This is a genomic window from Aeromicrobium sp. Leaf272 (genome assembly GCF_001422865.1).
GTDB lineage: Bacteria > Actinomycetota > Actinomycetes > Propionibacteriales > Nocardioidaceae > Aeromicrobium.
Map to the genome: position 1 here is coordinate 202,320 of NZ_LMMY01000014.1, position 57,096 is coordinate 259,415.

Here is a 57,096-nt window from a genome sequence, read left to right on the forward strand (position 1 = left end):
GGACCAGGGGGGTTCTGCGCATCGCTGCGGCGCTGCGGCGGCTCACGCTCGTGAGCGTGGCGGCCGCCGTGCTCACGCTCGTGTCGCTGCACGCGTTCGACCGCGGGTACGGGACCACGGACGAGGACGTCTGCGCCGTCGCGGGCTGTCCCGCCATGGCGCCGGCACTCGCCGAGCTGGTGGAGTCGCAGCAGGCGCTCGGGATGCACTGCACCAGCACGCCACGACTGAGCGACGTGGTGGCCGTCGACGACGGTCGCGGCGGCGCCACCCTCAGCTCGCTCGCCGACGTCGTGGCCACGAGCGTCGGCATGACGCATCGCACGGTCGTCTACTGCCGCTGAGCGGTAACCCCGACCCCACCCGCTCGTTGAGGTGGGCGTGGCGGTCATCCGGCCGTCGCCTCGGGGGCCGACGGATCCGGAGCCCCCGTGTCGACGATGCAGACCGCCCAGCAGGCGAGTCGGGTCGTGCGCATCGCGGCGTTGTCGTTCGGGCTCTCGTTCCTGCCGGCCCTGGGCGTCGTCCAGCAGCTGGTCGACCCGCCGGCGGCCACGGAGGACGTCAAGCAGGTGATGCGCTGCGGCGCCGCTCCCTGTGACCGGGAGATGTCCTCCGCGGCCACCGCGCTCGTCGCCCGGCTCACGGAGCAGGGACTCGTGTGCAGCTCGGCGCCCCGGCTGACCGACGTCGTCGTGGTCGAGCGGATGACGGGGGAGGCCGAGGTCGTCGTGTTCGACCGAGCGCTCGAGGTCGCCGCCCACCGGGAGGGCTGGCTCCGCTCCTACTGCGTCGAGGACGTCGCCGGACGATAAGGTCACCCGGGTGTCCAGACGACGGCCGCCCCGACGACCCCGGCCGGGACCACCGTCGGCCGGCTCACCCCCTGTCGAGCCGAAGGCCGACGGCGGCTGGCACGTGCGACGCCTGACGGGTGCCGGTGCGACCAGCAGCTACACGTGCCCCGACTGCCACCGTCCGATCCCGCCCGGGACCCCTCACGTGGTGGTCTGGCCCGTCGAGAAGCCGCTGCTCAGTGCGGCAGCCGTCGACGAGCGCCGGCACTGGCACACCGCCTGCTGGCGCCGCAAGCCCTGACCCGCGCGAACCTCGCCGGACCCGGGTGGCCCGGACCGGCGAGGGGTCGTCGATCAGCGGGCCGCAGGAGCCTCGACGGTGTCGTCCGTGTCGCCCGTGTCCTCGTCCGAGGCGTCCTGCGGTGCCGGCTCGTCGGCCCGCCCCTGCGGGGCGGACGCGGACGCCGTGCTCGCCGCCGAGTCGCCCGCGAAGGACGCGACGATGTCGCGGAGCTGACCCATCTGCGCCAGGATCCCCTCGCGTCGACGCTGCAGGTCCTCGACCTCGGTCCGCAGGGAGCGGGTCTCGCGCTCCACGTCGGTGGTCGCGGAGGCGCGCAGGTGGTCGGCCTCGGCCTTGGCGTTCGCCACCAGGGCGGCCGCCTCCTTGCGCGCGTTGTCGACGATCGACGACGCGTCCGTGCTGGCCGACTCGCGCGCCGCGTTGGCCTTGCTCATGAGGCCTCGGGCGCGCTCGTCGGCGGCCGCGGCACGCGTCTCGGCGTCCGTGACCAGCTTGGACGTCTGCTCGGTGGCGGCAGCGTGGTTCTCGGCGGCCTCGCGAGCCAGGCGCTCCTTCTCGACCGCCAGCACGCGACGGGCCTCGGTGACCTCCCGGTCGGCGGCCGCGCGAGCCTGCTCGACCTCACGGGTGGCGCCGAGACGCATGTTCTGGGCGTCCTGCTCGGCCGCGAGACGGATCTGGGCGGCCTCGCGGTCGGCCTGGGCGCGCACGTCGTCGGCGTGTGCAGCCGCGTCGGCACGGCCGGCCTCGGCCTCGGTGAGCAGCTCGCGCCGCTTCTCCTCGAGCTCGCTGACCGCGCGCGTGCGCAGGTCCTCGGCCTCCTTGGCCGCAGCGGTGCGGACGAGGGCGGCCTCCTCCTCGGCGACCTTCAGCACCTCGTCGGCCTCGCGGCGAGCACGCGAGCGCACCTCGTCGGCCTCCTGCTCGGCCAGCTGCAGCAGCTGGGCGGCGTGCCCGCCGAGCCCGGAGTACGTGGGCCGGTCGATGGCCTCGACCCGCTCGCGCAGCTGCTCGACGAGGTCGTGCAGCTCGTCGTTCTCCTCCTGCAGCGACTGGACCGCGTCGGCGGCCTTCTGCAGCTCGGCGGACTGGGTGCGGGCCCAGGCGTCGACCGCGTCGCTGTCGTAGCCGCCGCGCCGGGCCAAGGGGAACGAGACCTCGGCGGACTTGCGTGCCGCGTCGAAGATGGACAATCCGGACTGCTCCTCGGACATGCCGCGGTACTCCCTCTGGCTGGATCGACTGGTGCGCGAGCCTGCATCGGACGACGTCGCGTCGACTTCGCTCGCGGTGGGACCCACCATACCCAGGTGGGCCGACGCCCCCGCGCTGCCGCGACCGCGTGCCGGACGCTCGTCCGGCGTCCCCACGCCCCGGGCGGCGCCCGACCCCGAAGGAACCGGCACGCCAAGGACGCGGACGTGCCGAGGGACCCGGACGGATCGTCCGGGCCCCTCGGTCGAGCGGTGGTGCTGGTCGGTCCTGCGTCAGATGCCGCGGAACCGGTTGATGGCGTCGAGGTGCTTGGCGCGGAACTCCTCGTCGCGGACGCCCAGCCCCTCCTCGGGGGCGAGGGTGAGCACGCCGACCTTGCCCTGGTGGAGGTTGTGGTGGACGTCGAGCGAGGCCTGGCCCACGTCCTCGAGCGTGTACGTGCGCGAGACCGTGGGGTGGATCTTGCCCTGGGCGATGAGCCGGTTGGCCTCGTACGCCTCGCGGTAGTTGGCGAAGTGGCTCGAGACGATCCGCTTCAGGTTCATCCACAGGTAGCGGTTGTCGTACTCGTGCATGAAGCCGGTGGTCGACGCGCAGGTGGTGATGGTGCCGCCCTTGCGGGTGACGTAGACCGAGGCGCCGAAGGTCTCACGACCCGGGTGCTCGAAGACGATGTCGATGTCCTCGCCACCGGTGAGCTCGCGGATCTTCTTGCCGAGGCGCTGCCACTCCTTCGGGTTCTGCTGGGTGCCCTCCTCGTTCCAGAACTTCCAGTTCTCCTCGGACCGGTTGATGACGTGCTCGGCGCCCATGCTCCGGACGATCTTGGCCTTCTCCTCGTTGGAGACCACGCAGATCGGGTTGGCGCCACCGTTCAGGGCGTACTGCGTGGCGAAGCCGCCGAGGCCGCCGGAGGCGCCCCAGATCAGCACGTTGTCGCCCTGCTTCATGTTGCCGCCGTTCTTGGAGACCAGCTGGCGGTACGCGGTCGCGTTGACCAGTCCGGGCGAGGCGGCCTCCTCCCACGTGAGGTGGTCGGGCTTGGGCAGCAGCTGGTTGGACTTGACCAGGGCGATGTGGGCCAGTCCGCCGAAGTTGGTCTCGAAGCCCCAGATGCGCTGCTGGGGATCCATCATCGTGTCGTCGTGGCCGGCGGGGTCCTCGAGCTCCACGGAGAGGCAGTGTGCGACGACCTCCGCACCCGGCTTCCACTGGGTGACGCCCGGGCCCGTGCGCAGCACGACTCCGGCGAGGTCGGAGCCGACCACGTGGTACGGCAGGTCGTGGCGCTTGGTGAGCGGGGAGAGTCGGCCGTAGCGCTCGAGGAAGCCGAACGTGGAGACGGGCTCGAAGATCGACGTCCAGACGGTGTTGTAGTTGATGGCGCTCGCCATGACGGCCACGAGGGCCTCGCCCGGACCCAGCTCGGGGAGCGCGACGTCCTCGACGTGGATCGACTTGCGCGGGTCCTTGTCGCGGCTGGCGACGCCCTCGAACATGTCGACCTCGTCCTTGTGGACGGTGGCGGCGCGGTAGTGGTCGGGGATGTCCAGGTGGGCGAAGTCCTCGCTCGCCGTGTCTCCGGCGAGGATCGCATCGAGGATGTGCTGCACGGGGCCTCCAAGGTGGGGTGTTCCGGCGCTCGGTCCGGCGCTGGGTCGGGGTTTCGGCGATGTTACCGATCCGTAGCGTTCTGCGTCCCGGCTCGGGAGTGTGGGTCGGGTCACGCCCGAGACGCGGGCCTCGGGCTCAGTGCGACGTCGAGGACGGCTCGACCAGCTCGACGAGCACGCCGCCGGCGTCCTTGGGGTGCACGAAGTTCACCCGGCTGTCGGACGTGCCGCGCTTCGGCTGGTCGTAGAGCAGCCGGACGCCGCGCTCGCGCAGGATCGCCGAGACCGCGTCGATGTCGAGCACGCGGTAGGCGAGCTGCTGGATCCCCTGGCCGTTGCGGTCCAGGAACTTCGCGATCGTGGAGCTGTCGTTGAGCGGGGCCAGCAGCTGGATGCAGGAGCCGGAGTCGCCGACGGCGAGCATCGCCTCGCGGACACCCTGCTCCTCGTTGACCTCCTCGTGCACGGACCGGAGCCCGAAGACGGAGGAGTAGAAGGCGAGGGCGTCGTCGAGGTCGGGCACGGCGATGCCGACGTGGTCGATGGCGACGAGGAGGTGCTCGGGGACGGTGGCGTCGGCGGGGGCGTCCGACGGAGGGGTCGAGGTGGTCATGAGAAGCAGGGTAGGGGAGGTCCGTGTCGCCCGCCGAGGCCCGTCGGAGACCGCACGTATGGTCGATTTCCCCTACCCGTCGGAGGTCACGTGCACATCGAGCTGCGGATGTTGCGTGCCCTGGTGATGGTCGAGGCCAGCGGCTCCATCACCCGCGCGGCGGACGGCCTGGCCTTCTCGCCCGCCGCGGTCAGCGAGCACCTGCGTGCGCTCGAGAGGGAGTGCGGGGTGCGTCTGGTCGAGCGCACGGGGGCCGGCACGGCACTCACGGAGGAGGGGCGCAGGGCGGTGCCGATCGCCCGCCTCATGCTCGCCGCGGCCGTCGAGCTGGAGCGGCTCGGTCGGCGCGCGAGCCCGAGCCGCAGCGGTGTCATACCGCCTGGACCGTCGTCGATCAAGAGCAACCACAGAGATCGTGAGGTTCGTTGATCGGTCCACTCCCACGCCGCGAGGCTGTCGGCAGACGCGTCGTCGAGCGTCGGGCACGTACGTCGCGCCTGCGGGGGGAGCTGGTCCGGGTGCATCTCGATCTACGGATGCTGCGCGCCCTGGTGATGGTCGAGCGCAGCGGCTCGATCACCGACGCCGCCCGGGTCCTGCGGTTCTCGGCGCCGGCCGTGAGTGCTCACCTGCAGGCCCTGGAGCGCGAGTGCGGTGTCCGCCTCGTCCGGCGCGAGGGCGCCGGGGTGCGCCTCACCGAGGAGGGACGTCGGGCCGTGCCGATCGCGCGGCTCATCCTGGCGGCCGCCGAGGAGCTCGGTGGTGTCGCCGAGCGCGGGCCGGTGGCTCGCGGCGCACTACCCGGTGGCAGCGCTCCTCGTCAACACCTCCCGCACGAAGTCTGAGGAAGGGTGGTCGGCGCCGCGGCGCTCCCGAGAGTCTCGTCCCACGCGACACGAGACGGCGGCGGCCGACGAGGGGGACGACATGAGGCGAGCAGGGTCGGTCACGAGGGCGAGCTCGATGACGGGGTCGATGACGAGGACGGGGTCGATGGCGGGGTCGGGGTCGATCGCGAGGGCCAGGGGTGCGATCGCCATGGTGACGGCAACGATCCTGGGCGTGGCGGGGATGGCGTCGGCACCGGTCGCCGCGTCGGCCTCCGAGGACCCCGGTCCGGTGCCGCGTGACCTCTGGGTCGTCGACACCGCCGAGGGTGACTACGTCGTCGACGAGCTCTCGGCGCTCGACGGCACCCCGATCTCCACCGTCACCACCCCGATCACCGCCACGGCGAGCCGAGCGACGGCCCCCGACGGCCCGTCGGCCGTCAAGGGGTCGGGCAAGGGCGGGTCGAGCACCGGCTCGGGGTGTCGCAAGGTGACGATCTCGAACCGCGCGACGACGTACACGGGCAAGACGGCCTACCGCTACAACACGTGGACCCGCTGGTGCTGGACCAGGTCGACCCAGCACATCCACGCCGGTGGCAGCAACGGCTTCTTCGTCTCCGAGGCCGACGCGTTCCAGTACTGGCGCGGCCAGGTGGCGTCCAACCGGTACTTCTACGACGCAGGAGCGAACGACGGCCACCCGCGCAGTGCGTTCTACCACTACCGGCAGGGGCGCTTCGAGAACTGCGTGCTCAAGTACGGCTGCGTCCAGACCACCTATCCGACCAACGTCATCCGGTCCTACGCCAACGGCACCTACGCCTGGTCGACCTCGGGGGTCTCGTGACGGCGCGCCGCTGGGGGATCCTGCTGGCTGCCCTGGTGGTCCTGCTCCTCCCGACGGCGCTCGCCGGTGCGGGGCTGCAGCGCCAGGTCGGGCCCCTCGAGGCCGGCCTGGCCCTCGCGGTGCTGGTGGTGCTGGGCGTGCTGTTCTTCACCTGGGCGCGGCCCCGGGTGACGTGACCCACATCCGCTCCTGGGCGAAGTGACCCGCGAGTACAGTGACGGGCACCCCACCACCTGTGTCCATGCAAGGGAGCAACCCCATGACCCAGTCCGTGATCGTCGCCGGCGCCCGCACGCCGATCGGCCGTCTGCTCGGCGGCCTCAAGACGCTGTCCGGATCCGACCTCGGTGGCCTCGCCATCAAGGGCGCGCTCGAGAAGGCCGGGATCTCCGGCGACCAGGTCGACTACGTGATCATGGGCCAGGTGCTCGGCGCCGGAGCCGGCCAGGTCCCCGCGCGGCAGGCTGCCTTCAAGGGCGGCATCCCGCTCGACGTGCCGGCCCTGACGATCAACAAGGTCTGCCTGTCGGGCATCAACGCCATCGCGCTCGCCGACCAGCTGATCCGCGCCGGTGAGTACGACGTGGTCGTGGCCGGCGGTCAGGAGTCGATGACCCAGGCGCCGCACCTGCTCACGGGCTCGCGCGAGGGAACCAAGTACGGCAAGGCCACGATGCTCGACCACATGGAGTACGACGGCCTGTGGGACGCGCTGACCGACCAGGCCATGGGCTCGCTCACCGAGCAGCGCAACGCCGACGTCGATGCACTGACCCGCGAGGAGCAGGACGCGTTCGGAGCCCGCTCGCACCAGCTCGCGGCCACGGCGCAGAAGAACGGTGTCTTCGACGAGGAGATCGTCCCCGTCGAGATCCCGCAGCGCAAGGGCGACCCGGTCGTCGTCTCGGCCGACGAGGGCGTGCGGGGCGACACCACGGCCGAGTCCCTCGGCCGACTGCGCCCCGCCTTCGACAAGGAGGGGACCATCACCGCCGGCACCGCCAGCCAGATCTCCGACGGCGCCGCCGCCGTGGTGGTCATGAGCAAGGCCAAGGCCGAGGAGCTCGGCCTCACCTGGATCGCCGAGATCGGAGCGCACGGCAACGTGTCCGGCCCCGACTCCACGCTCCAGGAGCAGCCGGCCAACGCCATCGAGAAGGCGCTCGCGAAGCAGGGCAGGACCGCGGCCGACCTCGACCTCGTCGAGCTGAACGAGGCCTTCGCGGCCGTCGGCATCCAGTCGGCCCGCAAGCTCGGCATCTCCGAGGACATCGTCAACGTCAACGGCGGTGCGATCGCCCTCGGGCACCCGATCGGGATGAGCGGCGCGCGCATCGTGCTGCACCTCGCGCTCGAGCTGAAGCGACGCGGCGGTGGGCTCGGCGCTGCCGCGCTCTGTGGTGGCGGCGGCCAGGGCGACGCCCTGCTCATCACCGTGCCGTCCGCCTGACGGTCACCCTCACCAGCGCAACCGACCGCCCGTGCCTGCCCCCACTCCCGACGTCGCCGACCTCGTCGCGCGGCTCCAGGAGGGGCAGCCGCGGGCGGTCGCGCGTCTGATCTCGCTCGTCGAGGACGAGTCGCCCGCGCTGCGCGAGGTCAGTGCGGCGCTCGCCCCACTCGTGGGCCGCGCCCACGTGGTGGGCCTGACCGGGTCGCCCGGTGTGGGCAAGTCGACCTCGACCGCAGCCCTGGTCGGGGCTCTGCGTGCCCAGGGCAAGCGCGTGGGTGTCCTCGCGGTCGACCCGACGTCCCCGTTCTCCGGTGGAGCGCTGCTGGGTGATCGCATCCGCATGGGCGAGCACGCCACCGACAGCGGTGTCTACATCCGCTCCATGGCCAGCCGTGGTCACCTCGGCGGCCTGTCGTGGGCGGCGCCGCACGCGTTGCGCGTGCTCGACGCCGCCGGCTGCGACGTCGTGCTGGTCGAGACCGTGGGGGTCGGACAGTCTGAGGTGGAGGTCTCCGGGCTCGCCGACACCACCCTGGTGCTGCTCGCCCCCGGCATGGGCGACGGCATCCAGGCGGCCAAGGCCGGGATCCTGGAGGTCGGTGACATCTTCGTGGTCAACAAGGCCGATCGGGACGGTGCGCAGTCCACCCGGCGCGAGCTGCGCTCGGTCATCGCGATGTCGGAGCGTCCCGAGGGCGCCTGGAAGCCACCCATCACCCTGACGGTGGCCTCGCGTGGTGAGGGCATCGACGAGGTCGTGGCCGAGATCGAGCGGCACCGCGAGCACCAGGAGTCCTCGGGCGGGCTGCGCCGACGCCGGCTCGCCCGCACGCGCCGGGAGATCGAGGCGGTCGCCCTGCACGAGCTGCGAGAGCGGTTCGGGCACGTCGGCGCAGACGAGCGCCTCGACGACCTCGCCGCGGCCGTGCTGGCCGGCGACCAGGACCCGTTCGCCGCGGCCGACGTGCTGCTCGACGTCGTCCGCTGAGGCGTGTCGACAGTCTCAGCGATCACCCGGGCGCGCCTGCCGCTGACGGGCGGTCGAGTGCGATAGGAATGTTCGCGTGCTGAAGAAGCTCCTGGTGCTCCTCGTCGCCGCGTTCGTGGTCTACTACCTGCTGACCGCGCCCGCCGGCGCGGCCGACGCTGTCTCCGGCGCGGTCGAGGCCGTCATGAACGCCTTCGGCCAGGTCTTCATCTTCTTCAACGAGCTGACCCGGTAGGCCCCGTGCTGGCCGCCCTGCTGGCGCGACTTCCCGAGCAGGACGTCGAGGGGCACCTGCTGCTCGACGAGGGCGAGCACGTGATCGACCTGGTCCGCAAGCACCCGGTCGTCTACCTGCGTCCCGCCGCCGAGGCCCTCGGTGCCGTGCTGCTGTGGGTGCTGGCCGTCGTCGGTCCCATCCAGATCGGGTGGCTGTTCATCCTGCTCGGCGTCGGGGTGCTGCTGCACGCCGGCTACCTGGTGCTCCAGGAGCACCGCGACGTCTTCGTCATCACCAACATGCGGGTCTTCCGCGCCTCGGGCGTGTTCTCGGTGCGCATCGCCACCATGCCCATCACCCGCATCCTCGACATCACCGTCGAGAAGCCGTTCGTGGGGCGGGTGCTCGGCTACGGGCACTTCGTCTTCGAGTCGGCCGCCCAGGCCCAGGGCTTGCGCGACATCCGCTTCATCGGCGATCCCGACGCTCGCGACCTGACGATCCAGCGGGTCGTCCAGCGCTCCGGGCTGCGCGGCCCGCGCACGGCCTTCGAGCGGCAGGCGCAGGACGGCCGCTGAGGCCCGAGGACCGAGGCCTGGGGACGTGGGGTGCGTGAGGACGCTGGCCCCACTTCCTAGGATGGGTCCATGACCTTCTCGCGTCCCGGTGCCATCGACCTGTCCGCCCTGGCGTCGCCCCCGCCGTCCCCGGCTGCAGGACCGTCGGGTGCCGCAGGCGCGTACGCGGTCGACGTGACCGAGCAGAACTTCCAGACCGTCGCCCTCGAGGCCTCGATGCAGCACGTCGTGGTCCTGGCCCTGTGGTCGCCGCGCGCACCCCAGAGCCGCGACTTCGTCGACGTCGTCGGACGCGCCGTCGACGGCCTCGAGGGTCGCGCCCTGCTGGCCAGGGTCGACGCCGATGCCAACCCCGCCATCGCGCAGGCACTGCAGGCCCAGGGCGTCCCGCTGGTCGTGGGTCTCGTCAAGGGCCAGCCCGTCCCGCTCTTCCAGGGTGCGGTCGAGGAGGCCGAGGTGCGCCAGTACCTCGACCAGCTGGTCGCGGTCGCGGTCCAGAACGGGCTGTCCGGACGCGTCGCCGCGCCGGACGCGGCGGGGGACGTCGAGGCCGAGCCCGCCGAGGACCCGCGCTTCGCCGCGGCCGACACCGCCTTCGCGGCAGGCGACACCACCACGGCCATCGCCGAGTACGAACGACTCAAGGCCCAGCACCCCGGAGACGCCGAGGTGGCCGAGCGGCTGGCCGGAGTCAAGCTCTTCGACCGGACGAAGGACGCCGACCTCCAGGCTGCTCGCGCAGCCGCGGCCGACCGGCCCGACGACCTCGACGCGCAGTTGCTGGTGGCCGACCTCGACGTCAGCGGTGGCCACGTCGAGGACGCCTTCGCCCGTCTGGTCGCGCTCGTGCGCCAGGCGCAGGGCGACGACCGCGACCGCATCCGCGAGCGTCTGCTCGAGCTGTTCGTGGTGGTGGGATCGAACGACCCACGGGTGGCCGACGCGCGACGCGCCCTCGCGTCCGCCCTCTTCTGACGGTGCGGACGCACCCGGAGGGTTAGGGTGCGGCGACGGCGACGACAGGCGTGGCCGCAGCGAGGAGAGCGACGATGGGCGGACGGCTGGCCTGGCCGGCGCTCGTCGTGGGTGTGCTCCTGTCCGTCGCCGGCCTCGCGGTCGTCGTGGTGCTCGGTCCGGACAGCCGGTTCACGACGGGTCCGCACGAGGTCGACACCGATGCCGCCGCCGTGGTGACCGCCCCCGGAGTCGTCTCCTACCGCGGGCTCCAGGTCGACGTGCTGGTGGAGGTGCCGGTGAACAAGCCGGTGTTCGTCGGCCTCGGCAACACGGTGGACGTGCAGGACTACGTGAGTCGGACGCAGCGGCTCGAGGTGACGTCGTTCCGGGTGCCGTGGACGGTCCGCACGCGGGAGGTCGAGGGAGGCCCGGCGCTGCCCGGTGCGCCCACGGCCCTCGACTGGTGGATCGCGGAGTCGGCGGGTCTCGGTGGGGCGTCGATCAGTGCGAGCCTGCCCGACGAGTCCGTGTCCGTGGCCGTGCTCGCGGTGGGGGCCTCGGACCTCTCCGGACTCACCGTCACGTTCGCCTACGGCGTGAAGGGCGGCTTCGGGCTGGGCCTCGGTGCGGTGCTCGTCGGTGCCGGACTCGTGTGGGTGGGTGTGCTGCTGCGGCGCGACACCGCACTCGCTCCCGCGCGGGTCGCGGCGCCCGGTGCCTCGGGCGGGGAGGAGGAGGTCGAGGAGGTCGAGGAGGTGGTCTACGTCTTCGTCGACGAACGGGGCGTGGAGCACGAGATCTCCGAGGACGAGGCAGAACGTCTCCAGGCCCGCCTGGACCTCGCCGAGCAGGCAGGGCGCGACGACGTGCCGACTGCGGAGGCCGCCGGGCCCGACTCCTCCACCGTGGACCGTCCGGTCGAGACGGCGTCTGGCGAGCAGACTCCTCCGGCTCCGGCTCCGGCTCCGGCGACGCCGATGGCCGACCCACCCGCACCGACGCCGGTCCAGGACGTCGTCTACGTGTTCGTCGACGAGGACGGCGTGGAGCACGAGGTCTCGGCCGACGAGCTGGCCGACTACGAGGTCGTCGACGAGGAGGACGAGCGATGAGGCGGTCCTCACGGCTCCTCGTGGCGCTGGTCTGTGCGCTGCTGGTCCTCGCGGCCTGTGGTCTCCCGCGCGAGCGCGGCGACGCGCCCCCGTCCACGGTCCCGGTCGACGCCGGGGAGGTCGACGCGGTGCTGGCCCGCTACGAGAAGGTGCGCGACACCGCCGCCGAGCTGCTCGACCCCAAGCCGCTGTCGACCGTGGAGAGCGGTGCCGTGCTGGCGATCGACACCGGGTCCTTCGAGGTGGCGCAGCGCCTGGCGCGAGCCGTGGGTGGCGACTCGGCCTCCAACGACGTCGTGCGCCTGGCCACGCCCCGGTTCACGGCCTACCCCCTGTGGTTCATGGTGGAGGTGCAGGACCGCGCGGCCGAGGTCAACCGGGTGCAGATCTTCGAGCGCGCCTCGGCCGTGGACCCGTGGTTCCTGGTCGCCAGCCCGGAGACGCTGCTCACGACGCAGCTGCCCGACCTGCGCGAGCGCGACGGGGTCCAGCTCGTGGTGCCGCCGGACAGCGCCACCGGCATGTCGATGTCGCCCCAGGAGGCGGCCGACCGCTACGCCGCGGTGCTCGCGGACCCGGCCTCACCCGCGGCCTCGTCGCTCGAGCAGGACGACTTCATCGAGCAGATGCGTGCGGCGGCCGAGCGCAACGCCTCGCTCGAGGACGTGTCGTTCACGCAGACGTGGTCGGCGCAGGAGGTGCGGCACGTCCTGCGGACCGCCGACGGGGGTGCGCTCGTGTTCGCGACCCTCGAGCGCGTCGACTCCTACGAGGTGGGGGAGGGCGTCCGGGTCACGTGGCCGGACGACTCGCCGCAGAAGGCCCTGCTGGAGTCGGGACTGTCCTCGTCGGGCAGCCTGCGCTACCTGCACCAGGTGCTCGTCTCGATCCCCGGCGGGTCGGGCAAGCCGAGGGTCATCGGACAGTACGGCGGCGTCGTGGAGGCCCAGGGGCCCTGACGGGTCAGACGGCAGGCGGCTCGGGAGCGAGAGGGGCCTCGCGGTAGGTCGCGAGGTCGTCGCCGGCCACCGCGTCGAGCAGCTCGATCGCGGCCGCGGTCGCCTTGTCGTGGACCGTCTGGGTGTCGCACCAGTGCACCGACACGATCTCGGTGGGCTGCAGCACCATGTCGTCCACGTACGACGTGTCGACCACGCCAAGGTCGAACAGGAAGATGCAGGCGTCGTCCCAGCCGCGCCAGGCGGGCAACCAGTTGACGGTCAGCAGGTCGCGCACCTGCACCGTGAGGCCCAGCTCCTCCTCGAGCTCGCGCACGAGGCCGTCGGCGGGGGACTCGCCGACCTCGACGACCCCTCCCGGCAGGTCCCACTCCTGCTTGTAGGTCAGTCGACACAGCAGCACGCGTCCCTGTGGGTCGCGCAGCAGGCCCTGGGAGATGACCCGCTTGGTGGGCAGACCCGCGTTGAGCAGGGCGATGAAGCCGTCGCGGCTCGTGGCCGGAGGGTCGTCGTGCAGCCGGGCGAGCAGCGCGCGGTCGGGGGCGTCGCCCGCTCCCCGAGCGATGCCCTCGCGGCGCAGGCCGCTGATCGAGGCCGCTCGTACGTCCTCGGTCCGGTCCACGGGTACCCGGGCCTCGACCCGCAGTAGCCCCCGGTCCCCGAAGGCGTGCTCGAGCACCAGGCGCAGGGCGCGGACCGCGAGACCGAGCGCACCGTCACCGGTGCCGGTGTTCCAGCGGACCGAGCCCACCCCACGGCCCTCGTCGAGGAGCGCGATCGTGCCGAGACGATCTCCGTCGATGGTCAGGGCCCAGCCGTGGAGTCCGTCGGATCCGCTCGTGGGCTCGAGGACGAGGTCGTCGTCTCGCAGGATGGTGCTCACGCCGCCACCGTACGCGGAGCCTGTGCGGCCGTCATCGCTGACGTCGGCCGTCGTGGGCGAGCGTCACCGCCGGCCCGTGAGGACCCGGACCGGGTGCTCGAGGTCCAGCAGGATCGACTCCGCGGCGTGCCAGGACCCGTCGAGCTCGTCCTGCAGCCGGCCGTCACTGCCGGTCAGCGTGGTCTGCACGCCCACGGTCTTGGAGAAGGCCGGGAAGAGGTCGATCACCACGAGCACCTCGTCGTCGGCGCAGGTCCTGCTGAAGGCCAGCACCCCGGCGTGGTGCACCGGTCGCAGCTCGAGTCCACGACGCGACCGCAGGGCGGGGTGGGACCGGCGCAGCTCGTTGAGGCGGGTGAGGAACGCGGCGACCGTCTCGTCGGCGGGGTCGTCGGTGGGGGAGAAGGTGCTGCTGACTCCCCAGGCGGGTCCGCCGAGCGCCGCGACGGCGGCCCAGGCCTGGAAGGTGGCCGCGGATCCGCCGGTGAGGGCCGACGAGCGCCGGTGGCGCGTGGACGCCAGCAGCTGCGGGCGGGTCACCGACCCGCGGCCGATCCCGGTGAGGACCTCCTCGACGTCGTGGACGCCGAGGGCCCGGTGCAGCGGCGGGGTGGTCTGGTGGAACCCGACGAGCGACAGCGCGTGCGCCTGCGCGGGCGACGGATCGCCCTCGGCCACCAGCACCACGTCGGGGGCCGCGACCCGGACGTCGTGGAGCAGCTGCTCCCACAGCGCCAGCGGCCAGCGGTGCGCGTCCTGCACCACGAAGGCGCTGATGCCCCGGCCGATCCAGGTGGTCACCATGTCGAGGACCGCGGCATAGGTGGCACCGGTGTCCCCGTCGTGGTCGAACCGCCAGGTGTCGTCTCCGGCGGGGACGAACCAGCTCGGGTGCTGCGCGAGCCACGGGTGGGACGACGAGATGGTCCAGGCGAGCTCGAGGGCGACCTCGAGGCCCACGTGGTGTGCCTGCTCGACGAGCTCCAGGACGTCGTCGACGGTGCCGAGGCGAGGATCCACCGAGGTGTGCTCCCCGGTGGCCGGTCCGGCATCCCAGGGGTTGGCGGACGCGGACGGGTGCAGCGGAGGGAGCCGGACCACGTCGAAGCCCAGGGCGGCGACCCGTGCGAGCTCCTCCGTGACGGTGGCCAGGTCGGACGTGGACGCGGGGGACAGCTCGTACCAGGCGCCGACGAGGGCTCGTTCCGGATCGACGCGCAACGGCAGTGGATCCGTGCTGTCGACGTGCAGCCGACCGATCTCGTCGGGCAGGGACGCGACGTAGGCGAGCGCCTCGGCCAGCCGCTCGTGGGCCGGTGCGGCGTCGTCGAGGAGGTCCTCGGCCACCTGCAGCGCGGCGGGATCGCGGTCGCCGATGCCGAGCACGAGCGCGCTGCCGTGGGCGAGGACGTTCTCGGCGTCGGCGCCGCCGTCGATGTCGGAGACGACGCGAGCCGCCCAGCTGCGCAGCGGCTCCTGCCAGCTCTCGACGTGGTAGGTCCAGGCCCCGACGACGTCGGTGGTGACGTTTGCCGACCACAGGTGGTCGCCGAGGTGGCGCAGGGGCACGGGGGCGCGCGTCTTCCCCTCGGGGTCGGTGAGGACCACGGCGGCGCCGACCTCGAGGTCGTCGGGTAGCACGATCGCCTCGATGCGCAGCGGTTCGCCGGGGACGACCTTGGCCGGGAACCGGCCGCGGTCCAGGCACGGACGGACCTCCAGCACCGGAACCCGAGCGACCATGGACCCACGCTAGTGCGTGCGTGCGGCTTTCGGGCGTGTTCCCCCGATGCCGCCCCGGGTCGCGACGACTCCTATGCTCGCGGCCACGGACCAGCGGCCCCTTCCTCGGGTGGTCGCCCGACGGAAGGAAGCAGCGTGACGCAGCTCGTCCAGCTCGACGTGACCGACGGAGTCGGCGTGATCCGACTCGATCGTCCGCCCATGAACGCCCTCGACGCCCAGCTGCAGCGCGAGCTGGTGAAGGTGGCCCGTGAGGCCGACACCCGCGACGACGTCGCCGCGGTGGTGCTGCACGGAGGCCCCAAGGTGTTCGCCGCGGGCGCCGACGTCAAGGAGATGGCGGCGATGACCTACCAGCAGATGGTCGCCCACGGCCACCTGCTGCAGGAGTTCACGCGGGCCGTGGCGAGCATCGGCAAGCCGACGGTCTCGGTCGTCACGGGCTTCGCGCTCGGCGGAGGCTGCGAGCTCGCCCTCTCCACCGACCTGCGGTTCGCTGCGGAGAACGCCAAGCTCGGCCAGCCCGAGATCCTGCTCGGCATCATCCCGGGTGCGGGTGGGACGCAGCGGCTGGCGCGCCTCGTCGGTCCCTCGATCGCGAAGGACCTCGTCTACACCGGACGGTTCGTGGGTGCCGAGGAGGCGTTGCGCATCGGTCTGGTCGACCGCGTCCTCCCGGCCGACGAGGTGCTCGAGGCCGCGCTCGCGTGGGCCCGCGGATTCGTCGGAGGCCCGGCGCTGGCCCTGCGGGCGGCCAAGAGCGCGATCGACCGCGGCCTGGAGACGGACCTGCAGACGGGGCTGGAGATCGAGCGGATCGAGTTCACCGGCCTCTTCGCCACCGACGACCGGAGCGCCGGCATGGACTCGTTCGTCGAGAACGGTCCCGGCAAGGCCACGTTCAGCGGTTCCTGACCCGGACGGGACGGTCCGAGGTCTCACGCCTCGACATCGCCGCGAAACGTCCGTGGCTCGAGAGGCGCATGGGGCATACTGTGCTGCGACGTGCCGCCGTGTCGCCAAGAAGGGGAGTCATGACCGACTCAGGGTCGAACCAGCCACAGGATCGTCGGCGTGCCGACCCCTTGAAGGTCGCGGCGGACATGCTCGCGCAGTCCGACGGCGACGACGCCGCCGACACGAGCGACGCGGGCGGTTCCGGGTCCGCGGACGACCGACGACGCAAGCGGGCAGCGCAGCGCGCCGCGCGTCAGGTGGCTGCCGAGAAGCGGCGCAGCGAGCGCAACGCGGCACGGGCGTTCAGCGCCTCCCGTCGCGGACGCCGCTCCGAGGACGGTTCGGTCGAGCCGGCGTTGCGCACGGCCGAGGAGGCGCTCGACGCCGAGCAGCCGGCCGAGGCGGCGCAGCAGGAGCCCAAGCCCACCGCTCCGGAGCCCGTCGAGGCCCAAGCCGCCGAGACTCCGCCCGTCGAGACTCCGCCCGTCGAGACCGGCGCTGTCGAGGCCGGGTCGGCGAGCCAGGTGCCCGAGGCCGAGAAGACCGCCGAGATGCCGCAGGTCCCCGCGGCGCCGGCGGAGCCCGAGGCCCGGCCCACGGTCGCGGACGCCCTGACCGGTCGGGTCCCGAACGACGACGAGCACATCGATGCGGCGCTGCTGGACGACACGGACGATCCGGCCGCCGTCGAGCCCGAGGCTCCCGCCTCCGCCGCTCCCGAGGCCGAAGCGGTCGAGCAGCCGCAGACGAGGCGGTGGATGCCGCCCACCGCGGCGAGCCTCGCCGAGCCGGAGACGCCCGCCGCGACCGACCGACCGGCCGACGCCGACCCGGTCGAGGCCTCCGGCACGAAGGAGTCCGTGACGGCGTCGCAGGCCGAGGGTGTCGCGGTCCCCGAGCCCGAGCCCGAGCGCGCCGAGCCCGAGCGCGCTCAGGCCGACGAGTCCGCGCCCGACGAGCAGCCACCTGCCGAGACCGCGACGGACCGGGCGACGAGCCCCGGCGTCGAGACCGAGTCCGCTGCGGAGGCGGAGGAGAGCGAGTCGGTCGCGGCCCAGCCGCACGAGGGCACGCAGCCCGAGAGCACACAGCCCGAGAGCACGCCGGACGAGACCGTCGTGGAGCACGCCGAGCCGACGTCCGAGGTCCCGACCGACGACCACGTCGACGCGCTCTCGGAGCCGGTCGAGCCGCCGCAGGACCGCCCCGTGGCCGCCGACGAGCCCGAGGAGGCTCCTGCCGCCGCGACGGAGAGCCTCGAGTCGCCCGCTCCCGAGGACCCCGCGCCGACCACGTCCGCACCGGAGGCTGCTGCGGTGGCGAGCCCGGCCCCGCCCGCGGTTCCGAGCACGTTCGCCGAGAAGCTGGCTGCCGCCAGCGCCGCGGCCCAGGAGCGGGTCAGCGCCGCGCGCGCCGAGGCCGCTCGCCTCATGGAGGAGGCGGCCAGGGAGCGCGCCGAGGTGGCCGCTCGCATCCGCGCCGACGAGGCCGAGCAGCGTGAGGTGCTGCAGGGTCGACTGCGCGCAGCCGAGCAGGCGGCGGAGGAGCGGGTCCGCGCCGCACGCGAGGAGGCCGATCGCGTCACGGCGGAGATCGAGCGCGAGCGCCAGGCGGCGTCGGCGAAGATCGAGCAGCTGCAGAAGGAGGCCGACGAGCGCGTCGAGGTCGCCCGTGCCGAGGCCGAGCGGGCCGCGCAGGAGCGGCTCGACGAGGCCAAGGCCGAGGCCGAGCGGCGCATCGCCGCCGCCGAGGAGGAGGCGTCGCGCAAGGCGGCCGAACGACTCGCCCAGGGTGAGCGTGACGCCGAGGACGCCGCCCAGCGACGGCTCGCCGCGGCCGAGCAGGACGCCGAGCGTCGTATCAGCGAGGCCCGTGCCGAGGCCGAGAAGCTCGCCGAGGGTGCCCGGAGGGATCGCGAAGCGGCCCTCGAGCAGCTCGAGAAGGAGCGTGCCGAGGCCGAGGCCAAGCTGGAGCAGGTGAGGCTCGAGGCCGAGAAGGTCGTGGCCGATGCCGAACGGACGTCGGCCGAGCACGTGGCCGCCGCGAAGGCCGAGGCGGAGAAGTACGCGCAGGAAGTGGCGGCCGAGCGCGTCGCCATCGCCGTGCGGCTCTCCGACGCCGAGCGCACGGCCGGCGACCAGCTGGCCGCCGCGAAGGCGGAGGCGGAGCGCCTCGCGTCCGAGGCCGCCGAGCGGCACGAGCTCGCGGCGACCGAGCTCGCCCGCGAGCGCGACGAGGCCCGGGCCCACGTGGAGCGCGTCACCGCCGAGGTGGCCGAGCTCGCACGCCAGGCCGAGGAGGAGCGCAACCAGGCCACCGCACAGCTGGCCGAGGCCGAGCGGGTCGCGGAGGAGCGCGTCCGCAACGCCCAGGCCGAGGCCGAGCGCGTGGCGGCCGAGGCGGCCGACGCCGCGCGGGCGTCCGCAGCCGCTCGCGAGGAGGCCACGCGTCGTCAGGCCGAGGAGGCCGAGCAGGCACGCGTCACCGCGGAGCGCAAGCTGGCCGAGGCCGAGCAGCAGGCGGCCGACCGCCTCTCGCAGGCCGAGGCCGAGGCCCGCACCGTGGCGCAGCGCGCCGACGACGACGCGCGGCGACGGATCGAGGAGGCGCGCGCCGAGGCGGACCGCGTCGTCCAGCAGGCCAAGCGCGACGCGCAGGAGCGACTCAGCCAGGCCGTGGCGGCCGCACGCTCGGCCGCCGAGGAGAAGCTGGCCGAGGCCGAGGCGACGGCCATGGAATGGGTCGCGGCGGCCGAGGCCGAGGCCGAGCGGGTGGCGCAGTCCCACATCGTGGCGGCCAACCAGTCGGCCAAGGCCACCCCGACGTTCTCCGAGAGCCTCTCGGAACCGTCGGTGGGGGAGTTCGTGGACGAGAAGCCGTCCGTGGGCACCGAGACCCCCCCGGAGGTGAGCGACGGGACCGGGGGATCCGTCCCCCCGACCAAAAAAAGGGTCATCCGCCGATCCTGAGTACCTGACCGCCGGCGCGATCGTCGCCGGACTCGAGGCGAGCACGCCCGAGGACGAGCCGGTGGCGACCCCGGAGCCTGCGCAGGCGACGCCTGCGACCGACGACGCGCGCCCGACGCGGTCCTACGAGGACCTCGTGCCGGGTTCGCTCGCGTGGATCGCTGCGACGCACGGCGGCTCGTCCGACGACGGTGCGGCCGAGCTGGAGGACCAGCCCGGTGACCACGCGCGCCGCGACGCGGGGGACCGGCGCCGAGCCGCCAAGCAGGCCAAGGCCGAGAAGCGTCTTGCCGCGCGCCGAGCCCGTGAGGAGCAGCGAGCCGCCGCCAAGGCCGAGAAGGATCGTGCCAGGCGCGAGCGCGCCGAGGCCAAGGATCGTGAGGCGGCCGAGCGGGCGGAGGCCAAGGAGCGCGAGGCCGAGCAGGCCGAGGCCCGCAGGGCGGCGCAGGAGGTCGAGGACGAGCGGACGAGGCAGCTCGCCGAGGAGCAGGCCGCGGCCGCGCGGGTCGAGCAGGACCGACGTCGCCAGGCCGAGAGCGCTGCGGCGGAGCAGAAGGCTCAGCGCCGCGAGAAGAGCAAGGCCGCGGCCCTCGCCGCCCTGGCCGGACGCCCGACCACCGCTCGAGCCGACGCCCCCACGTCCCAGGACGTCGCGGACCAGGACGCTGCGCCCGAGGACCCCGACGCGCAGGACCCGATGCCGGGCGACGGCACGCCGGAGCAGGAGTCGACGACGACCCGGTCCGAGGACGGCTCCGCTGCCGACCTGGCCGAGGAGACGGCCCTCCTCGACGCCGTCGGTGCCGCCCACCAGGACGTCGAGGCCACCGAGGTCACCGAGGCCGACGCCCAGGACGCCCGTGCCGACGCGCGCGAGTCCGAGCACACCTCTCAGGAACCGGTGGACCGCGGCGGTCGAGGTGACGACCGCCGAGCAGCGGCGGCAGCCACCGTGGCGCGTCGTCGCGAGAAGGCCGAGGCGAAGGAGCGGGCCCGCGCCGAGAAGGGCGAGGCGGCCCGGCGTCGTCGGGCCGAGAAGGCGCCTGCCCGCGAGATCGACGACAGCGTGCCGGAGCCGCCGTCGGTGCCGCAGGAGTCCTCCTCCTTCGGACCGGCGCGTGTGGTGTCCCTGGTGGGCGTGGCGATCGGCGTGCTCGGACTGGTGGCCTCGGTGCTGCTGGCGCTCGCCGCCCTCCTCGTCGCCTTCGGCTTCGACGCCGACGCCGGTGTGCTCCGGGCGGTCGCCGTGGTCGCGGACCCGCTCACGGCACCACTGCGTGGCCTGGTCGCCTTCTCCGGGGAGAACGCTGCGGCCAAGGAGGCGTTCGTCGCCTACGGCGGCGGTTCGGTGGTCTACCTCATCGTCGGGGTGGCTGCGCCGTCGCTGCTCTCCCGCCGCGACGCCTGAGCCGGCGGTCGGCCGGCACCGCGGGCGACGCGGCGTGCAGCGATGTGACCGACGCCATTGCCGGTGTGGGTGGCCGCGCTTGTAACCCGCCGGTAACCTGCGACGCAAGGCTGCCCTCACCACGTGGAGCTCCACGTGGGAAGGTGGACCTCCCGACCACGCGACGCCGAGCGTCGCGTCCCCGACCACAGGAGGGTCCTCGTGACCAACATCGTCGTCGCGGTGAAGTACGTGCCGGATGCCACGGCCGACCGCACCTTCGACTCGTCCGACAACACCGTGGACCGTGAGAACGTCGACGGTCTGCTGTCCGAGCTCGACGAGTACGCCGTCGAGCAGGCCCTCAAGGTCGTCGAGGAGGGCGACGGCGAGGTCACCGTCCTCACCGTCGGCCCCGACGACGCCGCCGACGCCGTGCGCAAGGCGCTGCAGATGGGCGCCGACAAGGGCGTGCACGTCAACGACGAGGCCATCGCCGGCTCCGACGCGTTCGCCACGTCGCTCGTGCTGGCCAAGGCCCTCGAGAAGCTCGAGTACGACTTCGTCTTCTTCGGCATGGCCTCGACCGACGGCGGCATGGGTGTCGTCCCGACGCTCGTCGCCGAGCGTCTCGGCCTGCCCGCGGTCACCCTCGGCGGCGAGATCACCGTCGACGGCGAGACCGTGACCATCAAGCGTGACGGCGACGTCGCCACGCATGAGGTCCAGGGCACGGGCAAGCTCGTCGTGAGCGTGACCGACCAGACCGGCGAGGCCCGCTACCCGTCCTTCAAGGGCATCATGGCGGCCAAGAAGAAGCCGGTCGAGGAGTGGGACCTGTCCGACCTCGGTGTCGACGCGTCCGACGTGGGCCTCGACGCCGCGTGGACGAAGGTCGCCTCGACCGAGCCCCGCCCGCCGCGCACCGCCGGCGAGATCATCACCGACGAGGGCGACGGCGGCTCCAAGCTCGTCGAGTTCCTCGCCTCCAAGAAGTTCGTCTGAGCAGGGAGAGCAGAGACATGTCCGAAGTCATCGTGCTCGTCGACGTCGTCGACGGCAACGCCACCAAGCCCAGCCTCGAGCTCCTCACGATCGCCCGCAAGATCGGTGAGCCGTCGGCCGTCGTCTTCGGCGCCGACGTCCCCGGCTCGCTGGCCGAGCACGGCGCCGAGAAGATCTACCAGCTCGACGACGCCGTCTACGGCGAGTACCTGGTCGGTCCCAAGGCCGAGGCGCTCACCAAGATCGTCACCGACTCCTCCGCCTCGGCCGTGCTGGTCCCCTCCAGCACGGAGGGCAAGGAGATCGCCGCCCGCGTCGCGCTGCGGACCGAGTCCGGTCTCATCACCGACGCGGTCGACGTGAAGGTCGACGGCGACGTCGTCACCACCACGCAGTCGGTCTTCGCCGGCAACTTCACCGTGGACGCCCAGGTCACCAAGGGCATCCCGGTGATCGCCGTCAAGCCCAACTCCGTGGCCCCCGAGGCCGCCTCGGGCGCCGGCACGGTCGAGGCCGTCACGATCGAGGTCTCCGACGCCGCCAAGGGCGCCAAGATCGTCTCCACCAAGGAGAAGGCCGCCTCCGGCCGTCCCGAGCTCACCGAGGCCGCCATCGTGGTCTCCGGCGGCCGTGGCACCGGTGGCGACTTCACCGAGGTCGAGGCGTTCGCCGACAGCCTCGGTGCCGCCGTGGGCGCCTCGCGCGCCGCGGTCGACTCCGGCTGGTACCCGCACAGCTTCCAGGTCGGCCAGACGGGCAAGACCGTCTCGCCGCAGCTGTACGTGGCCAACGGCATCTCCGGTGCCATCCAGCACCGCGCCGGCATGCAGACGTCCAAGACCATCGTCGCGGTCAACAAGGACGACGAGGCGCCGATCTTCGAGCTCGTCGACTTCGGCGTCGTCGGCGACCTGAAGACGGTCCTGCCGCAGGCCACCGAGGGCATCGCCCAGCGCAAGGGCTGATCGCACTCCTGCCACGAGGGCCCCGGACCACACGGTCCGGGGCCCTCGTGCGTCCCATGGTCCGACCGAGCCAGGGGGAATGGCCCATCGGGATCAGGTTCCAAGTTGGTTAAGACGTCGTCCGGCTCTGTCGTGCGGCCCTGTCGCGGTGATAGCAATAGGGGCGCACGCGCCTGCGTGCACCCATCTTCACAGGAGGAATCCATGCGTCTCTCCCGACGTACTCGCGTCGCGGGCGTAGCCCTGCTCGCCGCGGGCAGCCTCGTCCTGGCGGCTTGTGGCGGGGGCGGTGACGACTCCGGGTCCACCGACTCGGTCATCACCAACTTCAGCACCGAGCCCCAGAACCCGCTCGTCCCCACCTCGACGAACGAGACCGGTGGCGGTCGCGCCATCGACCTGCTCTTCGCCGGCCTGGTCTCGTACCAGAAGGACGGCTCGAGCGTGAACGAGGTCGCGGAGTCGATCGAGTCCGAGGACAACGTCACCTGGACCGTCAAGCTCAAGGACTGGGAGTTCTCCGACGGCACCCCCGTCACCGCCGACTCCTTCGTGGACGCGTGGAACTACGGCGCCCTCAGCACCAACAAGCAGCTGAACAGCTACTTCTTCTACCCGATCAAGGGCTTCGACGCCGTCCAGGAGGAGAAGCCGACCGCCAAGACGCTCGAGGGCCTCAAGGTCGTCGACGAGAAGACCTTCACGATCGAGCTGAACCAGCCCGAGGCCGACTTCCCGGCGCGTCTGGGCTACTCGGCGTTCTACCCGCTGCCCGAGTCGGCCTTCGACGACATCAAGGCCTACGGCGAGGACCCGATCGGCAACGGCCCGTACAAGATGGACGGCAAGGGCGCGTGGGAGCACGACGTCCAGATCAAGCTCGTCCCGAACGACTCCTACGACGGTGTCCGCAAGCCGAAGAACGGTGGCGTCACGCTGAAGTTCTTCACGAACCCCGACACCGCCTACACGGCCGTCCAGACCGGTGACCTCGACGTCCTCGACGCCGTGCCGCCGAGCGCCCTGTCGACGTTCCAGTCCGACGACAGCGTCCAGGCCATCTCCGAGCCCGGCTCGGTCTTCGGCTCGGTCACGATCCCCGAGAGCCTGGCCGGCTTCGGCACTAACGACGAGGGACGTCTGCGTCGTCAGGCCATCTCCAAGGCGATCAACCGCGAGGAGATCACGAAGAACATCTTCGACGACACCCGCACGCCGGCCGTCGACTTCTCGGCTCCGGTCATGCCCGGCTTCGACAAGGAGATCCCGGGCAGCGAGGTGCTGAAGTTCGACGCCACCGAGGCCAAGGACCTGTGGGCCCAGGCCGACGACATCGCCGAGTTCGAGGGATCGTTCACGATCTCCTACAACAGCGACGGTCCCGGCAACAAGGAGTGGGTCGACGCCGTCGTGAACCAGCTCAAGAACAACCTCGGCATCGACGCCAAGGCCAAGGGCTACGCCACGTTCGACGAGCTGCGCACCGACGTCACCAACCGCACCATCAAGACCGCCTTCCGCACCGGTTGGCAGCCCGACTACCCGTCGATCTTCAACTACCTGGCCCCGCTGTACCAGACCAAGGCCGGGTCGAACGACGGTGACTACTCCAGCAGCGAGTTCGACGACCTCATGAAGCAGGTCGCAGGCGAGCCCGACGAGGACAAGCGCTACGCGCTTCAGTCGCAGGCCCAGGAGGTCCTCTTCAAGGACCTGCCCGCCATCCCGCTCTGGTACTCCAACGTCGCCGCTGCCGCGTCGAAGAACGTGGAGAACGTCGAGTTCAACTGGCAGAACCAGCCCGAGCTGCACCTCATCACCAAGAAGTAGCTCCGGCGCCCGCACGACCACCCGTGGGGCAACACCTCAGGTGTTGCCCCACAGGTGTGTCCGGGTCCCTCGGTGGCGCTTCCGCCCGCGGCGTATCGTCGTGGCGGGTCGCGGTGTCGCCGCCCCCTCAGACAAGGAGTTCTGCCCATGTGGTGGTACGTCGGCAAGCGTCTCCTCCAAGCGATCCCGGTGATCCTCGGAGCCACGCTGCTCATCTACGCGATGGTGTTCCTGCGACCGGGAGACCCGATCGTCGCCCTGTTCGGCGACAAGCCGGTGCCCGAGGGCACCTACCAGGCGCTGCGTGAGCAGTACAACTTCGACAAGCCGTTCCTGGTGCAGTGGCTGCTGTTCCTCAAGGGCGCGCTGACCCTCGACTTCGGCACCGCGTTCAGCGGCCAGCCCGTGATCGACCTGGTGCAGCGTGCCTTCCCCGTGACCATCAAGCTCGCCCTCATGGCCCTGGTCATCGAGGCCGTGCTCGGCGTGGCCGCGGGCTTCTACGCCGGCATGCGGCGCGGCAAGCTGTTCGACTCCACGATGCTGGTCGTCTCGCTGCTCGTCATCGCCGTGCCGATCTTCGTCTTCGGCTTCGTGCTGCAGCTGCTCGTCGGCATCAAGCTGGGGGCGCTACCGGCGCTCGTGAGCTCACAGGCGACCTTCCAGGAGCTCCTGCTGCCGGCGATCGTGCTGGGACTCGTGTCGTTCGCCTACGTGCTGCGCCTGACCCGCACCTCGGTCATCGAGAACCTCACGGCCGACCACGTGCGCACCGCCCGTGCCAAGGGCCTGCCCGACGGCCAGGTCAACCGGCGCCACGTGCTGCGCAACTCCCTCATCCCCGTGGTGACCTTCCTCGGCGCCGACCTCGGCGGCCTCATGGCCGGTGCGGTCGTGACCGAGGGCATCTTCAACGTCCCCGGGGTCGGCAACCTGGCCTTCGAGGCCGTGCGACGCGGGGAGACCCCGACGATCGTCTCCGTCGTCACCATCATGGTGCTCGTCTACGTCGTCACCAGTCTCGTCGTGGACCTGCTCTACGCCCTGCTCGACCCGAGGATCCGCTATGCCTGACGGCCGCTCGCCCAAGATCCGACCCGGCCAGGAGCGGTACCTCGCCCGGCTGGAGGACACGCCCCTGCACGACGTGGGTGCACTCGACACCACCGCGCCGCCGGAGAGCCAGTGGAAGGAGGCGTGGAAGCAGCTGCGCAAGAACCCGCTGTTCTACGTCTCGGCCGCGCTGCTGGTCTTCCTGGCCGTCGTGATCGCCTTCCCCGGGCTGTTCACGAGCAACGACCCGAGCTTCTGCCAGACGGGCAAGAGCCTGGCGGTCGGCGAGCCCGGGCACCCGCTCGGCTTCGACCGACAGGGCTGCGACGTCTACTCGCGCATGATCTACGGGGCGCGTGCCTCCGTGGCGGTCGGCGTGTTCACCACGCTCATCGTCGCGCTGCTGGGCCTGGTGACGGGCGCGGTCGCGGGCTTCTACGGCGGGTTCTTCGACTCGCTCATCTCGCGCATCGCCGACGTCTTCTACGCGATCCCGCTGCTGCTCGCCGCCATCGTCCTGCTGTCGGCCCTCAACAACGTGTGGCCCGACCGCGGCTTCTGGGGCTCGGTCCTGGCGATCGTGCTCGCGCTCGGCCTGTTCGGCTGGCCGCAGGTCACCCGTATCGCTCGTGGCGCGGTCATCGAGACCAAGCAGCAGGAGTTCGTCGACGCTGCGCGCGCACTGGGCGCCACGCCGCGCCGGAACCTGGTGCGGCACGTGATCCCCAACTCGCTGGCCCCGGTCATCGTGACCGCCACCGTCTCGCTGGGCATCTTCATCGTCGCCGAGGCCACGCTGTCGTTCCTGGGCCTCGGCCTTCCGACGAGCATCGTCTCGTGGGGCAACGACATCGCGGCCTCGCAGAACCAGGTCCGGGCCGGGCAGCGGCTGGGCACCATGTTCTGGCCCGCGGGCGCGCTCGCGCTGACCGTGTTCAGCTTCATCCTCCTCGGCGACGCCGTGCGCGACGCCCTCGACCCGAAGGCCAAGAAGCGATGAGCAACCCGAACCCCGAGGGTCGCCCCTCCAGCGAGCAGCCGCTGCTCGAGGTCAAGGACCTGCACGTCGGCTTCGAGGCCGACAAGAAGACGATCGTCCCCGCCGTCATCGGCGCGAACCTGACGGTCTACCCCGGTCAGACCGTGGCCATCGTCGGCGAGTCCGGCTCGGGCAAGTCGACGACGGCGCACGCCATCATCGACCTGCTGCCCGGGACCGGGCGCATCACCGGTGGCCAGATCCTGTTCGAGGGCACGGACATCGCCCACGCCAAGCGGTCCGACATCATCGCGCTGCGCGGGTCGTCCATCGGCCTCGTGCCGCAGGACCCGATGTCGAACCTGAACCCGCTGTGGCGGGTGGGCACCCAGATCAAGGAGTCGCTCGAGGCCAACGGCGTGGCCAAGGGCAAGGCGGCCGACGCACGCGTGGTCGAGCTGCTCGAGGAGGCCGGTCTGCCCGACGCCGAGCGACGCGCGCGGCAGTACCCGCACGAGTTCTCCGGCGGCATGCGCCAGCGCGCGCTCATCGCCATGGGCCTCGCGGCACGCCCCAAGCTGCTCATCGCCGACGAGCCCACCTCGGCCCTCGACGTGACCGTGCAGAAGCAGATCCTCGACCACCTCGACCGGCTCACCGACGAGCTCGGCTTCGCGGTGCTGCTCATCACCCACGACCTCGGTCTGGCGGCCGAGCGCGCCGACCACCTCGTGGTCATGTACCGCGGCCAGATCGTGGAGTCGGGCCCGGCGCTGGAGATCCTGCAGAACCCCCAGCACCCCTACAGCAAGCGCCTCGTGAGCTCGGCCCCCTCGCTCGCCTCGCAGCGGCTCTCGTCGGTCCAGGCGCGGGCCGAGGTGCGCGAGCAGGCGGTGCAGACCGCGGCCGAGATCGCGGCCGAGGTCGCGACGGACTCCGGCGAGTTCGGTGAGGGGTCCAGCACGATCATCGAGGCCAAGGACCTCACCAAGGTCTTCAAGATCCGCGGCAGCCGCCCCGGTCAGTCCACGGACTTCACGGCGGTCGACCGGGTCTCGTTCCGGCTCGAGCGCGGCACCACGACCGCCATCGTGGGGGAGTCCGGCTCGGGCAAGTCCACCGTGGCTCGCATGGTGCTCGGCCTGCTCGACGCCACGAGCGGGTCGGTGGAGTTCGACGGTGTCGACATCACCAGCCTGCGGTCCAAGAAGCAGCAGCTGGCGATGCGGCGGCAGATGCAGCCGGTCTTCCAGAACCCGTACGCGTCGTTGGACCCGATGTACTCGATCTACCGGTCCATCGAGGAGCCGCTGCGGCTCCACGACATCGGCACCTCCAAGGAGCGCGAGGCCAAGATCCGCGACCTGCTCGAGAAGGTGTCGCTGCCGGCGTCGGTCATGACGCGCTACCCCAACGAGCTGTCCGGCGGGCAGCGGCAGCGCGTCGCCATCGCGCGGGCGCTCGCCCTGGACCCCGAGGTGGTCATCTGCGACGAGGCCGTCTCGGCGCTCGACGTGCTGGTGCAGGCGCAGATCCTGAACCTGCTCAACGAGCTCCAGAGCGAGCTGGGCCTGTCGTACCTGTTCATCACCCACGACCTCGCGGTCGTGCGGCAGATCGCCGACCACGTGCTGGTGATGCAGAACGGCCAGGTCGTCGAGCAGTCGAGCGTGACCGACGTCTTCGAGAACCCGCAGCAGGACTACACGCGGATGCTCCTCGACGCGATCCCGGGCGGGTCGATCCCGCTCGGCGTGGTGGAGGCCGGCGACGCCTGATCCGGTGACGGCTCGGGGGTGACACCAGGTTGACTCGTTCGAACATCTGTTCGATCATGGGTAGGTGTCCGCAGCCCGTCCAGCCCTCGAGGTCGTCGCCGAGCTGCGGCGCGAGGTCGAGCGGATGCAGGGCGCACCCGCACGGCAGGCGGTGCCCACGCACCCGGCCCTCGAGGGCCTGCTGAGCCTCGAGACCGGTGGGGTCTACGGCGTCGACGCAGCCAGCCTCGCGCTGCTGCTCATGTCCGGCCCGTCCGCGGCCGGCACGTGGTCCGCGGTCGTGGGCGCGCCCGACCTCGGGGTCGAGGCCGCCGTGGCCATGGGGGTCGACCCGCACCGCACCGTGTTCGTGCCGGACCCGCAGGACCGGTGGCTGGAGGTCACCGCCGCCCTCGTCGACGTCGTCGGCCTCGTGGTGGTGCGGCCGCCGTCCGCCGTCGGTGAGGGCGACGCCGCCCGCCTCGGTGCGCGGCTGCGCAAGCAGGGCTGCGTGCTGGTGCCGTGGGGCGTCTGGCCCCGGTGCGACGCCCGGCTCACCCTCGCGACCACGCGCTGGGCGGGGGTGGGGGCGGGTGACGGCCACCTGAGGGCGCGTGAGGCCACCGTGACCGTGCACCGTGGCACTGCTCCGAGTCGGACCCGCGACCTCCTCCTGCCGGCCGACGACCTGACCGTGCGACCTGTGCGCCCGCAGGTCGCGGCGCCCCCGGCCACCGGGGTTCCCGCCATCGTGAGGAGCCCCGTGTTCGTCAGGAGCGCAGGATGAGGACGCTCGTGCTCTGGTGCCCTGACTGGCCCGTGCGGGCCGCCCTGCCGGACCTGCCGCGCGACGTCCCCGGCGCGGTCATGGACGGCGGCCAGGTGCTGGCCTGCAACCACGCCGCCCGGGTGGAGGGCGTGCGCCGCGGCATGCGGCGCCGTGACGCGCAGGCGCGGTGCCCCGAGCTCGCGCTCGCCGACCACCGCCCGGAGGTCGAGGCCCGGGCCTTCGAGGAGGTGCTGCTGGGCGTCGAGGAGCTCAGCCCCGCCGTCACGCCGCTACGGCCGGGACTGTGCGCGCTGCCCGTGCCGGCCCGGTTCTACGGGGGCGAGGAGGAGGCGGCGGCCGTCGTCGCCGAGCGGGTCGTCTCGCTGGCGGTGTGGGACGTGCGGCTTGGGGTGGCCGACGGCCTCTTCGCGGCCGAGCAGGCCGCCCGCCGTGCGGTGCCGCAAGGGGTCCACGTGGTCGAGCCCGGTGCCGACGCCGCGTTCCTGGCTCCGCTGCCGGTCGAGACGCTCGAGGCGCCGGAGGTGGTGAGCCTGCTGCGTCGCATGGGCCTGACCACGCTCGCGCACCTGGCGGCCCTGCCCGCGTCCGACGTGCACACCCGGTTCGGCACCCACGGTGCCCTCCTGCACCGCCTGGCCTCGGGCCAGGATCCTCGGCTCCTCGCCCGGCGTGAGGTGCCTCCCGAGCTGGGCGGGATCCTCACCCTCGAGCCGCCGGTCTCCAGCTCCGAGACGGTGGCGTTCAGCCTGCGGTCGGTCGCCGAACGGTTCGTCGCGCGCCTGGCCGACCACGGCCTGGTGTGCACCGCGCTCGGGATCGAGGTGGAGGTCGACGACCAGGTGGCGTCCACCCGTCGGTGGGTCCACCCGCGCTGGTTCGGTGCGGTCGACGTCGTCGACCGGGTGCGCTGGCAGCTGCAGGGCGGTCCGCTGCCGGGACCGGTCGGCGCGGTCCGGCTCGTGCCCGAGAGCGTCGCGCCCGTCGGCGAGCACGCACCCGCCCTCTTCGGGCCCGGTGGCCGGGGTGCCGCGACGGCGCAGGAGGACGACCGCGTCGAGCGCGGCATCGCCCGGGTGCAGGGTCTCGTCGGTCACGAGGGGGTGCTCGCCGCCCGGGTGCAGGGTGGCCGCTCGCCGTCGGCCCGGCGTCTGCTCGCGCCGTGGGGCGAGCAGACCCAGCCGGCGCGTGCCGTGGGGGCTCCCTGGCCGGGCTCCGTGCCACCGCCGGCACCGGCCACGGTGTACGCGTCACCGCGTCCGGCCCAGGTGGTCGGCCCCGGCGACCGGGTCGTCGGGGTCGATGGCCGGGGAGCGATCAGCTGCGACCCCGTCCGGTTCCGTGCCGCCGGCGACGAGGACTGGCGTCCCGTGGCGTCCTGGGCGGGCCCGTGGCCGGTCGACGAGCTGTGGTGGGACGAGGCGGCAGCCCGTCGGGTGGCGCGCTTCCAGGTGGTCGGGGTCGACGGCACGGCCTGGCTCATGGTCGTCGAGAACGGCACCTGGTGGACCGAGGCCCGCTATGACTGACGTGCACGAGCCCGTGGAGCGCTGATGGGCTGGAACAACCCCGACGTCCCGTGGCGCGAGCTGGAGGCCCGGCTCTCCGGCCGGCCCGCCCACGCGCTGCCGAGCGAGGGCCGCGACGACCTGCGTCCCGACCCGGTCGACGGCCGCTTCCCCGACGGGGGTGACGGACCGGCGTTCAGCCGCAAGCGCGGACGGTACGAGGCGCCACCCGATGCGCCGGGGAGTGGGCGGCAGATCGATACCGTCCCGTACGCCGAGCTGCACTGCCACAGCGACTTCAGCTTCCTCGACGGCGCGAGTGCACCGGAGGTGCTGGTCGAGCAGGCGAGCTCCCTGGGGCTGGAGGCGCTCGCGCTCACCGACCACGACGGCTTCTACGGCGTGGCCCGCTTCGCCGAGGCCGCCGCCGAGCACCCCGGTCTGGACACGGTGTTCGGAGCCGAGCTGTCGCTGGGCCTGACCGCGCCCCAGCTGGGTGCCGCGGACCCGGAGGGCAGCCACCTGCTCGTGCTCGCCCGAGGGGTGGAGGGCTATCACCGGCTGGCCGCGGCCATCACCGAGGCGCAGCTCGCGGGCGACGAGAAGGGCAGGCCGGTCTACGACCTCGAGCGGCTCGCCGAGCAGGGCCGAGGGCACTGGCACGTGCTCACGGGCTGCCGCAAGGGCTTCGTCCGGCAGGCGCTCGCGACCGGTGGGCCGGCCGATGCGTCGCGCGCGCTGGGACGGCTGGTCGACCTGTTCGGTGCCGGCGCCGTCGACGTCGAGCTCACCGACCACGGCGGTCCCACCGACTCGGCCACCAACGACGTGCTCGCGGCCCTGGCCGTCGAGCACGACCTGCCGGTGGTGGCCACCGGCAACGTGCACGCCGCCGTGCCGTCGCGCACCCGGCTGGCCCAGGCCATGGCCGCCGTGCGCGCCCGGCGCAGCCTCGCCGAGATGGACGGCTGGCTGGCCGCCTCCGGGCAGGCCTACCTGCGCTCGGGCGAGGAGATGCAGGCACGCTTCGCGCGCTACCCGGGAGCCGTGGCGCGGTCGGTCGAGGTGGCCCGGGGCGCTGCCTTCGACCTGCGTCGTGCGGCGCCGCGGCTGCCGCAGACCGACGTCCCGGACGGGTACACCCCCATGGAGTGGCTGCGTGAGCTGGTGAGGCGGGGCGCCGACGACCTGTACGCCCACGACCGCGACCGCGCCGAGGAGCGGCTGCGCCAGGAGCTGGCGGTCATCGAGGCCAAGGGGTTCTGCGGCTACTTCCTCATCGTCCACGACATCGTGGCCGAGGCCCGTCGGCGCGGGATCCTGTGCCAGGGCCGGGGCTCTGCGGCCAACTCCGCGGTCTGCTACGCCCTGCGCATCACGGCCGTCGACTCGATGTTCTACGACCTGCCGTTCGAGCGGTTCCTGGCCGCCACGCGCGACGAGGAGCCCGACATCGACGTCGACTTCGACGCAGGTCGCCGCGAGGAGGTGATCCAGTGGGTCTACGACACGTTCGGACGCCGCAACGCCGCCCAGGTGGCCAACGTCATCAGCTACCAACCGCGCTCGGCGGTCCGCGACGTCGCGAAGGCGCTGGGCTACTCCGTGGGCCAGCAGGACGCGTGGAGCAAAAGCATCGAGTCGTGGCGTGCGGTCGAGACGCCCGAGGAGAGCCCGTTGCCACCGCTGGTCGGTGAGCTCGCCGAGCAGCTGCTGAAGACCCCGCGGCACCTCGGCATCCACTCCGGCGGGATGGTGCTCACCGAGCGCCCGGTGGGCGAGGTCGTGCCGATCGAGCGGGCGCGGATGGACAAGCGCACCGTCGTGCAGTGGGACAAGGACGACTGCGCGTGGATGGGTCTGGTCAAGTTCGACCTGCTGGGCCTCGGGATGCTCGGCGCGATCCAGCGCACGTTCGACCTGCTCGCCGAGCACACGGGGGAGCAGTGGGACCTCGCGTCGATCCCCAAGGAGGAGCCGGCGGTCTTCGACATGCTCTGCCTGGCCGACTCCGTCGGGGTCTTCCAGGTCGAGAGCCGTGCCCAGATCGGCACGCTGCCCCGTCTGCGTCCTCGTTCGTACTACGACCTCGTCATCGAGATCGCGCTCATCCGGCCCGGTCCGATCCAGGGCGGCGCCGTGCACCCGTACATCCGTCGCCGCACGGGCAAGGAGCCGGTCGAGTTCATCCACCCGTTGCTGGAGCCGGTGCTGGCGCGCACCCTCGGGGTGCCGCTGTTCCAGGAGCAGCTCATGCAGATCGCCATGGCGGTGGGTGACTGCACGGGCGACGACGCCGACCTGCTGCGTCGGGCCATGGGGTCCAAGCGCGGCACCGAGCGCATCGAGCGGCTGCGGGAGAAGCTCTACGCCGGCATGGAGCGCCACGGCATCACGGGGGAGGTGGCCGACGGCATCTACGCCCGCATCCAGGCGTTCGCGAACTTCGGCTTCGCCGAGAGCCACGCGTTGAGCTTCGGGCTGCTCGTGTACGCCAGCAGCTGGCTCAAGCTGCACGCGCCGGCGGCGTTCCTCGCGGCGCTGCTGCGCTCCCAGCCGATGGGCTTCTACTCCCCGCAGTCCCTCACCGCCGACGCGCGGCGCCACGGCGTCGAGGCGCGGCGGCCCTGCATCGCCCGCTCACAGGTCCATGCCGACCTGGAGGTCATCGACGACGCGCCGGGCCGTGGGCGGCGGACCAGCACCGGCCTCGACGGGTGCACGCATCGGGTGCAGCCGCCGGCAGGCGACTTCGACGACACTGAGGGCCGGACGGAGCTGCAGGCGCGGCTGGCCGGGCACCGCCGCGACGGCCACCACGCCGTGCGCCTCGGCCTCACCGAGGTCCAGGGCATCGGTGAGGCCGACGCCGAGCGGGTGGTGGCGGCGCGAGCCGACGGTCCGTTCGTCGACATGGCCGACGTCGTGCGACGTACCGGGCTGTCGGTCCCGCAGATGGAGGCCCTCGCCACGGCCGGGGCGTTCGACGTGTTCGGGATCAGCCGCCGTCAGGCGCTCTGGAACGCGGGCTACACCGACGCCCCCGACCTGCTGGCGGGCACGGCGGTGCAGGCGCCACCTCCGATGCTGCCCGGCATGAGCGACGTCGAGCTGACCACCGCCGACCTGTGGGCCACCCGCATCTCGCCCACGGAGCATCCGTTCGTGCACCTGCGACCGCTGCTGCGCGCCGAGGAGGTGCTGGCGGTGCAGGACTGCCCCGACCTGGGCACCGGGCGTCGGGTCCGGGTGGCGGGGCTGATCACCCACAAGCAGCGCCCCTACACCGCCTCGGGCGTCACGTTCCTGAACCTGGAGGACGAGACGGGCATGCTCAACGTGGTGGTCTTCGCCGACGTCTGGAAGCGGCACCGGCGGGTCCTGCAGAACGCGGCGGGCGTGGTCGTGCGCGGTGTGGTCGAGAACGTGGAGGGTGCCACCAACCTGCGGGCCGAGCGGATCGAGCGGGTGGAGGTGCTGTACCCCGAGGCGGCCTCGACCATCGGTCCTCACCGGTCCCGCGACTTCCGGTGATCGACGTCACGTCGGCCCTGCCGAGCGATCTCAGGGAGCGAGAACCGACCGGCGGTCGACTCCGCCGGACGTAGCGTCGAGGACATGGCCACCCTCCTCAGCCCCGCCCGTACCCGGGTCCCCACCCCACCCGCGCCGCCGGCACCTCCACTGCAGCGCGGACCGGCGGTGGCCGCCGGGGTGCTCGCCGTCGTGCTGCTCGCGGTCGTCCAGACCCAGCACGGCACGCAGAAGGCCGTGCTGCTCGCGCTGGGTCTCGGGCTCGGAGCGGCGCTGTTCCACGCGCGCTTCGGCTTCACGTCGGGCTGGCGCCAGCTGGTCGCCGTCGGCAACGGGGCGGGCGTCCGCGCGCACTCGCTGCTCCTCGGCACGGCGGCCACACTGGGGCTTCTGCTGCTCGCGTCAGGGTCCGGGCTGTTCGGCACCACCCCGGCGGGCGTCGAGGGCCCGATCGGCGTGGGGCTCGTGCTCGGCTCGTTCCTGTTCGGCATCGGGATGCAGCTGGGCGGCGCGTGCGCGTCGGGCACGCTGTTCGCCGTCGGGTCGGGCCAGAGCAGCATCCTCGTGACCCTCTTCGGGTTCGTCGTCGGGTCGGTGCTCTACACGTGGCAGTACGACCTCGTCGACGACCTGCCGGCGTGGGACCCCATCGTCCTGCAGGACCACGTCGGCTACCTGGGCGCGTGGGTGCTCACGATCGGAGCGCTCGCGCTCGTGGTGTGGGGGACCCGGGTCGTGCAGGCCCGTCGCAACCCGCCGCCCACCTCGCCGCCTCCGACGGCCCAGGGTGCGGCACGCGTGGTGCGCGGCTCCTGGTCGCCGTACGTCGGCGCGGTGGTGCTGGCCGTCCTCGCGGCCGGCGTGCTGTGGGTCTCCGGCGGCATCTGGGGCATCACCAGCGCGTTCGCGCTGTGGGGCGCCAAGCTCCTCCAGCTGGTCGGGGCCCACCCCGAGACCTGGAGCTTCTGGCAGCAGCCCGACCAGGCCGCCCAGCTCTCGGGGTCGGTGCTCGCGGACAAGAACTCGCTCACCAACATCGGCATCGTGGTCGGGGCCGCCCTCGCCGCGACGCTGGCCGGTACCTACTCCCTGCGGCACCGGTTCGCGACGAGGCAGGTCCTGGCCTCGCTGATCGGTGGCGTCCTGCTGGGGATCGGTGCGCGGCTCGCGTCGGGCTGCAACATCGGCGCCTACCTCGGTGGCATCTCCACCGGCAGCCTGTCGGGCTGGATCTGGGGCCTCGTCGCGCTCGCCGGCACCTGGGTGGGCCTGCGCCTGCGGCCGTACTTCGGCCTCGACGTGCCGAAGCGGTACGACGGGGTCTGCTGACTGAGGGACTCCCTGCGCAGGGCGCCTCGACGAGCCCGACGGCCGGGTGCTCAGAAGTAGTCGTGCACCGTCACCGGCCCGCGTGAGAACAGCAGGTCCCACGTGACGTCGTCGGCGTCGTCACCGCCCACGTGGCCCAGGGCGCGCAACGCCGCCGACGTCTGCGCCCCCGCGAAGGTCAGGGCCAGCCCACCGCGGGTGAACGAGCGGCCGCTCCCGTCGCCGTCCTCGAGCCGACCCGAACCGTCGGCCAGGACGAGGGTGTGCGGTCGGCCCTCGACCACGAACGGCAGGCGCGCGCCGATGCCGGGATGCACGCGAGGGAGCGCGAGGGCCGCCGGATCGAGCACGGCGAGGGCGTAGGGCGTCGACGTGACGGGGGTGGGGTGCGCGACCCGCATCAGGTGCTGCCACGCCGGGATGCCACTGGAGCGGAGCAGCACGTTCGGCGTGACCGACCCGAACGTCGAGAGCAGCGTCATGAGCGAGCGCAGGGCGTCCTCGTCGTCGGCCACGAGGTCCCACACCCGCAGCTCGCCGTCGGCGGCGTACCCACGACCGCGGTCCCACGACGTGTAGCCGACGACCACGCCGTCGCGCTCGGCCACGGTCACGCCGCTGACCCGGAGCGTGGGGGCCTCGGCGAACAAGGGTCCACGACGCTGGAGCGGGCCGTTGCCGCGAGAGACGACCCGGTCGTGCACGGCACGGATGGCCTCGGCGTCGGACTCGTCGGCACGGCGCACCGACGTGGTGCCGCCGGCAGCGAGCGCCCCGGTGGGCACGCGGACGTCGTCGAGGGTGGTGACGTTCTCGTACCCGAGGCGCCGGTAGATGCCGGGGGAGGTGGCGTAGAGCGTGGAGACCAGGGCGCCACGTTCCCGCGCGGCGTCGAGCAGCGTCGTCAGCAGCGGCGTGAGGATGCCGCTGCCGCGGTGCTCGGCCGTGATCGTCACCCCGCCGATGCCGGCCGTCGACACCAGCGTGCCCCCGAACCACGAGTCGTAGGCACGGTCGAGCGCGGTGGCCACGAGGCGTCCAGCGACGAACGCACCCCACCAGGTCTTGCCCGGGGCGTGGATCGCGACCGGCGGCTCCGGGGGGTCGAACGCCCCGAACGCCTCCACGAACAAGGGACGCATGGCTGCGGTGTCGTCGTCGGTCAGGCGGCGGATCTCCATGCACTCATCCTGTCCCCACCCCAGGGACGCACACCACACCGACTTCGGGTTGACCTGACCATAAGAGGGGCTTAGGGTCAGAAGTACCTGAAGGGAGGCGGACCATGACGACGACACCGGACCTGCTCGCGAGCGACCAGGTGAGCCTGGCCGTCTCGACGGTGATCTTCGCGCTGCGTCCGCACCCGACCACCGGCAGCACCACGCTCTGGCTGCCGCTGGTGCGGCGGATCCGCGAGCCGTACGAAGGCCTGTGGGCGCTCCCGGGCGGCCCGCTCGAGCCCGACGAGGACCTCGCCGCGTCGGCGCGGCACACCCTGGAGCGGACCACCGGACTCACGCCCGGGTACCTCGAGCAGCTGTACTCCTTCGGCGCGGTCGACCGGTCCCCGGCCGACCGGGTCGTCTCGATCGTCTACTGGGCGCTCGTGCGCCCCGACGAGGACGCGCGCGCCACCGACGGCGAGAACGTCGAGTGGGTCGTGGCCGACGAGGTCGAGGGACTTGCCTTCGACCACGACGCGATCCTCGGCTACGCGCTCGACCGGCTGCGGGCCAAGATCACCTACTCGCCGATCGCCTTCGCGTTCCTCACGCCCGAGTTCACGCTGGCGGACCTCCGTGCCGTGCACGAGGCCGTGCTCGGCCGGCCGCTCGACCCCGCCAACTTTCGCCGCCAGGTCCTGGCGAGCGGCACCGTCGTCCCCACCGGCTCGCACCTGACGGGTACGAGCCACCGACCTCCGGCGCTCTACCGACGCGCCGGACACCTCGAGGAGAACCGATGACCACCTCATTCGTCCCCGCTCCCGGTGGTTCCGTCCACGACGCGATCTCGGCCCGCCCGGCCGACTCGTGCGACACCGAGCTGGCCGAGGGCCCCTGGGTCTTCGACCTCGTCCCGGGCTACGGCCCCGGGGCCTCCGAGGGCGACACGATCCCCGAGCCGGTCGTACGTCCGGGTCAGCTGCCCGCGGCCTACCAGCGGATGGCCGAGCCGGAGCTGCACGAGCGCATCCGCGCCGCCAAGGAGGCGCTGGGGGACCGGCTGGTCGTCCTGGGGCACTTCTACCAGCGCGACGAGGTGGTGCAGCACGCCGACTTCGTCGGTGACTCCTTCCAGCTGGCCAACGCCGCCCTCACCCGTCCGGACGCGGAGACGATCGTGTTCTGCGGCGTGCACTTCATGGCCGAGACCGCCGACATCCTGGCCGGTCCCGGCCAGCGCGTGATCCTGCCCAACCTCGCCGCCGGCTGCTCCATGGCCGACATGGCCGACGAGGACTCCGTCGAAGGGGCGTGGGAGGAGCTCGAGGCCCTCTACGCCGACCCGGTCACGGGCATGGGCCCCGACGCCGACGGCAAGCTGCCCGTCCTCCCCGTCACCTACATGAACTCCTCCGCCGCCCTCAAGGCGTTCTGCGGACGCCACGGCGGCATCGTGTGCACGTCGTCCAACGCGTCGACCGTGCTGGAGTGGGCGTTCGAGCGGGCGCACCGGGTGCTGTTCTTCCCCGACCAGCACCTCGGCCGCAACACCGCCAAGGCGATGGGCGTCCCGCTCGAGCAGATGCCGATGTGGAACCCGCGCAAGGCGCTCGGCGGCAACACCGCCGAGGTGGTCCAGGACGCGAAGGTGCTGCTCTGGCACGGATTCTGCTCCGTGCACAAGCGGTTCACCGTCGCGCAGATCGAGAAGGCGCGCGCGGAGCACCCCGGGGTCAAGGTCGTGGTGCACCCCGAGTGCCCGATGCCCGTCGTCGACGCCGCCGACGCGGCCGGCTCCACCGACTTCATCCGGAAGTTCGTCGCCGCGAGCGAGCCGGGCGACGTGATCGCGATCGGCACCGAGGTCAACCTGGTCAACCGGCTCGCCGCCGAGCACCCCGACCGCACGATCTTCTGCCTCGACCCCGTGGTCTGCCCCTGCTCGACGATGTACCGGATCCACCCCGGCTACCTGGCGTGGGTCCTCGACGGCCTGCTCGAGGGCGAGGTGCGCAACGAGATCGTCGTCGACGACGAGGTCGCGACGCACGCCAAGGTCGCCCTCGAGCGCATGCTCGCCGCACTCCCGAAGGACGCCTGACATGACCCGCGTGGTCGTGGTCGGCAGTGGCGTGGCGGGGCTGACCGCTGCGCTGGAGGCCGACGCCCGCGACGGGGTCGAGGTCACCCTCGTCACCAAGGCCGCCCTCGGGACCAGCAACACGGCGTGGGCCCAGGGCGGCGTTGCGGTCGTGACCGATGCGGGCGACTCGGTCGCCTCGCACGTGGCCGACACCCTCGCGGCAGGTGCGGGACTCTCCGACGACGACGCCGTGCAGGTGCTGTGCGCCGACGGTCCCGAGGCCGTCGCGGGTCTGATGCGCCGGGGCGTGCTGTTCGACGTCGACGCGGGCGACCTCGCGCGCGGCCTGGAGGCTGCGCACTCGCACGCGCGCATCCTCCACGCAGGGGGCGACGCCACCGGCGCGGCCATCTCCGAGGCGCTCGTGGCGCGGGTCCGCGCCGCCGGCATCGAGGTGCGCGAGCATACGTTGGCCGTCGACCTGCAGCTGACGCAGGGACGGGTCTGCGGTCTGCGTCTCCTCGACGGCACGGTCCTGCCCGCCGACGCCGTGGTGCTCGCCACGGGGGGCGCGGGGCAGCTCTACCCCTTCACCACCAACCCAGCGGTCGCGACGGGTGACGGTCTGGCGATGGCGCTGCGGGCCGGCGCGGTCGCGTCGGACCTGGAGTTCTACCAGTTCCACCCCACGGCGCTCGCCGTGCCGGGCAGCCCGCTCGTGTCCGAGGCGGTGCGAGGCGAGGGCGCGGTGCTGCGCTCCGTGGACGGCCACCGGTTCATGACCGACGTGCATCCCGACGCCGAGCTCGCCCCGCGCGACGTGGTGGCTCGAGGGATCGCCGCGCAGATGGCGCGCCAGGGTGGCCTGCCCGTCCTGCTCGACGCGACGGCGCTCGGGACCGCCTTCCTGGCCCGCAGGTTCCCGACCATCGACGCCATGGTCCGGTCCCACGGGCTGGACTGGGGGACCGAGCCCGTCCCCGTGTCGCCCGCGGCGCACTACTTCATGGGTGGGGTCCGGACCGACCTGTGGGGGCGTACGTCGCTGCCGGGTCTGTACGCCGTCGGCGAGGTGGCCTGCACCGGTGTGCACGGTGCGAACCGGCTCGCCTCGAACTCCCTGCTCGAGGGTGCGGTCTTCGGTCGGCGTGTGGTCGAGGCCGTCCTCGGCGCGGCGCCCCAGGAGACGTTCGACGCCGAGTGGGCCGCACCGGTCGAGGTGCCGTCGGCGGTCACGACCGAGCCGCTCGAGCGCGCCGACCTGCAGCAGCTGCTGTGGGAGACCGCCGGCCTCAGTCGGGACGCGGCGGGCCTCGAGCGGGCCTCGACGCTGATCGGCGCCGGCGCCGTCCCACCGGGTGCCGACGTGAAGGCGGTCGAGGACGCGAACCTGCACGTCGTGGGCGCGGCCGTCGTGGCGTCGGCGCTGGCACGACGCGAGTCGCGGGGCGGCCACCACCGCACCGACGCCCCCGGCACCGACCCGACGCAGGCCCGGCACAGTGCCGTCGTCCTCCCGGCGGCGCGCCTGCTGATCGCCGGGGCGCGGGAGTCGGTGCCGTGCTGAGCCGGGAGCAGGTGCAGCGCGTCGTCGACATGGCGCTCGCGGAGGACGCGCCCTTCGGCGACGTCACGTCCCAGGTCTTCGTCCCGGCCGAGGCCGTGGCGCGTGGGTCCGTCGTGGCGCGGGAGCCGGGCGTCCTGGCCGGTACCGACGTGCTCCGGCAGACGTTCACGACCGTGGACCCCCGGGTCGTCGTCGAGCTGCTGGTGGCCGACGGTGAACGGTTCGCCGCCGGCGACGTGCTGGCGCGCGTGCAGGGCCCGGCGCGGGCGGTCCTGCAGGGGGAGCGGGTCGCGCTCAACCTGGTGCAGCGGATGAGCGGGATCGCCACGCTCACCTCGCGCTACGTCGAGGCCGTCTCCGGCACCGACGTGCGCGTCGTCGACACGCGCAAGACCACGCCTGGCCTGCGCGCGCTGGAGCGGCACGCGGTGCGCTGCGGGGGCGGCCACAACCACCGCTTCTCGCTCTCGGACGCGGTGATGGCCAAGGACAACCACCTCGCGCTCGTCCCGGACGTCACGGCGGCCGTCCGGGCGGCGCGCGCGACCCTCCCGCACACCATGCACGTGGAGGTCGAGGTGGACCGGCTCGACCAGGTGGAGGCCGTCCTGGCGGGTGGGGTCGACACGATCATGCTCGACAACTTCACCCTCGACGAGCTGCGCGAGGGAGTCGCTCTCGTCGCCGGCCGCGCGATCGTGGAGGCCAGCGGTGGCATCACGCTCGAGACGATCGGCGAGGTCGCACGGACGGGGGTCGACGTGATCAGCGTCGGGGCGCTGACGCACTCCGTCCGCGCGCTCGACCTGGGGCTGGACCTCGACGTCGCGCCCGGCGGGGGTGCCGGGCCGTGGGCGGCTGGAACAGCACCATGATCTATCTCGACGAGGCGGCCACGACACCGTTGCGCCGCGACGTCCTCGCCGCGATGGGCCCGTACCTCGGGCCTGCGTTCGGCAACCCGTCGAGCCACCACGAGCTCGGGGAGGCGGCTCGTGCCGGGCTCGAGCAGGCTCGCGCCGACGTCGCCGTGTCGCTGGGGGCGCGGCCGGGCGAGGTCACGTTCACGTCGGGTGGGACCGAGTCCGCGAACACCGCCGTGAAGGGGATCTGCCTGGCGCAGCCGCGGGGGAGGCACGTCGTGGTCAGCGCGGTCGAGCACCCGGCCGTGCTGGAGTCGGCGCTCTGGCTAGGACGCATCGGGTACGACGTCACGCTCCTCGACGTCGACGAGCACGGCGCGGTCGACCCCGGCGTGCTTGCGGCCGCCCTGCGCGACGACACGACCCTGGTCAGCGTGCAGCACGCGAACAACGAGGTCGGCACGGTCCAGCCGGTCGCGGACCTGGCCGCCGTCGCCGCAGAGCGTGGTGTCCCGTTCCACACCGACGCCGTGCAGTCGGCTGCCTGGCTCGACGTCGACGTCACTCGGCTGAACGTGCAGGCGCTCAGCCTGTCGGCCCACAAGCTGGGCGGTCCGAAGGGCGCGGGCGTGCTGTGGGTCCGGCGGGGCACGCGGTTCGAGCCGCTCGTGCACGGCGGAGGTCAGCAGGACGGGCGACGGTCAGGTACCGAGGACGTGCCCGGCGCGGTGGGTCTGGCTGCTGCCCTGCGCCTGGCTCGTGGCGGCCCGTCGACGGCCGAGGAGGTCGCGGCGCGCCGTGACCGCTTCGTCGCGGCCGTGCTGGCCGGCGTCCCCGGTGCGCGTCTCACCGGCCACCCCACGTCGCGGCTGCCCGGCCACGCGTCCTTCGTGCTGCCCGGCCGGTCGGGGGAGTCGGTCCTGCTGGACCTCGAGCGGCGCGGCATCGTGTGCTCCAGCGGCTCGGCCTGCCACGCGGGCAGCGACGAGCCCAGCCACGTGCTGACGGCCATGGGTCTGGAGCGCGAGGTGGCGCAGACGGCGCTGCGCTTCACCTTCGGGGTGGCGGTGACCGACCACCAGCTCGCCGAGACCGCCGACGCCCTGGTCGACGTCGTCGGGTGAGCCCGGGCCGGACCCTCGGTTCGGGCGTCAGGTCGTGGTGCGGGAGCGACGTGTCGCCCGGACCGCGAGAAGTCCGGCTGCGCCCCAGAGGGCGAACCACGGGTCCCAGAGCGCAGCGTGCCAGCGGATCGCCCTGAGGTCGGCGCTGTCGGAGGGGCTGATCAGGTCGAGGGCCACGGCCGCGTTGCCGACGGTCATGAGTGCCCCGTAGACCAGCAGCGCGCCGGTGGCGAGGGCGGCCGGGCGGCGGAACCGGCCGTGCAGCACCGCGACGGCGACCAGCGCCACGACGACGAGCTTGGCGACCACGACCGCAGCCAGCGCCGCGAGCACGCCGGCGCCCCGGTCGGTGCCCCACGACACGAACGGCTCGCCGACCGTGTCGAGCAGCCAGGTCGAGCCGAGCAGCCAGAGCAGGCCGATCCCGGCGTGAGCCGCCCCCAGCACGGTGGCCACCACCAGCCACCCACGTGGCGCCGACGTCTGCACGGTGCTCATGGACCACCCCCGACGGGAGCGTACCTGCCGGCCTCGGGGCCAGTGACTACGCTGGGAGAGCCATGACCTCGTCCGATCCCTCCTCGAGCCTCGACGCCGTGTACCTCGACCACGCGGCCACGACGCCGATGCATCCCGAGGCCGCCGCGGTGCTCGCCGACCAGCTCGCCCGCACGGGCAACGCGTCGAGCCTGCACACGTCGGGTCGGGCGGCCCGGCGCGTGGTCGAGGAGTCGCGCGAGGTGATCGCCGAGTGTCTCGGCGCACGGCCCAGCGAGGTGGTGTTCACGTCCGGTGGGACGGAGGCCAACAACCTCGCGATCAAGGGTCTGTACTGGGCGCGGCACGACGAGTCCTCGGCGCGGGACCGCGTCCTGTTCAGCTCCATCGAGCACCACGCCCTGCTCGACCCCGTGACCTGGTTGGCGGCGCACGAGGGCGCCCGCATCGACACGACCCCCGTGGACCGCCAGGGCCGGGTCGTCGTCGACGCCCTGCGCGGCCAGATCGAGTCCGACCCGGCGTCGGTGGCCGTCGTGACGACCATGTGGGCCAACAACGAGATGGGCACGATCCAGCCCGTGGCCGACGTCGTGGCCCTGGCTCGCGAGCACGGCATCCCGGTCCACAGCGACGCCGTCCAGGCAGCGGGCTACCTCCCGCTCGACTTCGCCGGCTCGCACCTGGACGCCATGACCGTCACGGCCCACAAGCTCGGGGGTCCGGTCGGCGTCGGGGCCCTGGTCGTGCGACGCGAGGTGACGCCGGTGCCGCTGGTCCACGGCGGCGGCCAGGAACGTGACCTCCGCTCGGGCACCGTCGGCGTGGCGCTCATCGCCTCCTTCGCCCGGGCGCTGGAGCTGACGGTGCAGCGCCAGGCGGAGGTCTCGGCACGCATCGAGGGACTGAGGCGGCGGCTCGTCGACGGCATCGGGCGAATCGTTCCCGACGCGATCGTCAACGGGGACCCGGAGCCCGGGCCAGACCACCGTCTGCCCAACATCGCGCACGTGACGTTCCCGGGGTGCGAGGGCGACGCGATGCTCATGCTGCTCGACGCGCAGGGGGTGGAGGTGTCCACCGGGTCCGCCTGCCAGGCCGGGGTTCCCCAGCCCAGCCACGTGCTGCTCGCGATGGGCTACGACGACGCCGCGGCTCGCGGTTCGCTGCGGCTGAGCCTCGGCCACACCAGCACCGAGGCCGACGTCGACCGGCTGCTCGCGGTGCTGCCCCAGGTGCACGAGCGTGCCGTCCGCGCCTCCCTCGTGCGGAGCCGTTGATGTCCGGACCGACGACGGAGGCCCGCTGATGGCCCGCCTCGTCGCGGCCATGTCCGGGGGTGTCGACTCGGCCGTGGCGGCCGCGCGTGCCGTCGACGCCGGCCACGACGTGACCGGGGTGCACCTGGCCCTGAGCCGCAACCCCCGGTCGTACCGGTCCGGTGCCCGTGGGTGCTGCTCCATCGAGGACGCCGGCGACGCCCGACGTGCCGCCGACGCGCTGGGCATCCCGTTCTACGTGTGGGACATGAGCGCCGAGTTCGCCGACGAGGTGGTCGACGACTTCGTCTCCGAGTACGCCGCGGGTCGGACCCCCAACCCGTGCCTGCGCTGCAACGAGAAGATCAAGTTCGCGGCCGTGCTCGACCGCGCCCTCGCGCTCGGCTTCGACGGCGTCGTGACGGGGCACTACGCGCAGCTGAGCACCGCGACCGACGGCACGGTCGAGATGCACCGCTCGGAGGACGCCGGCAAGGACCAGAGCTACGTGCTGGGCGTGCTCACGCAGGACCAGCTGCGTCACTCGCACTTCCCCCTCGGCGGCTCGGTCAAGACCGACGTCCGCGACGAGGCGGCACGTCGCGGCCTGCAGGTCGCCACCAAGCCCGACAGCCACGACATCTGCTTCGTCGCCGACGGTGACAACGCCGGTTGGCTGGCAGAGAAGCTGGGACCGCGACCGGGCGTGGTCGTCGACGAGGCAGGTGCGGTGCTGCGCGAGCACGACGGTGCCTACGCCTACACGATCGGACAGCGGCGCGGCCTGCGTCTCGGCGTCCCGGCCGACGACGGCAAGCCGCGCTTCGTGCTCGACATCGAGCCCGTCTCCGGCACGGTCACCGTCGGTCCGCGCGAGCACCTGCTCGTCGACACCCTCGAGGCGGACCGACCGCTGTGGTGCGGAGCCGCGCCCGACGGACCGCTGGAGTGCACGGTGCAGCTGCGCGCCCACGGTGCCGAGCACCGGGCGGTCGTCGAGGTGCTCGACGACGGCCGGGTCCACGTCGACCTCGTCGACCCCGCCGAGGGCATCGCCCCCGGTCAGGCCGCCGTGGTCTACGTCGGGACCCGCGTGGTCGGGTCGGCCACGATCACCGCGACGAGTCGCAGCAGCATCTCCTCCGGGCCCGTGCGGTGAGGGCCACGGGCGTCGGCTCGATGCCGGGGGAGGGCTACGCCGAGTCGGTCAAGGCCGTGCTCGGCACGCTCGACGACCTGGCCTTCGTCCCCGAGCTGCCGGCGCGAGGCGTCGGCGCGCAGATGATCGGCCGCTCGCTCGCGTTCCTGGAGGGGCTGGGGGCGGACCTGCAGCCCGGTGGGTGGCGGCTGCTCGACGCGTCGGGCGTGGACCACCGTCGCGCCAGGTCGCTGCTCGCCCAGGACCTCGACGTCGTGGAGGAGCTGGCGCAGGACCGACAGGGTGCCGTCAAGCAGCAGGTCGCCGGGCCGTGGACGCTCGCTGCGACCGTGGAGCTGCAGCGGGGGGAGAAGGTGCTCTCGGACCACGGAGCACGGCGCGACCTCGCCCACGCGCTCGCGTCGGGCCTCACCGACCACGTCGCGTCGCTGCGCCGCCGGTTCCCCGGCGCCGAGCTGGTGCTGCAGGTCGACGAGCCGATGCTCCCTGCCGTGCTGTCCGCACAGGTCCCCACCTCCTCGGGCTTCGGGCGCTACCGCACCGTGCACCCGCCGGAGGCCGACGCCCTGCTGCGCGTCGTCGTCGACGCGGTGCGGGCGGCGGGAGCGAGCCCCGTCGTGCACTCGTGCGCTCCGGACCTGCCCGTCACGCTGCTCCGCGGCGCGGGCTTCGACGCGATCTCCTTCGACCTGTCGCTCGACACCCCCTCTGGAGGCGACGCATGGGCCGAGGCGTTCGAGGCGGGGACGGACCTGTGGCCCGGGATCCTCCCGTCGACCGACGCCGCGCTCGACCCGGCCGCGTCCCGTCGCACGCTGGAGGCGTGGTTCGACCGTCTGGGCTTCGCCGAGGACGCCTGGCACGACCGGGTGGTCGTGACGCCGTCCTGCGGCCTGGCCGGGGCCACCCCGGCCCACGCCCGCCAGGTGCTGGCCGAGCTCGCCGCCCTCGCGGGCTGACCACCGTCGAGGGCGCTGCGGCCACCCCCTGTGTGCATCGCGTGGGGGTGCGCTTCCTGCGGTCGTGTGCGACCCGCTGCTGCGTGGCTTGGGTCGGTACGTCCCTGTGGCTGCGCGGCTCCGGCTGGGCTTCCGCTTGCTGCTGCGTCGCTGTGGCTGCGAGTCGGCTCGGTCTCCGAGAGGGCCTCGACCGCACCGGTGGGTCTCGACCCGGGCGGACCTGCGGGGCGCAGCCACGATTCTCCCTCTGCGCGTGATCCACGCACGATGCTTCCTTCGCGTGGACCGTGCCTCACGAAGGAAGAGTCGTGGCGACGAAGACGGCCTCAGAAGGGCAGGGATTCTCCCTTCTCGTGCAACGGTCCGCGCAAAGGGAGAATCCCTGCCCAGCCGCCGCGCACCGAAGCCCCGCTGGACGCAGGATTCTGCCTTCGCGCACAACAACCCGAACGATGCTGCGTTCACGACGGGAACCCGTAGCTAACGCAGCATCCTTCGAGCCCTCACGCGCGAACGCAGAATCGTGCGTCCCTCGAGCCACACTCCGAGAACCCGACCGACCCCGGACCCGTCCGCCGGTCGAGGCCCTTTCGGAGACCGAGCCGACTCGCAGCCGCAGCGACGCAGCCGCAGCTCGAGGCCCAGTCGGAGCGACGCAGCAGCGAGCGAAGACCCAGCCGGGGAAGCGCACCAGCGAAGGTTCAGCCGCAGCGACGCAGCACCATGGCCCTCACACGATCTCGTCGCGGGCCGGGCGACTGCCGAGCCGCACGACCGCGATGCCGACGACCACGGCCACGCCGCACACCACGTCGGCCGTGAGCCCGTCGAGGGCGAAGAACCCCACGAGCCCGGCCACCACGAGGAGAGCGCCGAGGACGATCGGGACGAGACGTCGAGTGCTCATGCGTCCACCGTGCCAGGTCGTCGCCGGCCGTGCACCCGCGGTGCGCAGTCGCCGGGCTTTCGTCGGCGGGCGGTTCTAGGATGTCGGGGTGACCGACGGCTCCGAGACGACCCTCGACCTCACCCTCGACGAGGCCCGTGACGAGGCCGCCGAGCTCGCTGAGCGCATCACCGCCGCCCGTGAGGCCTACTACGGCCGCAACGCCGCGCCGGTCGACGACCGCACCTACGACGCCTGGATGATGCGCCTCGAGGAGATCGAGCGGCTGCATCCGCAGGTGCAGGGGCAGGACTCGCCGACCCTGTCCGTCGGCGCCGCGCAGAATTCCGAGCTGGCACCCGTCACGCATGCCGAGCGCATGCTCAGCCTCGACAACGTGTTCTCCCCCGAGGAGCTCACGGCCTGGTGCGAGAAGACCCGCACGTCCGCCGGGCGCGCGGTCCGCTGGCTCACCGAGGTGAAGATCGATGGGCTCGCGCTGTCGTTGCGCTACGAGCACGGTCGTCTCGTCAGCGCCGCCACCCGGGGCGACGGGCGAGTCGGCGAGGACGTCACCACCAACGCCGTTCGGCTCCCCGGCATCCCGCGACGTCTCGAGGGCACGGATCATCCGGCGCTGGTCGAGGTGCGCGGCGAGGTGTTCATCGCCGTCGCGGCGTTCGAGCGGCTCAACGCTCTGCAGGCCGAGCTGCGCGACCGGGTCGTCGAGGAGATGCTCTCGCGTGGGGTGGAACGTGACCGCGCCGAGCTCGCGGCATCGCGACGTTTCCCGTCGTTCGCCAACCCGCGCAACGCGGCGAGCGGAGGTCTTCGTCAGCTGCTCGGCAAGAAGCAGGGCCTGGAGCGCGAGGCGGGTGAGGCCCGGATCGCGGCCCTGTCGATGTACGTGCACGGGATCGGCGCCTGGGAACGCCCGCCGGTGGCCGCCCAGAGCGAGGTCTACGAGCTGCTCGCGTCCTGGGGACTGCCGACGAGCCCGCACTCCCGTGTCCTCGCCTCGACGGACGAGGTCCTGGCGCGGGTGGTCGAGCTGGGTGAGGGGCGGCACTCCATCGAGCACGAGATCGACGGTGTCGTGGTCAAGGTCGACGAGCTCGCCCTGCACCCCGAGCTCGGTGAGACGAGCCGTGCCCCCCGATGGGCGATCGCCTACAAGTTCCCGCCCGAGGAGGTCCACACCCGACTGCTGGACATCGTGGTGTCGGTCGGCCGTACCGGTCGAGCCACGCCGTTCGCCGTCATGGAGCCCGCCCAGGTGGCCGGGAGCGTGGTGCGCCAGGCCACCTTGCACAACAAGGACGTGGTGCGGCAGAAGGGCGTGCTGATCGGCGACACGGTCGTGCTGCGCAAGGCCGGCGACGTGATCCCCGAGGTGCTCGGACCGGTGGTCGAGCTGCGCGACGGCTCCGAGAGGGAGTTCGTCATGCCCACGGACTGCCCGGAGTGCGGCACCGAGCTGCGACCGATGAAGGACGGGGACATCGACCTGCGGTGTCCGAACGCGGAGACGTGCCCGGCCCAGGTGCGCGGTCGCGTCGAGCACGTGGGGTCACGGGGAGCGCTGGACATCGAGGCGCTCGGAGAGGTGACGGCCGCCGCGCTCACCCAGCCGAGCAGTCCGGCCGAGCCACCGCTGCGCAGCGAGGCCGGGCTCTTCGACCTCGACCTCGACACGTTGGTCCCCATCGAGGTGGTCGTGCGGGACGCGGAGAACGGGGAGCCGCGACTCGACGCCCGCACGGGTGAGCCGGTGCGCCGGGCGCCCTTCCAACGCGTCGAGGTCACGTATCCGCCGGGGTTCGAGGACGCGTCGCCCGCGGAGCGCCGAGCGGCCGGCGTGCGCAAGGACCATCGTGTGCTGCACCCGTCGGCCCAGGCCCTCACGTTGATCGAGGAGCTCGAGAAGGCCAAGACCAAGGACCTCTGGCGTCAGCTGGTGGCCCTCAGCATCCGCCACGTCGGCCCCGTGGCGGCGCGAGCGCTGGCCCAGTACTTCGGATCGCTCGAGGAGATCGAGAAGGCCGATCGCGAGACCCTCGCCCAGGTCGACGGCGTCGGCGCGATCATCGCTGACTCCCTGCTGGAGTGGCTCTCGGTCGACTGGCACCAGGAGATCCTCCGGCGCTGGCGCGCGGCAGGGGTCCGCTTCGCGATCCCCGACCACCCGGGGCCGGGAGCGGCGTCCGCCGCCGGCGGCACGCTCGAAGGGCTCACGATCGTGGTCACGGGCTCGCTCGAGGACTTCACCCGGGACTCCGTCAAGGAGGCGATCCTGGCCAACGGCGGCAAGGCGGCCGGCTCGGTGAGCAAGAAGACCGACTACGTGGTCGTCGGGGACAGTCCGGGCTCCAAGGCCGAGAAGGCCGAGCAGCTGGGCGTCCCGATCCTCGACGAGGACGGCTTCAAGAAGCTGCTCGCCGACGGGCCTCCTGCGGCCGAGGACGACGCCGACGCGGACGACGGTGCCAACGACGAGGACGGCGCTGACGCGCCGGACACCGAGGGTGAGGCCTGACCGTGCTGGAGCTTCGTCCGAGCTGTGAGTGCTGCGACGTCGACCTGGCGCCCACGAGCCGCGACGTCTTCATCTGCACCTACGAGTGCACGTGGTGCCGCGACTGCGCCGAAGGCCGGCTCGACCTCACGTGCCCGAACTGCGGCGGCGAGCTCGTCCGCCGGCCGGTCCCGTCGCCCTCCAGGCTCGCGGCGCACCCGCCCTCGACCATCCGGGTGCACGCGCCCGACTGCCTGACCCGCTCGTGAGCGAGCCGCGTCTGCGGGGGGCGGCAACAGCGATCGCGCTGGTCTCCGTCGCCTTCGCGGTGTCGGCGGTGCACTACCTCGACAACGTCGTGAACTACGCCGACTACCCGCAGCCCGAACCCGGTGCCACCCTTCCCACTCCGTCGGCGGCGCTCATCGCCGCGGCCTGGTTCACCTTCACGGCCCTCGGCACCTCCGGTCTGGTCTTGTTCCTGCGCCGTCGCCTCGTGCCGGCCGTCGTCTGCCTGGCGCTCTACTCCAGCAGCGGGCTGATCGGCGTCGGCCACTACACCGTGCCCGGCGCCCTCGACATGCCGTGGTGGAGGCAGCTCCACGTCGTGGTCGACATCGCGCTCGGCGTGCTGCTGCTGTCCTTCGCGCTGTGGGCCTTCCTGGCCAACCGAGGGCGGCGATCGTTGGCCGAAGCCAGCGCGAACGTGGGCGAGGAGCGGGAGACCTGGGCCTTCCTCGTTCGCGAGCTCGAGAGTCAGGGGAAGGTCGACCAGTCCACGCCAGGTCGGCTCGTCCTCGACGAGCGTTGGAACGACGGTCCAGCCGTCACGATCGTGGTCACGCCGGCTGAGTGGTACTCCGACGTGCTGAGCGCCGAGCTCACGTGCCGCCACCCGGGCGACGGTCCCGGACGAGCGATGTTCTACATCGACGAATCGATCGGCTCGCGGCTTGACGACGAGCACTTCGTCGTCTGGGACGGCCGCGGGTTCGAGCGCTCAGTTCAGGCTGTCCTGCCAACGCGGCGCGGCGACGGCGACTTCGTCTGACGCGTCAGCGCAGGACGAGACGGTGCAGCGGGATCGCGATCTCTCGGGCGATCCCCGCGTCCTCGTACCCGGTCTTGTGCACGGTGTAGTCAGTACCTCCGTCGGCGTCGCACACGACGTCGCGGGTCAGGCAGGCATCCACCGTCCGGTCGGCGAGCGCCCCGAGGTCCGGACCAGCGCCCAGGCTGCCGTCGAGGGTGGCCTCCGAACCAGGGAGGTCCGGGCGGATGAACGGGGCGTCGGGGTCGTGCCGCGGGCTGCCGATGAGCGCGAGCGCGTCGACGCGACGGGCGAGGGCGGGTCGGTCGGCGAGCGTCTCCTGGGCGATCTGTGCGCCCTGGCTGAAGCCGACGACCGCCAGTCGTGCCTCCGGGCAGTCCCGGACCGACGCGGTGAGCTGGCGGGCCAGCAGCCGTCGGCCCTGGTCGACGTCGGCCTCGTAGACGTCGACGTCGGAGGCGTCACGGCTGCGGTGCCGGACCGCGTCGACGTCGATGTCGTCCACGCCCTTCGCTGCCAGCCGCTCCTCGAGGTCGGTGACCACGCCGTCGACCTCGGTGCCCAGGCCACGGTTCTTGTCGAGCGACTGCGACTGCCCACGGACCCCGACGACCTGCACCTGGGGGCACCCGTCGGTGGCCTCAGGGAGTGCGTCGTTCCCGGCCGCGGAGCACCCCGTCAGCACGAGGACGCAGGCGACCAGGGGCAGCAGCAGGCGGGAGAAGGGGGACATCCCTCGAGCATGGCAGGCGGCCGACGAGGTACCCGCGGGTGCCTCCGCCCTTCCACGGCTCGGCCGCGCCTGTCCAGCGGGCGCGACCGACGAGCGGCACTCAGTCCACGTCGGCGTCGTCCGGGTCGAAGAGGTCGGCCGCCGCGCCCACGACGAGCGGGTCGGGGATGCGGACGACCTCGTGGTCCTTGCCGGGGTAGTCGAAGCGGTGCAGCACGTGGCGCATGGCCTCCAGACGGGCACGCTTCTTGTCGTTGCTCTTCACGACGGTCCAGGGGGAGTGCTTCGTGTCCGTCCTGCGGAACATCGCCTCCTTGGCCTCGGTGTAGGCGTCCCACTTGTCGAGGGAGGCGAGGTCCATGGGGGAGAGCTTCCACTGCCGCACCGGGTCGATCTGGCGGATGGTGAACCGGGTCAGCTGCTCCGCGCGCGAGACCGAGAACCAGAACTTCACGACGTGGATGCCGTCGTTGACGAGCATCTTCTCGAACGCCGGCGCCTGCTTGAGGAACTCGGTGTACTGGTCGGGCGTGCAGAAGCCCATCACGCGCTCGACACCGGCGCGGTTGTACCAGGACCGGTCGAAGAACGTGAGCTCGCCGGTCGTCGGCAGGTGGTGGACGTAGCGCTGGAAGTACCACTGGCCCTGCTCGCGCTCGGTCGGCTTCACGAGGGCCACCACGCGGGCGCCGCGCGGGTTGAGGTTCTCGGTGAACCGCTTGATCGTGCCGCCCTTGCCGGCCGCGTCGCGTCCCTCGAACACCATCACGACCCGCTGCCCGGTGTCCTTCACCCAGCGCTGCAGCTTGATCAGCTCGATCTGCAGCAGCCGCTTCTCCAGGTCGTACGTCGTGCGGTCGAGCCGCTCGCCGTAGGGGTAGCCCTCGCGCCAGGTGTCCACCGGCACGCCGGAGGGATCCAGGAGCACAGGGTCGTCGTCGTCGGAGTCGTCGACGGTGAAGTCGGTGAGGTGCTGGGCGGCCACGGTGTCGATCACGAGCGGGAGGCTAGGGGAGCGTGGTGAACGCCAGGTGACACGTCACTACGATGGGTCGGTACCCGCACCCGAGCCTGCAAGGGAGACGCATGTCGTCGGCCATCTCGCGTGAGGACGTCGCCCACCTGGCGAGCCTCGCGCGCATCTCGCTCAGCGAGGACGAGCTGGACCGGCTCGGCGCCGAGCTCCCGGCGATCCTCGACCACGTCGCCGCCGTCCAGGAGGCCGCTGCCGACGACGTCGAGCCGATGAGCCACCCGGTGCCGATCAGCAACGTGTTCCGTGCCGACGAGGTCCGTCCCGGTCTGACGCCCGACGAGGCCCTCGCCGGTGCCCCGGCGAGCGAGGAGCAGCGCTTCCTCGTCCCGCAGATCCTCGGGGAGGAGTGATGAGCGACCTCACCCGGCTCGAGGCCGCCGAGATCGCCGACGGCCTCGTCGACGGCACCCTCACGTCCGTGGCCGTCACCCAGGCCCACCTCGACCGCATCGCCGACGTCGACGAGCGGCTCGGCGCCTTCCTGCACGTCGACGCCGAGGGCGCGCTGGCCACGGCGGCCGACGTCGACGCGCGGCGCGCAGCGGGCGAGCAGCTGGCGACCCTCGCCGGCGTCCCGGTGGCCGTGAAGGACCTCATCAACACCGTCGGCCAGCCCACCACGGCCGGTTCGCGCATCCTCGAGGGCTGGGTCCCGCCCTACGACGCGACCGTCGTCAGCCGTCTGCGTGCCGCGGGTCTGCCAATCCTCGGCAAGACCAACCTCGACGAGTTCGCCATGGGCTCGTCCAACGAGCACTCGGCCTACAAGCCGGCGCGCAACCCCTGGGACACCGAGCGCATCCCCGGCGGCTCCAGCGGTGGGTCCGCGGCCGCCGTGGCCGGCTACGAGGCGCCCCTGGCCCTCGGCACCGACACGGGCGGATCCATCCGCCAGCCCGGCGCCATGACCGGCATCGTGGGCGTCAAGCCGACGTACGGCGGTGTCTCGCGCTACGGCGTCATCGCCATGGCCAGCAGCCTCGACCAGGTCGGCCCGATGGCCCGCTCCGTGCTCGACGCCGCCCTGCTGCACGAGGTGCTCGCCGGACACGACCCGATGGACTCCACCAGCATCGACGCGCCCACGCCTGACGTCGTGGCCGCGGCCCGCCGCGGCGACGTCGCCGGGCTGCGCATCGGTGTCGTGAAGGAGCTCGGTGGAGAGGGCTTCCAGCCCGGCGTCCAGCAGCGCTTCGACGAGTCCGTCGAGCTGCTCGCCAAGGCGGGCGCCGAGATCGTCGAGATCTCGTGCCCGAGCTTCGTGCACGGCATCGCCGCCTACTACCTGGTCATGCCGAGCGAGGTGTCCAGCAACCTGGCCCGCTTCGACGCCATGCGGTACGGCGTCCGCGTCGCGCCCGACGGCGTCGACGGCCCCAGCGCCGAGCAGGTCATGGCCGTCAGCCGTGACGCCGGCTTCGGCGACGAGGTCAAGCGCCGCATCATCCTCGGGACGTACGCCCTCTCGAGCGGCTACTACGACGCCTACTACGGCTCGGCGCAGAAGGTGCGCACGCTCGTCGCGCGCGACTTCGCGGCTGCGTTCGAGCAGGTCGACGTGCTGGTCTCGCCCACCGCTCCCACCACGGCCTGGCGCCTGGGGGAGAAGAGCGACGACCCGCTGGCCATGTACCTCGAGGACATCGCCACCATCCCGGCCAACCTCGCCGGCGTGCCGGGACTCAGCCTCCCGGTCGGGCTCGCGAGCGACACGGGTCTCCCGGTCGGCGTGCAGGTGCTCGCCCCGGCCCAGGCCGACGACCGTCTGTACAACGTGGGGGCGGCCCTGGAGCGGCTCGTCACGGCCCCCCAGCTGAGCGAGATCGACGCAGGAGCGACCCGATGAGCACCCAGAGCAGCAGCACGACCACACCTGCGCTCGTGCCGTTCGAGAAGGCGATCGAGCGCTACGACCCGGTCCTCGGGCTCGAGGTCCACGTCGAGCTGAACACCGCCACGAAGATGTTCTGCGGCTGCGCCACCGTGTTCGGCTCCGAGCCGAACACCCAGGTGTGCCCCGTCTGCCTGGGCCTGCCGGGCGCACTGCCCGTCGTGAACGCCAAGGCGGTCGAGTCGGCCATCCGCATCGGGCTCGCGCTCAACTGCGAGATCGCCGAGTGGTGCCGGTTCGCCCGCAAGAACTACTTCTACCCGGACATGCCGAAGAACTTCCAGACGTCGCAGTACGACGAGCCGATCGCCTTCGACGGCTACGTCGACCTCGACGTGCCCCTGCCGGACGGCGGGGTGGAGACGTTCCGCATCGAGATCGAGCGCGCCCACATGGAGGAGGACACCGGCAAGTCGCTGCACGTCGGCGGTGCCACCGGACGCATCCACGGCGCCGACCACTCGCTGCTCGACTACAACCGGGCCGGCATCCCGCTGATCGAGATCGTCACCCGCACGATCGAGGTGCCGGCCGACCGGGCCCCGCTCGTGGCACGCGCCTACGTCCAGCACCTGCGCGACCTCATGGTGGCGCTCGGCGTCTCCGACGCCCGCATGGACCAGGGTTCGCTGCGTGCCGACGTGAACCTGTCGCTCAAGCCCACTGGCTCGTCCACGCTCGGCACCCGCAGCGAGACCAAGAACGTGAACTCCTTCCGCTCGGTCGAGCGGGCGGTGCGCTTCGAGGTGTCTCGGCACGCGGGCGTGCTCGACGCCGGGCAGAGCATCCTGCAGGAGACGCGGCACTTCCACGAGTCCGACGGCACCACCTCGCCGGGTCGGCCCAAGTCCGACGCCGACGACTACCGCTACTTCCCCGAGCCCGACCTCGCGCCGGTCGCGCCGTCGCGCGCCTGGGTCGACGAGCTGCGGGGCACGTTGCCCGAGCCGCCGGCCGAGCGACGCAAGCGGCTGCAGGCGGAGTGGGACTTCACCGACCTCGACATGCGCGACACCGTGGGCGCCGGCGCGCTGGAGCTCGTCGTGGCCACGGTCGCGGCCGGGGCCACCCCGGCGTCGGCGAAGAAGTGGTGGCTCGGCGAGCTGGCGCGCCGCGCCAACGAGTCCGGCACCGGCCTCGACGAGCTCGGCGTCACGCCGGAGCAGGTCGCGGGCGTGCAGGCCCTGATCGACTCCGGTCGCGTCAACGACAAGCTCGCCCGACAGGTGCTGGAGGGCGTGCTGGCCGGCGAGGGCACGCCCGAGGAGGTCGTGACCGCGCGCGGGCTCGAGGTCGTGTCCGACGACGGCGCGCTCGGTGCTGCCGTCGACACCGCCATCGCGGCCAACCCCGACGTCGCCCAGAAGATCCGCGACGGCAAGGTGCAGGCCGCCGGTGCGCTCATCGGCGCCGTCATGAAGGAGATGCGGGGCCAGGCCGACGCCGGGCGCGTGCGCGAGCTGATCCTCGAGAAGCTCGGCGGATGAGCCCGTCACGATGACGAGCGCTCCGGACGGCGTCGGCCCGTGAGCCGGTCCACGTCGCGCGTCCTCCGGATCGCGGGTCTCGCCGTCACCGCGCTCGTCGGCTCGTCGGTGGTGGTCGCGAACCTCGTGGTCGTGGGTCGGACCTTCGACGACCTGACGCGTGACGTCGACGACCTCGGCCCGGCCCAGGTCGTGATCGTGCCGGGTGCCGGCGTCTATCCGGACGGCACGCTCGGACGGCCCGTCGAGGAGCGCGTGCGCGCTGCCGTGGCCCTCCACGACGCGGGCCTCGTCGAGAAGATCCTCCTGTCGGGCGACAACGGCACCAGCACCTACAACGAGCCCGACGCGATGCGTCTGGCCGTGCTCGAGGCCGGCGTGCCCGCGGCCGACGTCTTCACCGACTACGCGGGATTCAGCACGTGGCACACCATGCGGCGCGCCCGGGACGTGTTCGGGGTCGAGGACGCGATCGTCGTCACCCAGGGCGTCTACGCGGCACGGACGGTCGACCTGGGCGTCGCGGCCGGTCTCGACGTCGAGGGCTACGTCGTCAGCGAGGGCGGTCGACGTGCGCGCGAGTGGATCGCCCGCGTCCGCGGCCTCGGCGAGGCGACGTTCCGGCCCCGGGTCACCCCGGGCCCGGCCATCCCCATCACCGGTGACGGCCGCGCCTCGTGGGCGGACGAGCCGGCCTGAGCGGGTGCGGCCTCAGGCTCCGCGCAGCGCGTCGATGCGCTCGAGCAGCATCCGCAGCTCCTCGCGCACGACCTCGGGCTGCTCCACCGGGATGAAGTGCGTGGCGTCGAGCTCGCGGTAGCGGGAGCGCTTCACGGCCTGCGACGCGGTGTACATGTCGCGGGCGCCCGTGAGCACGTCCCACCGGCCGGAGACGAACGTGGTGGGCACGTCGATCGAGGAGAGCGAGACGCGGGAGTGCTCGGCCACGCCGAGCGCGAGCTTCGCGTACCAGGCGGGGTGGGTCGTGCAGAACTCCTTCACCATCGCCTGCAGCTCCGCGGTGTCGGCCGCGGGGTCGATGAGTCGGGTGCGACGCAGGATGTTGGTGGTGGAACGCGTCCACGGGATCCGGGTCGTGAGGGGGGCGATGCCGTGCCCGGTCACGGTGGTGATGCGCGCCAGGCCGACCATCAGCTGGCGCGCCAGGAACGGCGGGACGTGCAGCGGTGCGAGCATCGTGCCGAAGGTGTTGCCCGGCACGCCCGCGACGGCCAGGATCCCCCTCACCCTGTCGGGGTGGCGCCCGGCCAGCTCGAAGGCCACGGTCACCCCGGCCGACCAGCTCAGCAGGGGGGCCGACTCGATCCCGGCGTGGTCCATGACCGCCAGGGCGTCCTCCACGTACGCGTCGAGATCGACCCGGCCGTCCTTGGGTCGGGCCGACCCGCCGACGCCGCGGTGGTTCCACGAGACGACGCGCACGCCGCAGTCCGGACGCAGCAGCGTGGGCCACGCGTAGGGGTTGGTCCCCAGCCCGTTGCACAGGAGCACGGTGGGGCCGTCGGCGTCGTTCGTCCAGGCCCTCAGGCGCGTGCCGTCGGCACTCGTCACGTCGTAGAAGCGCACGAGTCCGGGAGTCGAGGTCACGGGCGTCGATCCTGCCTCCTCCGGCCCCCGCCCGCA

53 protein-coding genes are annotated in these 57,096 nt (G+C 72.5%); 42 read left to right on the plus strand and 11 right to left on the minus strand.

Annotation, left to right across the window (positions count from 1 at the left end):
- The 3 genes from ASF38_RS13880 to ASF38_RS13890 form a co-directional block, all read left to right on the plus strand.
- The coding region (locus tag ASF38_RS13880; RefSeq protein WP_235497736.1) for a hypothetical protein at positions 1-344 on the plus strand (344 nt) is incomplete at its 5' end.
- A gap of 87 nt (positions 345-431) precedes the next feature.
- Positions 432-815, plus strand: coding sequence for a hypothetical protein (locus tag ASF38_RS13885; RefSeq protein WP_156366930.1), 384 nt, complete (start codon positions 432-434; stop codon positions 813-815).
- 103 nt (positions 816-918) lie between these two features.
- Positions 919-1,098: a hypothetical protein gene (locus ASF38_RS13890; protein WP_055967034.1), complete on the plus strand. Its 180-nt coding sequence runs from the start codon at positions 919-921 to the stop codon at positions 1,096-1,098.
- A gap of 53 nt (positions 1,099-1,151) precedes the next feature.
- Here the strand turns inward: ASF38_RS13890 and ASF38_RS13895 are convergent, their stop codons facing one another.
- The 3 genes from ASF38_RS13895 to mce form a co-directional block, all read right to left on the minus strand.
- Positions 1,152-2,315 carry a DivIVA domain-containing protein gene (locus ASF38_RS13895; protein WP_056553974.1) on the minus strand — a complete coding sequence of 388 codons (1,164 nt, stop codon included), beginning with the start codon at positions 2,313-2,315 and terminating at the stop codon, positions 1,152-1,154.
- Between the two features lie 273 nt (positions 2,316-2,588).
- The gene (gene ccrA / locus ASF38_RS13900; protein WP_055967040.1) at positions 2,589-3,929 is read right to left on the minus strand and encodes a crotonyl-CoA carboxylase/reductase; all 1,341 of its coding nucleotides are present in this window, start codon (positions 3,927-3,929) and stop codon (positions 2,589-2,591) included.
- A gap of 136 nt (positions 3,930-4,065) precedes the next feature.
- A complete protein-coding gene (mce, locus tag ASF38_RS13905; RefSeq protein ID WP_055967042.1) occupies positions 4,066-4,542 on the minus strand; it encodes a methylmalonyl-CoA epimerase in 477 nt (158 codons plus the stop codon).
- A 90-nt stretch (positions 4,543-4,632) separates the two neighbouring features.
- Between mce and ASF38_RS13910 the strand changes: the two genes are divergently transcribed.
- The 11 genes from ASF38_RS13910 (at position 4,633) to ASF38_RS13955 (ending at position 12,486) form a co-directional block, all read left to right on the plus strand.
- Entirely contained in the window at positions 4,633-4,971 is a 339-nt protein-coding gene (locus ASF38_RS13910) for a LysR family transcriptional regulator (protein ID WP_055967045.1), read from the plus strand.
- 107 nt (positions 4,972-5,078) lie between these two features.
- Positions 5,079-5,387: a LysR family transcriptional regulator gene (locus tag ASF38_RS13915; protein WP_055967048.1), complete on the plus strand. Its 309-nt coding sequence runs from the start codon at positions 5,079-5,081 to the stop codon at positions 5,385-5,387.
- A 193-nt stretch (positions 5,388-5,580) separates the two neighbouring features.
- Positions 5,581-6,222, plus strand: a complete 642-nt coding sequence (locus ASF38_RS13920; RefSeq protein ID WP_082506350.1) for a hypothetical protein — start codon at positions 5,581-5,583, stop codon at positions 6,220-6,222.
- Positions 6,219-6,398, plus strand: coding sequence for a hypothetical protein (locus ASF38_RS13925; protein ID WP_055967052.1), 180 nt, complete (start codon positions 6,219-6,221; stop codon positions 6,396-6,398). The genes ASF38_RS13920 and ASF38_RS13925 overlap by 4 nt, the downstream gene beginning before the upstream one ends.
- 83 nt (positions 6,399-6,481) lie before the next feature.
- Positions 6,482-7,672, plus strand: coding sequence for an acetyl-CoA C-acetyltransferase (locus ASF38_RS13930; RefSeq protein ID WP_055967055.1), 1,191 nt, complete (start codon positions 6,482-6,484; stop codon positions 7,670-7,672).
- Positions 7,673-7,703: 31 nt separating this feature from the next.
- Positions 7,704-8,663: a methylmalonyl Co-A mutase-associated GTPase MeaB gene (meaB, locus tag ASF38_RS13935; RefSeq protein ID WP_055967057.1), complete on the plus strand. Its 960-nt coding sequence runs from the start codon at positions 7,704-7,706 to the stop codon at positions 8,661-8,663.
- A 76-nt stretch (positions 8,664-8,739) separates the two neighbouring features.
- Complete coding sequence (locus tag ASF38_RS18220) at positions 8,740-8,898, plus strand: hypothetical protein (RefSeq protein WP_164468778.1); 159 nt, start codon at positions 8,740-8,742, stop codon at positions 8,896-8,898.
- Between the two features lie 5 nt (positions 8,899-8,903).
- Positions 8,904-9,458, plus strand: coding sequence for a PH domain-containing protein (locus ASF38_RS13940; RefSeq protein ID WP_055967061.1), 555 nt, complete (start codon positions 8,904-8,906; stop codon positions 9,456-9,458).
- Between the two features lie 69 nt (positions 9,459-9,527).
- Positions 9,528-10,433 carry a tetratricopeptide repeat protein gene (locus tag ASF38_RS13945; protein ID WP_055967064.1) on the plus strand — a complete coding sequence of 302 codons (906 nt, stop codon included), beginning with the start codon at positions 9,528-9,530 and terminating at the stop codon, positions 10,431-10,433.
- 74 nt (positions 10,434-10,507) lie between these two features.
- On the plus strand, positions 10,508-11,527 hold the full coding sequence (locus ASF38_RS13950; RefSeq protein ID WP_056576728.1) for a hypothetical protein: 1,020 nt from the start codon (positions 10,508-10,510) through the stop codon (positions 11,525-11,527).
- The gene (locus tag ASF38_RS13955) at positions 11,524-12,486 is read left to right on the plus strand and encodes a hypothetical protein (RefSeq protein WP_055967071.1); all 963 of its coding nucleotides are present in this window, start codon (positions 11,524-11,526) and stop codon (positions 12,484-12,486) included. The genes ASF38_RS13950 and ASF38_RS13955 overlap by 4 nt, the downstream gene beginning before the upstream one ends.
- Before the next feature lie 4 nt (positions 12,487-12,490).
- Here ASF38_RS13955 and ASF38_RS18500 read toward each other — a convergent pair whose 3' ends face one another.
- Entirely contained in the window at positions 12,491-13,369 is an 879-nt protein-coding gene (locus tag ASF38_RS18500; protein ID WP_056576731.1) for an NUDIX hydrolase, read from the minus strand.
- Between the two features lie 63 nt (positions 13,370-13,432).
- Positions 13,433-15,112 carry a maltotransferase domain-containing protein gene (locus ASF38_RS13965; RefSeq protein ID WP_082480771.1) on the minus strand — a complete coding sequence of 560 codons (1,680 nt, stop codon included), beginning with the start codon at positions 15,110-15,112 and terminating at the stop codon, positions 13,433-13,435.
- Positions 15,113-15,247: 135 nt separating this feature from the next.
- On the opposite strand from ASF38_RS13965, the gene ASF38_RS13970 reads away from it, so the two are divergent.
- The 13 genes from ASF38_RS13970 to ASF38_RS14030 all read left to right on the plus strand — a co-directional run bounded on the left by ASF38_RS13970 (position 15,248) and on the right by ASF38_RS14030 (position 35,172).
- The gene (locus ASF38_RS13970) at positions 15,248-16,027 is read left to right on the plus strand and encodes an enoyl-CoA hydratase/isomerase family protein (RefSeq protein WP_082480772.1); all 780 of its coding nucleotides are present in this window, start codon (positions 15,248-15,250) and stop codon (positions 16,025-16,027) included.
- A 119-nt stretch (positions 16,028-16,146) separates the two neighbouring features.
- Positions 16,147-19,038, plus strand: a complete 2,892-nt coding sequence (locus ASF38_RS13975; RefSeq protein ID WP_156366931.1) for a hypothetical protein — start codon at positions 16,147-16,149, stop codon at positions 19,036-19,038.
- 61 nt (positions 19,039-19,099) lie between these two features.
- Positions 19,100-20,446: a hypothetical protein gene (locus ASF38_RS13980; protein WP_056576740.1), complete on the plus strand. Its 1,347-nt coding sequence runs from the start codon at positions 19,100-19,102 to the stop codon at positions 20,444-20,446.
- Between the two features lie 201 nt (positions 20,447-20,647).
- Positions 20,648-21,430 (plus strand): electron transfer flavoprotein subunit beta/FixA family protein, encoded by a 783-nt coding sequence (locus ASF38_RS13985; RefSeq protein ID WP_056576743.1) that lies wholly within the window; start codon positions 20,648-20,650, stop codon positions 21,428-21,430.
- Between the two features lie 17 nt (positions 21,431-21,447).
- A complete protein-coding gene (locus ASF38_RS13990; RefSeq protein WP_056576745.1) occupies positions 21,448-22,395 on the plus strand; it encodes an electron transfer flavoprotein subunit alpha/FixB family protein in 948 nt (315 codons plus the stop codon).
- Between the two features lie 204 nt (positions 22,396-22,599).
- Positions 22,600-24,225 (plus strand): ABC transporter substrate-binding protein, encoded by a 1,626-nt coding sequence (locus ASF38_RS13995; RefSeq protein ID WP_056576748.1) that lies wholly within the window; start codon positions 22,600-22,602, stop codon positions 24,223-24,225.
- 147 nt (positions 24,226-24,372) lie between these two features.
- Positions 24,373-25,299, plus strand: a complete 927-nt coding sequence (locus ASF38_RS14000; protein ID WP_055967092.1) for an ABC transporter permease — start codon at positions 24,373-24,375, stop codon at positions 25,297-25,299.
- The gene (locus ASF38_RS14005; protein WP_055967095.1) at positions 25,292-26,278 is read left to right on the plus strand and encodes an ABC transporter permease; all 987 of its coding nucleotides are present in this window, start codon (positions 25,292-25,294) and stop codon (positions 26,276-26,278) included. Before ASF38_RS14000 ends, ASF38_RS14005 begins: the two co-directional genes overlap by 8 nt.
- Entirely contained in the window at positions 26,275-28,035 is a 1,761-nt protein-coding gene (locus tag ASF38_RS14010) for an ABC transporter ATP-binding protein (protein ID WP_056576751.1), read from the plus strand. Before ASF38_RS14005 ends, ASF38_RS14010 begins: the two co-directional genes overlap by 4 nt.
- Positions 28,036-28,099: 64 nt before the next feature.
- Positions 28,100-28,801: a hypothetical protein gene (locus ASF38_RS14015; protein WP_235497738.1), complete on the plus strand. Its 702-nt coding sequence runs from the start codon at positions 28,100-28,102 to the stop codon at positions 28,799-28,801.
- Positions 28,798-30,330: a DNA polymerase Y family protein gene (locus ASF38_RS14020; RefSeq protein WP_056576754.1), complete on the plus strand. Its 1,533-nt coding sequence runs from the start codon at positions 28,798-28,800 to the stop codon at positions 30,328-30,330. The genes ASF38_RS14015 and ASF38_RS14020 overlap by 4 nt, the downstream gene beginning before the upstream one ends.
- 24 nt (positions 30,331-30,354) lie before the next feature.
- Complete coding sequence (locus tag ASF38_RS14025) at positions 30,355-33,843, plus strand: error-prone DNA polymerase (RefSeq protein WP_056576758.1); 3,489 nt, start codon at positions 30,355-30,357, stop codon at positions 33,841-33,843.
- Between the two features lie 84 nt (positions 33,844-33,927).
- The gene (locus ASF38_RS14030) at positions 33,928-35,172 is read left to right on the plus strand and encodes a YeeE/YedE family protein (protein ID WP_056554006.1); all 1,245 of its coding nucleotides are present in this window, start codon (positions 33,928-33,930) and stop codon (positions 35,170-35,172) included.
- A 50-nt stretch (positions 35,173-35,222) separates the two neighbouring features.
- Here the strand turns inward: ASF38_RS14030 and eis are convergent, their stop codons facing one another.
- The gene (eis, locus tag ASF38_RS14035; RefSeq protein ID WP_056576760.1) at positions 35,223-36,353 is read right to left on the minus strand and encodes an enhanced intracellular survival protein Eis; all 1,131 of its coding nucleotides are present in this window, start codon (positions 36,351-36,353) and stop codon (positions 35,223-35,225) included.
- A gap of 104 nt (positions 36,354-36,457) precedes the next feature.
- On the opposite strand from eis, the gene ASF38_RS14040 reads away from it, so the two are divergent.
- Genes ASF38_RS14040 through ASF38_RS14060 form a run of 5 tightly spaced genes read left to right on the plus strand, consistent with a single transcriptional unit; the run spans position 36,458 to position 41,978 of the window.
- Entirely contained in the window at positions 36,458-37,141 is a 684-nt protein-coding gene (locus ASF38_RS14040; protein ID WP_055967111.1) for an NUDIX domain-containing protein, read from the plus strand.
- Complete coding sequence (nadA, locus tag ASF38_RS14045; protein WP_082480773.1) at positions 37,138-38,442, plus strand: quinolinate synthase NadA; 1,305 nt, start codon at positions 37,138-37,140, stop codon at positions 38,440-38,442. The genes ASF38_RS14040 and nadA overlap by 4 nt, the downstream gene beginning before the upstream one ends.
- A gap of 1 nt (position 38,443) precedes the next feature.
- On the plus strand, positions 38,444-39,991 hold the full coding sequence (gene nadB / locus ASF38_RS14050; RefSeq protein ID WP_056576763.1) for an L-aspartate oxidase: 1,548 nt from the start codon (positions 38,444-38,446) through the stop codon (positions 39,989-39,991).
- The gene (gene nadC, locus ASF38_RS14055) at positions 39,985-40,866 is read left to right on the plus strand and encodes a carboxylating nicotinate-nucleotide diphosphorylase (RefSeq protein WP_056554019.1); all 882 of its coding nucleotides are present in this window, start codon (positions 39,985-39,987) and stop codon (positions 40,864-40,866) included. The genes nadB and nadC overlap by 7 nt, the downstream gene beginning before the upstream one ends.
- A complete protein-coding gene (locus ASF38_RS14060; protein ID WP_055968522.1) occupies positions 40,863-41,978 on the plus strand; it encodes a cysteine desulfurase family protein in 1,116 nt (371 codons plus the stop codon). The genes nadC and ASF38_RS14060 overlap by 4 nt, the downstream gene beginning before the upstream one ends.
- A 27-nt stretch (positions 41,979-42,005) precedes the next feature.
- On the opposite strand, the gene ASF38_RS14065 is transcribed toward ASF38_RS14060, so the two are convergent.
- Positions 42,006-42,476: a DUF3995 domain-containing protein gene (locus ASF38_RS14065; RefSeq protein ID WP_056576765.1), complete on the minus strand. Its 471-nt coding sequence runs from the start codon at positions 42,474-42,476 to the stop codon at positions 42,006-42,008.
- 62 nt (positions 42,477-42,538) lie between these two features.
- Here ASF38_RS14065 and ASF38_RS14070 point away from each other — a divergent pair, with 62 nt between their 5' ends.
- Genes ASF38_RS14070 through ASF38_RS14080 form a run of 3 tightly spaced genes read left to right on the plus strand, consistent with a single transcriptional unit; the run spans position 42,539 to position 45,853 of the window.
- Entirely contained in the window at positions 42,539-43,756 is a 1,218-nt protein-coding gene (locus ASF38_RS14070) for a cysteine desulfurase family protein (protein WP_055967123.1), read from the plus strand.
- A gap of 28 nt (positions 43,757-43,784) precedes the next feature.
- On the plus strand, positions 43,785-44,894 hold the full coding sequence (gene mnmA / locus ASF38_RS14075; protein ID WP_056576768.1) for a tRNA 2-thiouridine(34) synthase MnmA: 1,110 nt from the start codon (positions 43,785-43,787) through the stop codon (positions 44,892-44,894).
- Positions 44,891-45,853, plus strand: a complete 963-nt coding sequence (locus ASF38_RS14080) for a methionine synthase (protein ID WP_235497740.1) — start codon at positions 44,891-44,893, stop codon at positions 45,851-45,853. Before mnmA ends, ASF38_RS14080 begins: the two co-directional genes overlap by 4 nt.
- 730 nt (positions 45,854-46,583) lie before the next feature.
- On the opposite strand, the gene ASF38_RS17650 is transcribed toward ASF38_RS14080, so the two are convergent.
- Positions 46,584-46,760 (minus strand): hypothetical protein, encoded by a 177-nt coding sequence (locus ASF38_RS17650; RefSeq protein WP_156364755.1) that lies wholly within the window; start codon positions 46,758-46,760, stop codon positions 46,584-46,586.
- An 88-nt stretch (positions 46,761-46,848) separates the two neighbouring features.
- Here ASF38_RS17650 and ligA point away from each other — a divergent pair, with 88 nt between their 5' ends.
- Genes ligA through ASF38_RS14095 form a run of 3 tightly spaced genes read left to right on the plus strand, consistent with a single transcriptional unit; the run spans position 46,849 to position 50,305 of the window.
- Positions 46,849-49,275 carry an NAD-dependent DNA ligase LigA gene (gene ligA, locus ASF38_RS14085; RefSeq protein ID WP_056576771.1) on the plus strand — a complete coding sequence of 809 codons (2,427 nt, stop codon included), beginning with the start codon at positions 46,849-46,851 and terminating at the stop codon, positions 49,273-49,275.
- Positions 49,276-49,277: 2 nt separating this feature from the next.
- On the plus strand, positions 49,278-49,523 hold the full coding sequence (locus tag ASF38_RS14090; RefSeq protein ID WP_056576774.1) for a DUF1272 domain-containing protein: 246 nt from the start codon (positions 49,278-49,280) through the stop codon (positions 49,521-49,523).
- Complete coding sequence (locus ASF38_RS14095) at positions 49,520-50,305, plus strand: hypothetical protein (RefSeq protein WP_056576777.1); 786 nt, start codon at positions 49,520-49,522, stop codon at positions 50,303-50,305. The genes ASF38_RS14090 and ASF38_RS14095 overlap by 4 nt, the downstream gene beginning before the upstream one ends.
- 4 nt (positions 50,306-50,309) lie before the next feature.
- On the opposite strand, the gene ASF38_RS14100 is transcribed toward ASF38_RS14095, so the two are convergent.
- Complete coding sequence (locus ASF38_RS14100) at positions 50,310-51,038, minus strand: cutinase family protein (protein ID WP_056576780.1); 729 nt, start codon at positions 51,036-51,038, stop codon at positions 50,310-50,312.
- 100 nt (positions 51,039-51,138) lie between these two features.
- Positions 51,139-52,035 (minus strand): polyphosphate kinase 2, encoded by an 897-nt coding sequence (gene ppk2 / locus ASF38_RS14105; protein ID WP_200914534.1) that lies wholly within the window; start codon positions 52,033-52,035, stop codon positions 51,139-51,141.
- Between the two features lie 89 nt (positions 52,036-52,124).
- Here ppk2 and gatC point away from each other — a divergent pair, with 89 nt between their 5' ends.
- Genes gatC through ASF38_RS14125 form a run of 4 tightly spaced genes read left to right on the plus strand, consistent with a single transcriptional unit; the run spans position 52,125 to position 56,151 of the window.
- Entirely contained in the window at positions 52,125-52,424 is a 300-nt protein-coding gene (gene gatC, locus ASF38_RS14110) for an Asp-tRNA(Asn)/Glu-tRNA(Gln) amidotransferase subunit GatC (protein WP_055967141.1), read from the plus strand.
- Entirely contained in the window at positions 52,424-53,920 is a 1,497-nt protein-coding gene (gatA, locus tag ASF38_RS14115) for an Asp-tRNA(Asn)/Glu-tRNA(Gln) amidotransferase subunit GatA (RefSeq protein WP_056576783.1), read from the plus strand. Before gatC ends, gatA begins: the two co-directional genes overlap by 1 nt.
- Entirely contained in the window at positions 53,917-55,452 is a 1,536-nt protein-coding gene (gatB, locus tag ASF38_RS14120) for an Asp-tRNA(Asn)/Glu-tRNA(Gln) amidotransferase subunit GatB (protein ID WP_056576786.1), read from the plus strand. The genes gatA and gatB overlap by 4 nt, the downstream gene beginning before the upstream one ends.
- Before the next feature lie 39 nt (positions 55,453-55,491).
- Entirely contained in the window at positions 55,492-56,151 is a 660-nt protein-coding gene (locus ASF38_RS14125; RefSeq protein ID WP_056576789.1) for a vancomycin high temperature exclusion protein, read from the plus strand.
- A 12-nt stretch (positions 56,152-56,163) separates the two neighbouring features.
- Here the strand turns inward: ASF38_RS14125 and ASF38_RS14130 are convergent, their stop codons facing one another.
- A complete protein-coding gene (locus ASF38_RS14130) occupies positions 56,164-57,060 on the minus strand; it encodes an alpha/beta fold hydrolase (protein ID WP_056576792.1) in 897 nt (298 codons plus the stop codon).
- Positions 57,061-57,096 lie beyond the last annotated feature (36 nt).

Coding starts and splice junctions, on each gene's coding strand:
- ASF38_RS13895 (WP_056553974.1), bottom strand. CDS start 2,315: ATGTCCGAGGAGCAGTCCGGATTGTCCATCTTCGACGCGGCACGCAAG.
- mce (WP_055967042.1), bottom strand. CDS start 4,542: ATGACCACCTCGACCCCTCCGTCGGACGCCCCCGCCGACGCCACCGTC.
- ASF38_RS13915 (WP_055967048.1), top strand. CDS start 5,079: ATGCTGCGCGCCCTGGTGATGGTCGAGCGCAGCGGCTCGATCACCGAC.
- ASF38_RS13920 (WP_082506350.1), top strand. CDS start 5,581: ATGGTGACGGCAACGATCCTGGGCGTGGCGGGGATGGCGTCGGCACCG.
- ASF38_RS13930 (WP_055967055.1), top strand. CDS start 6,482: ATGACCCAGTCCGTGATCGTCGCCGGCGCCCGCACGCCGATCGGCCGT.
- ASF38_RS13945 (WP_055967064.1), top strand. CDS start 9,528: ATGACCTTCTCGCGTCCCGGTGCCATCGACCTGTCCGCCCTGGCGTCG.
- ASF38_RS13950 (WP_056576728.1), top strand. CDS start 10,508: ATGGGCGGACGGCTGGCCTGGCCGGCGCTCGTCGTGGGTGTGCTCCTG.
- ASF38_RS13955 (WP_055967071.1), top strand. CDS start 11,524: ATGAGGCGGTCCTCACGGCTCCTCGTGGCGCTGGTCTGTGCGCTGCTG.
- ASF38_RS13965 (WP_082480771.1), bottom strand. CDS start 15,112: ATGGTCGCTCGGGTTCCGGTGCTGGAGGTCCGTCCGTGCCTGGACCGC.
- ASF38_RS13975 (WP_156366931.1), top strand. CDS start 16,147: ATGACCGACTCAGGGTCGAACCAGCCACAGGATCGTCGGCGTGCCGAC.
- ASF38_RS13990 (WP_056576745.1), top strand. CDS start 21,448: ATGTCCGAAGTCATCGTGCTCGTCGACGTCGTCGACGGCAACGCCACC.
- ASF38_RS13995 (WP_056576748.1), top strand. CDS start 22,600: ATGCGTCTCTCCCGACGTACTCGCGTCGCGGGCGTAGCCCTGCTCGCC.
- ASF38_RS14000 (WP_055967092.1), top strand. CDS start 24,373: ATGTGGTGGTACGTCGGCAAGCGTCTCCTCCAAGCGATCCCGGTGATC.
- ASF38_RS14005 (WP_055967095.1), top strand. CDS start 25,292: ATGCCTGACGGCCGCTCGCCCAAGATCCGACCCGGCCAGGAGCGGTAC.
- ASF38_RS14010 (WP_056576751.1), top strand. CDS start 26,275: ATGAGCAACCCGAACCCCGAGGGTCGCCCCTCCAGCGAGCAGCCGCTG.
- ASF38_RS14020 (WP_056576754.1), top strand. CDS start 28,798: ATGAGGACGCTCGTGCTCTGGTGCCCTGACTGGCCCGTGCGGGCCGCC.
- ASF38_RS14025 (WP_056576758.1), top strand. CDS start 30,355: ATGGGCTGGAACAACCCCGACGTCCCGTGGCGCGAGCTGGAGGCCCGG.
- ASF38_RS14030 (WP_056554006.1), top strand. CDS start 33,928: ATGGCCACCCTCCTCAGCCCCGCCCGTACCCGGGTCCCCACCCCACCC.
- eis (WP_056576760.1), bottom strand. CDS start 36,353: ATGGAGATCCGCCGCCTGACCGACGACGACACCGCAGCCATGCGTCCC.
- ASF38_RS14040 (WP_055967111.1), top strand. CDS start 36,458: ATGACGACGACACCGGACCTGCTCGCGAGCGACCAGGTGAGCCTGGCC.
- nadA (WP_082480773.1), top strand. CDS start 37,138: ATGACCACCTCATTCGTCCCCGCTCCCGGTGGTTCCGTCCACGACGCG.
- nadB (WP_056576763.1), top strand. CDS start 38,444: ATGACCCGCGTGGTCGTGGTCGGCAGTGGCGTGGCGGGGCTGACCGCT.
- ASF38_RS14060 (WP_055968522.1), top strand. CDS start 40,863: ATGATCTATCTCGACGAGGCGGCCACGACACCGTTGCGCCGCGACGTC.
- ASF38_RS14065 (WP_056576765.1), bottom strand. CDS start 42,476: ATGAGCACCGTGCAGACGTCGGCGCCACGTGGGTGGCTGGTGGTGGCC.
- ASF38_RS14070 (WP_055967123.1), top strand. CDS start 42,539: ATGACCTCGTCCGATCCCTCCTCGAGCCTCGACGCCGTGTACCTCGAC.
- mnmA (WP_056576768.1), top strand. CDS start 43,785: ATGGCCCGCCTCGTCGCGGCCATGTCCGGGGGTGTCGACTCGGCCGTG.
- ASF38_RS17650 (WP_156364755.1), bottom strand. CDS start 46,760: ATGAGCACTCGACGTCTCGTCCCGATCGTCCTCGGCGCTCTCCTCGTG.
- ASF38_RS14100 (WP_056576780.1), bottom strand. CDS start 51,038: ATGTCCCCCTTCTCCCGCCTGCTGCTGCCCCTGGTCGCCTGCGTCCTC.
- gatC (WP_055967141.1), top strand. CDS start 52,125: ATGTCGTCGGCCATCTCGCGTGAGGACGTCGCCCACCTGGCGAGCCTC.
- gatA (WP_056576783.1), top strand. CDS start 52,424: ATGAGCGACCTCACCCGGCTCGAGGCCGCCGAGATCGCCGACGGCCTC.
- gatB (WP_056576786.1), top strand. CDS start 53,917: ATGAGCACCCAGAGCAGCAGCACGACCACACCTGCGCTCGTGCCGTTC.